Raw genomic sequence first — 46,702 nt, 5'->3', positions numbered from 1 at the left:
CGACATCATCGCCGCAGCCCTGCACCTGACCCACTTCGAATACAAATACCTACCGGAAAGTCGCTGAGATTACTTCAATGGCCCGCGCCCAGAGTCCGGCAACTGCGCGTGAGGGCGGCTGGCCGTGCAGGCGGTCATCGACCGGCTTGCCGGTTGCACTCATCTGCCGACCGCCGGCGGGGCGACGGCGCTCGAATCCATCCGCTCCGACTACCGCAGCACGATGCTCGCCCGGGTCCGGGAGAGGATCTACCGGCCACGGACTCTGCATCCGCCCACGTAGTGAAACCCTTGTCGGGCAACGAAAGTAGCCGTACGTTGAATCGATGTTCCTCGACGGAGAGCCTCGCCCTGACCCTCCTCAGCATGTCAGCCATGGCGATCTGCGGCCCGAGGATCTCGGTGGCATCGCCTACCTGCGGGGGCTTTCGAGGCGGGGGTTCATCACAAGCGCCGCGTTGGCGGCATCCGGGGTGTCGGCCGCCTTCGCTCTGCTGCCCGACTCCGCGCAGGCTGCTGGCAGCTATCAGAGGCCGTGCGGAAACGTCCGGATTTCCAGCTCTTGGCAGGACCACCGGAACCGGACGCCGCCCTCGGGCGAGCCGGGCACTGACTATGCGGTCGGAGTCGGTACTCCCGTCATGGCCGCGGCGAACGGCACGATCCGTCTCGTGAAGACCACCACCTCCACCGCGACCGGGCGCGTCGTGGGGATGGCCCATGACGACGGCAACTACAGCAGGCATTTGCACCTGTCGCGGATCACCGTCTCAGCCGGTCAACGGGTGTCGCGAGGCCAGACGATCGCATACTCCGGTGCCTCGGCGAACGGCAGTGAGAACGGTGTCGGACCCCATGTGCATACAAGTCTCTGGCTGAACACCAGCAGTCCGACGGATTTTCGCGCGACCGTGGATTTCGAGAACTACGTCGGAGATGTCACCAACCCGAACCCACCCGACCAGGAGGTAGACGACGTGTTCATCGCGAACGTGAGGGGCAACTGGTTTCTCGTAGTGCCCCAGGGCACCGGTAAGCCGCGGGCAGTGGTCCTTGGTGGCGACAGCAACGCCGCCGCCTCCGGCCTCCCCGTCCTCAATTTCAGCTGGGATCCGTCGATCAACGCACTCCGGGCAGCGGTCGACGGCATCAGTTGATGCAGCCGTTCCTGGCAGGGCCACAGCGGCCGCAGCATTGAGCGTACCTCTGGTCACGCAGGCCGCTGGATCACCTTGAGCCGGCCGAACGCGGCCAGTCCTTCCAGTCCGCCCTCGTACCCGTACCCGCTCAATCCTCGACCGGACAGCGGTGACATCGGATCGGCGCCGGTGGCACAGTTGACCGACACCCGGCCCGCGTTGAGTCGTTCCGCCAGGGCGGTGGCCCTCGCCTGGCTGCCGAAGACGAAGGCGCCCAGGCCGAAGGGGGTCCCGTTGGCTGCCGCAACGGCCTGATCCTCGTCGGTGAAACTGAGGATCGGTGCGATCGGGCCGAACGGCTCCTCGTGCAGGATCCGCGAGTCGGCCGGGACCTCGGCCAGGAGGGTGGCCGGGTAGTACCAGCCCGGTCCGGGTGGCATCCGGCCGCCGGTGATCACGGTGGCGCCCCGCTCGACGGCGTCACGTACCAGGGCGTGTACCTCGTCCCGGCGGGCCTCGGTGTGCAGGGGGCCCATCGTGCCGCCGGGGTGGCAGTCCAGGGCCGGGACCGACTCGCGGAACCGGTGGACGAATTCCGCGTGGATCTGCTCGTGGACGAGGAACCGGCTCGGTGCCGCGCAGCTCTGCCCGGCGGAGCTGAACTTCGAGGCGAGCAGGGCGGGTACGGCGGCGGCCAGGTCGGCGTCGTCGAGGAGGATGGCGGGGGCGTGGCCGCCCAGTTCCAGGACGCAGTCGGCCAGGTGCCCGGCCGCCCCGGCGGCGACCAACTGGCCGGTGTGGTGGGAGCCGGTGAAGGTGACGAGCGGGAACTCGGGTCGGGCCACCAGGGCCGCCGAGCCGACCGCGTCGGTGAAGACCACTTGCAGGACGTCGGCCGGCAGGCCGGCCTTGGCGGCCAGGTCGGCGATCTCGCGTACCACCGAGGGGGTCGTCTCCGGTGCCTTCACCACGACGGTGCAGCCCATCGCCAGGGCGGGTGCCAGCTTGCGGGCGAGGATGACGGCGGGGAAGTTGCTGGCCAGGATGGCCAGTACCGGGCCGACCGGGTCGACCAGGACCTGCCGGTGCAGTCCGTCGCCGCCCGCTATCGTGCGTGCGGCGGTCGCTTGGGTGGCCGCGGCGGCGGTCCACCCGATGGTCTGCGCCGCGCGGTCCAGCTCGGTCTCGGCTTGGGCGAGGGTCTTGCCGGTCTCCAGGGCGAATCGGGTCCCCAGGTGGGCGGGCCGTGCTGCGATCAGCCGGGCCAACTCCGTCAGGATGGCGCACCGGGTGGTCACCGGAACGGCGGACCACCCGGGCAGTGCCACTTTCGCGCGGTGCGCGATCTCGGGAACGTCGTCCGAGGTGAGGAGCGGGATGTGACCGACCACGTCACCGGTTCGGGGGTCGCGGACAGCTGACATCGTCTTCCTCACCTCGCGGACGACCACTTCGGATGGACAACCGTTGTCGGGCTCAGCTCCAGGTGACCACGTTGTGCGGGTCCGCGTACGCCATCATCGCGGCGAGGGTGGTGCGGGTCTGCCGCTCGGTGGTGTTCGGTTCGACCGCGTGGACGTGGGCACCGTTGAACACGTACACGTCACCGGCGTGCACGTCGATCCACTTGGACTCGACATCGACCAGGCACTCGTGCGGGTACGGCGAACCGGTGTACTCCACACCGAGGCGGCGCTTGCTCTCCAGGTCCGGCTGGATATTCCAGTACACGAGCCGGCCGCCGCCGCCCTCGTTCTCCAGGCAGATGTTCAGCGCGGCGACGGGGTTGCCGAACACCTTGTTGCGCTCGTAGTCGGCCATCTGCGGGTCGGAGCACTGCGAGTCGTCGTCGTGCGGCTCCAGGGCGAAGGCTCCCCTGCCGTGCCAGGAGCGGAACAGGGCGATCGCCGCGCTGCGTCCCTCGTGTTCGGCGGGCCGGACGACGGCACCGCGCTTGGCCAGGGAGTCGCCGAGCCCGGCGTAGAACTGCTTCATCGGGTCGTTCGGCACGTCCAGCAGGTCACGCAGGATCGGGTTGGCCACCTCGGCCTCGTCCAGGTACTGCTTCGTGGGCTTGTTCCAGGTGTACGCCCCGATGTAGTAGCCGGGCGCCTCGACGCCGCGGACTTTGCGGTCAGGGCTGTTCCAGAAGCGCTGGGAGATGTTCTCGGCGACCTCCGGTGCGACCATGCCACGGAACATCACACCGGCGACCTTGCCGTCCAGGACGTCGAGCACCGCCTCCGGGTCGAACCTGTCGTATTCCCGGAAGGTGAAGTAGTCCTTGTTTCCGGACCAGCCGGTAACGGGGCGGATGCCCAGCGAGCTCGTCATTTTCTGTACTCCTCGACTGTGGGTGACGACGGGGGTCGGTCAGGGGTGGGGGTGGGGTGATCCGGTGCGGGGCGCCGGGGATCAGTCCCAGGGGTTGTTGCCGGCGATGCTGGTGGTGGGCGACGGGGACGAGGTGACGACCGGAGAGGAGGTCGAGGTCGTGGTGTCGGCCTGCGCCATCGAGGCACCGAAGAGGACGAGGGCTGCGGTCGTGGCGGCGAGAGCGAAAAGCTTGACGGTGCGGCCCATTGTCGGCTCCTTTTTCGGTGTTTCCCTGTGGCGTTGAAATGAAGCTAACAACGGGCGGAATCTTGGCCTTATCCCCGCAACTATCCCGGCGCTATCACCTCCTTTCTTCGGCGACAGCCACGGGGAGCCGCCGACCGGGACGCCGGGGACACGGGCACCGCGGTCGCAAGAGGACGGTGGCGTAGCTGCTGCGAGGGTGCCGGGACAACTGCCGGTCGGAAGCGCCGACCGCGGGTTCACTGGCAACACGACCCAGCAGGGCGTGGCCGCCGGTAGCCGGCTGGCTCACCGGACGTGAGTAGAGGAGGGGTGGCTTTGTCGGCGAATGTCGAGTACGAGAGCACCACCAGGACGGCCGTCATCGCCGGACTCGGTGCGTACGTGCCGGATCAGGTGGTCAAGAACGAGGAGATAGCCGACCGGCTCGGCGTCACCACGGACTGGATCCGCGACCGCACGGGAATCGAGCAACGGTTCATCCTGGAGCCGGGTCAGGCCACCTCGGATCTGGCCGTGGAGGCGGGCCAGCGGGCCCTGGACTCCTGCGGCAACCCGGACATCGACTTCCTGATCCTGGCCACGTGCAGCCCGGACCACCTGTTCCCGTCGACCGCACCGTCGGTGGCCACCCGGTTGGGGTTCAAGGGGATCGCCGCCTTCGACCTCAACGCCGCCTGCTCCGGGTTCGTCTACGCGCTGTCGGTCAGCACCGGGATGCTCGCCACCGGGGCGTACCGCACGGGTCTGGTCATCGGCGCCGACGCGGTCTCGACGCTGCTCAACCGGGACGACGAGATCACCGCGCCGATCTTCGGTGACGGTGGTGGCGCCGTGGTCGTCCGCGCCGGCCACCGTGGCGAGACCGGTGCCGTCTCCGTGCAGCAGCTCGGCAGCGACGGTGACCTGCTGGACATCATGAAGACGCCGGCCGGTGGTTCGCGCCAACGCGCCTTCGGAGTCCCTGCCGACGTCGACAACAGCTTCTTCACCATGTCCGGCCGGGCCGTCTACAAGCATGCGATCAACCGGATGAGCACGGTCTCCCGGTCCGTGTTGCAGCGGATGGGATGGACCCCCGACGACGTCGACTGGCTCATCGCCCACCAGGCCAATCGGCGCATCCTCACCGCCACCGCCAAGGAGATCGGGATCCCGCCCGAGCGCGCAGTGATCAACGTCGACAGGGTGGCGAACACCTCCGCCGCCTCCATTCCGCTGGCCATGGTCGACGCCGTGGACTCCGGCGCGCTGAACGCCGGCGACAAGGTGCTGCTAGCGGCGTTCGGTGGCGGCGCCACCTGGGCCGCGGCCGGCCTCACCTGGCCGGAGCTGACCCTGGCCCCGACGCAGGCGGTCCGCTGAGCCGACCGCAGGACTGTCGCGTCATCGGCAGTCGTACCACCACAGCACCTGACACATGAGCAGGCACTCCCCACAGTTGCCCGAGAAAGGAACAGATCATGCCCACCACCCTGGAGAAGGTCAGCGAAATCTTCCTGGAGGAGGCACCGGAGGTCGAGGTCGTCATCGGCCCGAACCTGCGGTTCAGCCAGGATCTCGGCATCGACTCCCTGACCTTCGTCGACATCCTCGTCAAGATCGAGAAGGTGTTCGAGGTCGAGTTCAGCGACAACGAACTCGCCTCCATGCAGAGCGTCCAGGACATCCTCGATCTTGTGGAGAAGAAGACGGTGTGACCTGGTTTCCCGGCACCGTCCACCGCAGGCCGCAGTTCCCTCGGTGACCCACCGCGCGTTTCCGCACACCTCGAAGGCGGTCGCGGTGGACGGTCGCCGGGTCGTCCGTCCGTTTCCGCACCGCGTGTCCAGATGGGGGTTCCACCATGTCCGATCCGTCCACCGGCTCGCGACCGCTCAACGCGGCGCAGCTGGGCGTCTGGTACGCCCAACGGATCGATCCGAGCAATCCGGTCCACAACATGGGCGGATACCTGGAGATCCAGGGCCGGCTCGACCCGCAGATGCTGATCGCCGTGGTGTGCACACTGGTCCGCGAGGACGAGACGTTGCGGCTGCGCTTCATCGAGGTCGACGGCGCACCGAGGCAGCTGGTCGGACCGGTACCCGATTTCACCCCCCGGCTGGTGGACCTCAGCGCCGAGGCCGATCCATGGGCCGTGGCGCTGCGGCACATGCACGACGACCTCAACCGACCCCTCGACCTGGAGCACGACCGCCTGTTCCGGCACGAGATCTACCGGCTCGGCCCGGAGCACTTCCTGTGGTATCTGCGGGCACACCACCTCATCCAGGACGGCTACAGCGCGACCATCCTCCGGCGGCGGGCCGCCGAGTTGTACACCGGGCTGGTGACCGACGGTGGCGGCACCGGGGCGCCACTGGGCTCGTTCACCGCCGTGCTGGACAGCCAGGAACAGTACGTCGGCTCCCGGGCACAGCAGCGTGACGCCGCTTACTGGCGCACATTGATGGCCGACATGGCGTACGCACCGACCGCCCCGGCAGGCAAACCCGCCAACCGGGTCACCGGACAGCTGACCCGGTTGGACGTCGCGGGCTTCGACCGCCTCCGCCAGTTCGCGCAGCGGGCCGGCACCACCTGGCCGCAGGCCCTCATCGCCGCCGCGGTGCTGCACCGGCGGATGTGGACCGGTGACGACAACGTGCTGCTCGGCCTGCCGCTACCGGGACGGTTGGACCCCCGCTCGGCGGCCACCCCCGGGATGATGGCGAACATCCTCCCGCTCTACTGCCGGGTCGACCCGACGCTGTCCGCGGAGCAGGTGGCGGCCCGGGTCGCTCAGCAGGCCCTGCGGGCCCAGTGGCACCAGCGATACTCCTCCGACGACCTGCGACGCGACCTGGGTTGGCCCGCCGATCAGGGGCGTTACTTCGGACCCGTGATCAACTTCGTGACCGGGGACGAGCATGACGACTTCGCGGGCCTGCGGACCCGCTACCACCACCTGTCCACCGGCGGCACGATGGAGGACGTGGGGTTGACCGTCACCCACCATCCCGAGGGCGGTCTGCGGATCGAGGTCAGCACCGACACCGCGTTCATCCAGACCCTGGACCTCGACGCGTACCAGCGCACCTTCCACCGGATCCTGGCGAACATGACCGCTCGCCCCGGCGTCACGGTCGCCGAGATCGAGGCCCTGGACGCGGCGGAACGCGATCTGGTGCTGCGGGAATGGAACAGCACCGCCGTACCGGTGGCGGACCGGTCGTTGCCGGACCTGTTCACCGCCCAGGCGGCGGCGCACCCGCAGGAGCCGGCCCTGGTCTGCGGCGAGGTCGTGCTCTCCTACGGGGAACTGGCGCAACGATCCGGGCGGCTGGCCGCGCACCTGCGGTCGATGGGGGTCGGCCGGGGTGACGTGGTCGGGGTGCTGCTGGAGCGGGACATCGACTTCGCGGTCGCGGTGATCGCGGTGACCCGTACCGGGGCGGCCTACTCGATCCTGGATCCCGACTTTCCCGACGAGCGGTTGACCGTCGTCCTGCGGGAGACCGACGCCTCGGCGTTGGTGACCCGCGAGGCGCTGGCCTCCCGGGTCGACGTGGCCTGCCCGGTAGTGCGGGTGGACACCGATGCCGCGACCATCGCCGCCGGGGGCACCCTCGATCCGCAGCCGCATGTCGACCCGGGTGATGTGGCGTGCGTGATGTTCACCTCCGGGTCGACCGGGACACCGAAGGGGGTGTTGGCGCCGCACCGGGCCCTGGTGGGCACGTTGCAGGGTCAGCAGTACGCGACCTTCGGCCCGGACGAGGTGTTCCTGCAATGCTCACCGGTGTCGTGGGACGCCTTCTCGTTGGAGTTCTGGGGGGCGCTGCTGTTCGGCGGCGTGTGCGTCCTGCATCCCGGGCAGCGTCCCGACCCCGCCGTGATCGCCACGCTGGTACCGCAGCACGGGGTCTCCATGCTCCAGCTGTCCTCCGGACTGTTCAACGTCCTGGTCGACGAGTATCCCGAGGTCTTCGCCGGGGTCCGGGTGGCCTTCACCGGAGGTGAGCCCTCCTCCGGCCCGCACGTGCAACGGGTCGCGGCCCGCCACCCGCACCTGCGGGTGGCCAACGCCTACGGGCCGGCGGAGTCGATGGGTTTCACCACGACCTTCGACGTACCGGCGGATTTCACCGGCGTGGGTGTCCCGGTGGGCCGGGCGGTGGCGAACAAGCGGGCGTACGTGCTGGACCGCCACCTGCGGCCGGCGCCGGTCGGTGTCGCGGGCGAGATCTACCTGGCCGGGGTGGGGCTGGCCGACGGCTACCTCAACCAGGCGGCTCTGACCGCGCAGCGGTTCGTGGCGGACCCCTTCGGTGGCGACGGGCAACGGCTGTACCGCACGGGCGACCTGGCCCGCTGGTCGGCCGACGGACAGTTGGAGTTCGTCGGCCGGATCGACGGCCAGGTGAAGGTACGCGGCTTCCGGGTGGAACCCGGCGAGGTCGAGGCGGCCCTGCTGGGTCACGCCGACGTCGCGCAGGCCGTGGTGCTGGCCTCGCCGGACGGCAACGGCACCCTGCGACTGGTCGGGTACGTGGTGGCGAGGACCACCGGCACCGACGGGGCCACCCTGACCGGGTGGCTGCGCCAGCGGCTGCCGGAGCACATGGTGCCCAGTGCCGTGGTGCTGCTGGACCGGATCCCGTTGACCGCCAACGGCAAGGTCGACCGGCGGGCCCTGCCGGAGCCGGAGTTCGGTACCACCGCGACGACCCGCCGGGCCCCCCGCGACGCCCGGGAGGAGATCCTGTGCGGCCTCTACGCGGAGGTCCTCGGGATCACCGAGGTCGGGGTGGACGACAGCTTCTTCGACCTGGGCGGGCACTCGCTGCTCGCCGCCCGGCTCGCCGCACGGGCGCGGGCCGTGCTCGGCGTCGAGTTGAGCATCCGCGACATCTTCCAGTCCCCCACGGTCGCCGCCCTCACCGCCGGCCTGCCCGCCACCGGCACGGCCCGGACCCGACCCGCCCTCGTCGCCGCGGCGCACGGCGATCAGCCGCCGCTGTCGTTCGCGCAGCGCCGCCTCTGGCTCATCGACTCGATAGAGGGACCGGGCACCACGTACAACGTGCCGATGGCCTTCCACCTGCGCGGGGCCCTCGATGTCGCCACCCTCACCGCGGCGGTCACCGACCTGGTCGACCGGCACCAGGTGCTGCGGACGGTCATCACCGCGGTCGACGGCCAGCCGCACCAACGGATCCTGGCATCGGCGCCGGTGGTCGTGACCCGGCGCGCGGTGGCCTCGGACGAGTTCGAGCGGCAGCTCACCGCCGCCGCCGGACACGTCTTCGACCTCGCCGCCGAACCGCCGCTGCGGGTCACCCTCTTCGAGCGCGGCGACGACGGGTACGTGCTGCTGATCCTGCTGCACCACATCGCCACCGACGGTCAGTCGCTGCGTCCACTGCTCGATGATCTGGCCACCGCGTACGCCGCCCGGTGCAACGGCCAGGCCCCCGACTGGACGCCGCTGCCGGTGCAGTACGCCGACTACGCGCTCTGGCAACGGGCCGTGCTCGGCGACCGCGATGACCCGGACAGCACCCACCACACCGATCTGCGCTACTGGCGTCAGGCCCTCGCCGGGCTGCCCGAGGAGACCGGGCTGCCCCTGGACCGGCCCCGGCCGGCGGTGGCCGACCACCAGGGCGGCGCCGTGCCGGTACGGATCGACCCTGCCCTGGCGCGTCGGGCCCGCGAGGTGGCACGGGAGCAGCGCTGCACCGCCTTCATGGTGCTTCAGGCCGCGCTGGCCCTGGCCCTGCGCCGCTTCGGCGCCGGCACCGACATCGCCATCGGCACCCCGGTCGCCGGCCGCTCCGACGAGGCGCTGGCCCCGCTGGTCGGCTTCTTCGTCAACACGGTCGTGTTGCGTACCGACACCTCCGGCAACCCCTCCTTCGCCGACCTGCTGGTGCGGGTACGCGGTGCCGACCTGGACGCCTTCGCCCATCAGGAGCTTCCGTTCGACCTGCTGCTGGAGGAGCTCAACCCGGTACGTTCGCTCGCCCGGCATCCGCTGTTCCAGATCTGCCTGGGCTTCGACGACGCCACCGACGCCGAGCTGAACCTGCCCGGTCTGCGCTGCGAACGCGGCAGCATCGTCGTCACCGGCGCGGCCAAGTTCGACCTGGAGTTCCTGCTGCGCGACGAGGGCGCCGACGGCATCGGTGGCGGCCTGGTCTACCGCACGGCCATCTTCGACGAGGCCACCGTGCAACGGTTGCTCGCCGCCCTGGAGCGCACCCTGCGGCAGGTGCTCGCCGATCCGTCCCGCCCCGTCGACGAGGTCGACGCCCTCGATCCGGTGGAGCGGTCGGCCGTGCTGCACGACTGGAACACCACCGCCGTCGAGGTCGACGACGAGTCGCTGGCCACCCGGTTCGCCGCCCAGGTGGCGGCCGACCCGCACGCGGTGGCGCTGCGTCACGAAACGTCCGCCCTGACCTACCGAGAGCTGGACGCGGCGGCGAACCGGTTGGCCCGGCACCTGCTGGCGGCCGGGGTACGTCGTGGCGACCTGGTCGGGATCCTGCTGGAACGGGGCATGGAGTTCGCGGTCGCGGTCCTCGCGGTCGTGAAGACCGGTGCGGCGTACGCGGTGCTGGACCCGGAGTTCCCGGACGAGCGGCTGCACCGCATCGTCACCGAGACCGGCGCCGCCGCGCTGGTCAGCCGCGCCGCGCTGGCCGCCCGGGTCACCACCGACACGCCGGTGGTGCGGGTGGACACCGACGCCGCACTGATCGCCGCCCAGCCGGCCACCGACCCCGGTGCCCCGGTCAGCGCGGACGACGTGGCGTGCGTGATGTTCACCTCCGGATCCACCGGTACGCCGAAGGGCATCCTGACCTCGCATCGCGCCCTGGTCGGCACCCTCGTCGGCCAGAGCTACGCCGACTTCGGCCCGGACGAGGTGTTCCTACAGTGCTCACCGGTGTCCTGGGACGCCTTCTCGCTGGAGTTCTGGGGAGCGCTGCTGTTCGGCGGTACGTGTGTGCTGCAACCCGGGCAGCGCCCCGAACCGGCCCTGATCGCCACCCTCGTGCGCGAGCACGGCATCACCATGCTGCAACTCTCCTCCGGCCTGTTCAACCTGCTGGTGGACGAGTATCCGCAGGCCTTCGACGGGGTCCGGTACGCCTTCACCGGCGGCGAGACCTCGTCGGTGGCGCACGTGGCCCGGATCCTGGCCCGCCACCCGGATCTTCGGGTCGGTAACGCCTACGGGCCGGCCGAGTCGATGGGGTTCAGCACGGTGTACCCCGTGCCCGGCGACCTCGCCGACACGAGCAGCCTGCCGGTGGGTCGGGCGGTGGCGAACAAGCGGGCGTACGTGCTCGACGACGGGCTGCGCCCGGCACCGGTAGGTGTCGTCGGCGAGGTGTACCTGGCCGGGATCGGCCTAGCGCACGGCTACCTCAACCAGCCCGGTACGACCGCGCAGCGGTTCGTCCCGGACCCCTTCGGTCAGCCGGGTGACCGGCTCTACCGCACCGGTGACCTGGCCAGGTGGACGGTCGACGGGCAACTGGAGTTCGCCGGCCGCCTCGACGGCCAGGTGAAGGTGCGCGGCTTCCGGGTCGAGCCCGGCGAGATCGAGTCGGTGCTGCGCGGCCACGACCAGGTGGCGCAGGCCGCCGTGGTCGCCGTACCCGACCCGACCGGGACGATGCGCCTGATCGCCTACGTCGTCGGCGACACCGACCCGGCCGGCCTGCGACCGTGGCTGCGGGAGCGGCTGCCCGAGCACATGGTGCCCGCCGCCGTGATCCCGCTGGACCGGATGCCGCTGACGGCCAACGGCAAGCTCGACCGGCGGGCCCTGCCGGAGCCGGAGTTCACCGCCGGGACCGGTCGGGCGGCCCGCGACGCCCGCGAGGAGATCCTCTGCGGGGTGTACGCGGAGATCCTCGGAGTGCCGACCGTCAGCATCGACGACGACTTCTTCGACCTCGGCGGGCACAGCCTGCTCGCCGCGAAACTCGCCGCCCGCGTCTGCGCGATCCTCGGCACCCAACTCACCATCCGCGACATCTTCCAGGCCCCCACCATCGCCGCACTGGCCGCGCAACTGCCCTCGGCCGCACCGGCCCGCAGCCGACCCACGCTGCGTCGGCGCACCGAAGCGGGCAGGCCGCTGACCACCGGCCCGCAGAGCACCTGACCGCACCCGCATTCCCTGCACCACCGACCGTGAAGCCGTCCAGGAATGGAGCGCATCGTGGACCATGCCCACTTCGACCCGGCCGGCGCGATGCCGGACCGGCATCCGTCGCCCGCCCCCGACGACGTCGTCTGGGTGCTGCCCGGCGGCACCGGAGACGCCCCGCACCACACCTCGCTGCTGGTGCTGCCGCACTCCGGTGGCAACGCGCACGCCTACGCACCCTGGCGGGACCTGCTACCGGCGGGCGTACGCCTGCTCGTCGGCCAGTACCCCGGCCGGGGTGCCCGGTTCAGCGAGCCGCTGCCCGAGACGATGGCCGACCTGGTCGACCCGGTCCTGGCCAGCCTGCCCGCCGACACCGACGACCTGGTCGTGCTCGGGCACAGCATGGGTTCCCTCGTCGCGTACGAGGTGGCCCGGGCCCTGACCGAGGCCGGCCGCCCGCCGCGGGCCCTGATCGTCTCCGCCTGCCGGGCACCGTTCCTGGTCAACCCCAGCCCGGTGCACCCGGAGCAGCTCGACGACGACGCGCTGGTCGCCGCGATCAAGGAACGTGGCGGTACGGAGAACGGCATCCTCGACGAGCCGGAGTTGCGGGAGCTGGTGCTGCCCTCGATCCGGGCCGACTTCGCCATCGACGACGCGTACCACAGCCCACCGGCGGCACCGTTGACCTGCCCGGTGGTCGTCTTCGGCGGCAGCAGCGACCCGGTGGTGCCGGCCGACGCCCTCGGCCGCTGGGCCGAGATCACCGATGGACCGGTCACCACGCACGTGCTGCCCGGCGGCCACTTCTACTTCAACGACCAGCTCGAAGCCTTTCTCACCCTGGTCACCGGTGTCCTCGACGGCTGCGCCGTGCGGCCGGAATTCGCCTGACCCACTCCGCCTCGCTCAGGAGGATCTCCATGTCCCTCACCGTCCAAGCGCCCGTAGCCCACCTCGACGTACGTCACGAACCGGGCAAGCCGGCCATCCTCGTCACCCCGTCGTTCGACGACCTAGACGACGCCGTCGAGTGGCTCACCGCGCAACGCGCGGCGATCCGCGCCGAACTGCTGCGCAGCGGCAGCCTGATGATCCGTGGCCTGCCCGTCGGAGACACCTCCGACTTCGCCCAGGTCCGCGACGTGTTGATGCCGCAACAGACCGGCTACCGGGAGAAGGCCACCCCGCGTACCGACTTCGGTCAGGGCGTCTTCTCCTCCACCGACCTGCCCGCCGCCCAGCCGATCCGGCTGCACAACGAGAACAGCTACACCCTCGACTTCCCCGGCACCCTGCTGTTCGGCTGCGTGATCGCGCCCGAGGAGGGCGGTGCGACGACCGTCGGCGACATGCGCGAGGCCCTGCGCCTGATGCCCGCGGACCTGCGGGAGCGCTTCGCCGCGCACGGCTGGTTGCTGGTGCGTAACTACTCGGAGCTGGCCGGCCTGCCCTGGCAGACCAGTTTCGCCAGCGACGACCCGGCCGACGTGCAGTCCTACTGCGATGAGAACGTGATCGGCTACGAGTGGCTCGACGACGAGGAGTTGCGCACCCGGCAGCGCCGCTCGGCGATCATCACCCACCCGCTCACCGGCGAGCAGTCCTGGTTCAACCACTACGCCTTCTGGAACCGGTGGACCCTCGACGCGGACGTCCGGGACGTGCTGCTGGACACCTACGGCGACGACGGGTTGCCGTTCGACACGTACGTCGGTGACGGCTCGGCGTTGACCCGGGAGGAGGTCGAGACGATCGCCTCGGTGTACGAGCAGGTGACCGTCCGCGAGACCTGGCAGGTCGGCGACCTGCTGATGGTCGACAACATCCTCAACGCCCACGGGCGGGAGGCCTTCTCCGGCGCCCGCAAGATCCTGGTGGCGATGGGTGACCCGGTCGCCCTGGCCGACTGCTCCCCGCAGACTCCCCCGTCCACCACCGTGTCGGACGGGAAGTGAGTCGACGATGACCAGTGCACTGATCAACCACCGGGTGGACGAACCCACCGTCGCGGCGGTGCCGGCAGCGGACCTGCTCGACCGGCTGGCCGGTGTGCCGGCCGACCGGGTGGCCGTCGTCCACGGCGACACCAGCCTCACCTTCGGCCAACTGCGGGAGCGCGTCGGCGTCGTCGCCCACCGACTCGCCGCTCGCGGCGTCGGTCCGGAGAGCGTCGTCGCCCTCGGCCTGCCCCGGGGCCTCGACCTGGTGGCGGCCCTGCTCGGCACGCTGACCGCAGGTGCGGCGTACCTGCCGGTCGACCCGCAGCTGCCCGTCGACCGGCGCCGCTATCTCGTCGACGACGCCCGCGCCGACCTGCTGATCGTCGACGGGGACACCGAGCCCCTCACCGCGTCGACCCCGCAGGTGTCCCTGGCGGCACTGACCACGCCGGACGATGCTCCGACCGGCGGGTACGCGCCCGTGCCGGTCGGCCCGGACACCCTCGCGTACGTCATCTACACCTCCGGCTCCACCGGCCGCCCCAAGGGCGTCGAGATCAGCCGGGGCGCGCTCGCGTCACTACTGGCCGAACTGGAGTCCGCCGGGGTCGTACGCCCCGGTACCGGTACGGTCGGATGGAACGCCTCGCCTTCCTTCGACGCCTCCGTGCAGCAGTGGATCCGCCTGTGCCGAGGCGACACCGTGGTGGTGCTCGACGAGCAGACCCGCACCGACCCGGCGCTGCTGGGCGCCCTCGTCGAGCGGCATCCCCTCACCGACCTGGACATCACCCCCTCGCACCTGGAGCTGCTGCTGGAGCACCTGGCCGCTTCCCCGCGCGGTGCCGAGGGTCGGCCGCTGACTCTGATCGTCGGTGGCGAACCGATCAGCCCGACCCTGTGGAGTCGGCTGGGTGAGCTGGTCGACGCCGGGATCCTGCGCGCGGTCAACGCGTACGGACCGACCGAGTGCACGGTCGACGCCACCGTCGGCCGGATCACCTCGGACCGGGCCCCGCACATCGGCACCGTCCTGCCCGGCCTGCGGCTGCGGGTGCTCGACGACACCCTGGCCCCGGTCACCCCCGGCGAGGTCGGGGAACTCTACCTGGCCGGGTCGCGGGTCGGTCGCGGCTACCGCCGCCGTCCCGGCCTGACCGCCGAGCGTTTCGTCGCCGACCTCGACTCCGATGACGGCACCCGGATGTACCGCACCGGGGACCGCTGCCGACAACTGCCCGACGGCCGGCTGGAGTTCCTCGGCCGGGTCGACAGCCAGGTGAAGGTACGCGGCCACCGGATGGAACTGGGGGAGATCGAGTCGGTGGTCGGCGCCCACCCGGCGGTGGCCGAGACGGCCGTGCTGGTTCGCGAGGAGGACGGGCAACTGCTCGTCGCCTACTACCGGCAGTCCGCGCCGGTGGAGGCCGCGGCCCTGCGGGAGTGGACGGCGCGGAGCCTGCCCGCGTACATGGTGCCGGGGGCGTTCGTCAGCGTCGAGCACTTCCCGAGGACCAACAGCGGCAAGCTCGACCGGGCGGCCCTGCCCGCCCCTACGCTCACCCCCGCACCGCAGGTGCCGTCCGGCGCGTCCCCGACCGGCCCGGTCGAGGAACTCATCGCCAGGGTCTGGTCCCAGGTGCTGCGGCAGCCGTCGATCAGCGCCGAGGACAACTTCTTCAAGCTCGGCGGCCACTCCCTGCTGGCGATCAAACTGGTCGCCCGGGTCCGCGCGGAGTTGGGCCTGGCCCTGCCCATCCGGGCGGTCTACGAGAACCCGCGGCTGCGGGACCTGGCCCGGGCCATCGAGACCCGGCTGACCCCGGCCTCGACCTGACCGGCACGTACCACCGGCGTGCGAGCTGACCGGCCCTCGGGGCAGCTCGCACGCCGATCCCTATCCGGACACTGACTTTCGTGAGTTCCACGGCTACGCGGCGGTAGTCGGGTCGTGGCCGAGCAGGAGGAGTTCCCCCCGTGATTCCGATGTCGTACGCGCAACGCCGGTTGTGGTTCCTGAACCGGTTGGAAGGCCCGTCGTCGACCTACAACGCACCGGTGGTGCTGGCCCTGTCCGGGGTACCCGACCTCGAGGTGCTGGCGGCGGCGCTCACCGATGTGGTCGACCGGCACGAGGTGCTGCGTACCGTCTTCGCGCTGGCCGACGGGGAGCCGGTGCAGCGGGTCCTGCCCACGGCCACCGTCGCGGTCCCGGTCCAGCAGTGCCCGCCGGAGGAGGTCGACGCCGAGGTGAGGCGCTTCTGCGTCGGCACCTTCGACCTGGCCGAACAGGGCCCGCTGCGGGTCCGGCTGTTCGTCGGCGGGCCCGACGAGTCGGTGCTGGTGCTGCTGCTGCACCACATCGCCACCGACGGGGCCTCGATCGCCCCGCTGCTGCGGGATCTGTCCACCGCGTACCGGGCCCGGCTGGCCGGTGCCGCGCCGGGCTGGGAACCGCTGCCGGTGCAGTACGCCGACTACACCCTCTGGCAGCGGGAACTGCTGGGGCAGGTGGACGACCCGGACAGCGAACTGTCCAGGTCACTGGCCTGGTGGCGGGAGAACCTGGCCGGCTCCCCCTCGGCGCTGCCCCTGCCGTTCGACCGGCCCCGCGCGACGGGGGCCTCCGGGCGCGGCGGCACGGTCACCGGCCTGCTCGACGCCGACACCCACCGCCGCCTGGTCGAGCTTTCCCGCGCCCAGCGGGCCAGCACCTTCATGACCATGCAGGCCGCCCTGGCCGCCGCCCTGACCCGCATCGGGGCGGGCACCGACGTGCCGATCGGCGCTCCGGTCGCCGGCCGCTCCGACGAGGCCCTGCACGATCTCGTCGGCTTCTTCGCCAACTCGGTGGTGCTGCGCACCGACGTCGCTGGTGACCCGACCTTCGTCGACCTGCTGGCCCGGGTACGCGACGCGGACCTGGCCGGGTATGCCCACGAGGAGGTGCCGTTCGACCTGGTGGTGGAGCAGCTCAACCCGGTCCGGGCACCGGGACAGCACCCGTTCTTCCAGGTGATGCTGACCGTCGGTACGCACACCCCGACCGACCTGCGCCTGGGTGACCTGCCCGCCCGGACCCTCCCGGTCGACCTCGGGGTGGCCAAGTTCGACCTGACCGTCTACTGCACCGAACTGCGTGACTCCGACGGCACACCGACCGGTGTGCAGGTGGAGTTCCAGTACCCGGTGGACCTGTTCGACCACGCCACGGTGGAGTCGATGCTCGCGGTGTACCTGCGGCTGCTGCGGGCCGTGGCCCTCGCCCCGGGCACCACGATCGGTGCCCTGGAGGTCGTCACGGACACCGAGGGCGCCGGGTTCGCCGAGCGGATCGCCCGGGTCGCCGCCGCAGGGGTACGCCGGCCGGACCTGCCGGACGACGGGCCGGTGAGCCTGCGGGAGGAGATCCTCTGCGGCCTGTTCGCCGCCGCACTGGGCGTGGACCGCATCGGCCGCAACGACAGCTTCTTCCGTCGGGGCGGGCACTCCCTGCTCGCCATCAAACTGGTCAACCGGGTCCGGGCGGTGCTGGGTGTGGAGGTCGGACTGCGGGACTTCTTCCTGGACCCCACGGTGGCCGGCCTGGACCGCCGGATCGGGACCCTGGCCGGGACCGGGGCGCGTCCGCCACTGGCCCCCGCGGTCCGGCCGGACCTGCTGCCACTGTCGTACGCGCAACGCCGGCTGTGGTTCCTCGACGAGATGGGCGGGGCCAGCCGGATGTACAACATCCCGGTGGTGCTGCGCCTGCACCGACCGCTGCAACCGGCGGCGCTGACCGAGGCGGTCCGTGACGTGGCGGACCGGCACGAGGTGCTGCGGACCGTGTACGCGGTCATCGACGGTGAGCCGTGCCAGGTCGTGTTGGATCGGGCCCAGCCCGAGGTGACCGTGCTGGACGTATCGGTCGCCGACCTGCCCGGGGTGATCGACGCGGTGACCGGACACGTCTTCGACCTCGGCACCCAGATCCCGTTCCGGGTGTGGCTGCTGCGCCTTTCCGACGGCGGTCAACTGCTGGTGGTCCTGGTGCACCACATCGCCGGTGACGGCTGGTCGACCGGGCCGTTGCTGCGGGATCTCGCCGTGGCCTACGAGGCACGGCTGGCCGGTACCGCACCGGGCTGGGAACCGCTGCCGGTGCAGTACGTCGACTACACCCTCTGGCAGCGTGACCTGCTCGGCGACGGCGGGGACCCGGGCAGTGTGCTGGCCCGGCAACTCGACTTCTGGCGTACCACCCTGGCCGACGCACCGCAGGTGCTCGACCTGCCCACCGACCGGCCCCGCCCGGCCCAGGCCAGCCACCGTGGCGATCTGGTGCCGCTCCGGATGGACGCGCAGTTGCACCGGGCGGTGCTGCGCACCGCGCGGGACACCGGTACGACCGTGTTCATGGTGTTGCAGGCGGCGCTGGCCACCCTGCTGTCCCGGATGGGCGCCGGCACCGACATCCCCATCGGCACCGTCGTCGCCGGACGCACCGACGAAAACCTCGACAACCTCATCGGCTTCTTCGTCAACACCCTCGTGCTGCGCACCGACCTCACCGACAACCCCACCTTCACCCAACTCCTGGCCCGGGTCCGCGACACCGACCTCGCCGCCTACGACCACCAGGACCTCCCCTTCGAACGCCTCGTCGAAGAACTCAACCCCACCCGCAGCACCGCACACCACCCACTCGTCCAGGTGACCCTGGTCCTGCAGAACACCGGCACGGCACAGCACGACACGGCCGGCCCGAGCGCGCTGGCCGGCACGGACGTCCCGTTCGCCACCGGCACCGCGAAGTTCGACCTGACCCTGGGGGTGCGGGAGGAGCTCGACGGGGGTGTGCCCAACGGCCTCAAGGGGGTGCTGGAGTACGCCGCCGACCTGTTCGACCCGGCCACGGCGCGGCTGCTGGCCGACCGCTTCGTCCAGCTGCTACGTGCGGTGACGGCGGACCCCGGCACCCGGATCGACGACCTCGACGTCCTCACCCCCGCCGAGCGCCGACGCTACGACTCCGCGGCCGACCACGGCTGCCGGGCCGAGTCGGTCGGGCTCGCCGACCTGGTCGCGAGGCACGCCGCCCACAACCCGCAGGCCGTCGCGGTGGTGTCCGGGTCCGACCGGATCCGGTACGCCGAACTGGACGCCGACGCCGACCGGCTCGCCGCGCACCTGGCCGCGCGCGGCGTACGTCGGGGGGACACCGTCGGTGTGCTCCTGGAGGCGGGTCCGACGTTGGCAGTGGCCGTTCTCGCCGCGCTGCGGGCCGGGGCGACGTACCTGCCGCTCGACCCGGCGGCACGCGATGACAGGCTGGCCGCCCACATCCGTACGGTCGTGCTCGCCGCGGTGGTGACCACGTCGGACCAGGCGACCCGGCTGGCCGGGCTGCGGGTCGGCCGTACGGTGCTGACCGACGTGGATGGTTGGCGTGAGCGGTCGGCCGCCCCACCGCCCGGGCCACGCGACCCCGGCGACGGGGCCGTCGTACTGGTGGTCGATGACGCGGACGGGCCGCGTGCGGTGCGATATCCGCATCGGGCACTGGTCGGCGCGGCGCGGCGCGCCGGACTCGACACCGACGCCGCTCAGGTCTGGCTGGGGTGGGCCGCGCCGGCCGGTGGCGAGTTCATGATGCCGCTGTGGTCCGCGTTGAGCACCGGAGCGACCTGCGTGCTGCCGACACCGGCCCCGCCGTCCGCCGCCCGGCTGGCGCGGCTGGTCGCCGAGCAGGGCGTCACCAGCCTCACGGTCACCGCGGAGCTGTTCGCGCTGCTCGTCGAGGGACACCCACAGGTGCTGGCCCGGCTACGGCAGATCCTCGTCACCGGTCGTACGGCGGCGGCCCACCTGGCCCTGGCCCGTGATCGTCATCCCACGCTGCGCCTGGTGCACGGGTACGGCGGCGTCGAGGGCGGATGGTGGGCGCTGGGCTGGGTGGTCGACACACCGCCGGTCGGTCCGGATGTGCCGGTGGCTGAGGACGGGCTGCGCTGTCACGTCCTCGACGATCGGCTGCGGCCGGTGCCCGCCGGGGTCCGGGGCGAGCTGTTCCTGTGCGGTCCCGGACTCGCCGACGGCTACCCGGACCGGCCCGGTGCCACCGCCGCCCGCTTCGTCGCCGATGCGGGTGGTGGCCGGATGTTCGCCACCGGCACCTCGGCGAGTTGGTCCGCCGAGGGTGGCCTGCGGGTGCACGGGCCGGTCGCCGCGCCGACCTGCAACGGGGTGCCGGTCGACCCGGAGCGGGTGAGTGCGGCGTTGATCAGCCATCCGTCGGTGCGCTGGGCGGTGGTGTCCGTCCGGGCAGACGCCGATGGTGGCGAGCAGTTGGTGGCGCACGTCGTGCCGACGACGTCGTCGGTCGATGTCGCGCAGGTGCGGCGGCATGTCGCGCAGCTTCTGCCGGAGCACCTGGTGCCCGCGCGGGTCGTGGTGTTGACGACGGTTCCGCTCACCGGAGACGGTCGGCTCGATCACCGTGCGCTGCCCGACCCGGAGGACACCGGTGCCGGGAAGACCGCCCGGGATCCGCGCGAGGAGGTGCTGCGGGAACTCTTCTCGGAGTTGCTCGGTGGGCGTCCGGTCGGTCTCGACGACAACTTCTTCCGCATCGGCGGGCACTCGCTGCTGGCAGTGCGACTGGTCAACCGGATTCGGTCGACGTTGTCGGTCGAGGTGACGATCCGGGACGTGTTCCAGGCGCCGACCGTGGCGGCGCTCGTGGAACGGCTGACGGCCACCGTGACGCCGGCCCGGCCGACCCTGCGCCGTCGAGCCGGCGTGCGGTAGACCTGCTCCGGCGGCGGGAGCATCCTGCCGCGCCGACTGCCGCTGCCCCGGTGGTGTGCTGACTAGCCTGATGTCAGCGCACCGCCGGGGCTTTTTCCTTCCGGCGGGCCCTCTCAGCCGGCAGTCGACGGCCGGACGCGGCACCAGTTCCGTCCACTTTGGAGTTAGACACGCGACCGTCCGGGGCCCACCCCGTCCGCAAACCGCAGGAGGAAGTGCAATGCCATCGATCGACTACGCGGAACCGGTTGTCCAGGCCGGGCCGGGCCGCGACGACCGTCGGGCGAGCACGGTCCTCAACGGCGGGCCGCTCACCGGGCCGGTCGTCGGCGTGTCGCAGGCGTTCGCGCAGCGGGTCGCCGTCGACCCGGACCGCCCGGCCCTGGTCGCCGGGGCGACCCGCCTCAGCTACGCGGAGTTGGACGCGGCTGTCGCACTGCGCGCCGAACTGTTGCACGCCGAGGGTGCCGGACCTGGCCGGCTGGTGACCGTCTGCCGGGCCCGCAGTGTGGAGGCGATCGTCTCGGTCCTGGCCGTGCTGCGTACCGGGGCCGCGTACCTGCCGCTGGACCCGGCCGCGCCGGCCGCCCGCAACGAGGCGATCCTCGCCGACGCCTGCGCGGGGACGCCGCCGGCCCTGGCCCAGGTGATCGCGCAGGGCGAGGTGGTGCTCAGCGGGGCAGGCGTGCCAGCCGGTACGGCCTACGTCATCTACACCTCCGGTTCCACCGGAACGCCCAACGGCGTCCTCGTCGGACAGGCCGCCCTGGCACACTTCGTCGCCGGAGCGACCTGCCGGTACGGTGTCACCGCCGACGACCGGATGCTCCAGTTCGCCCCCCTGCACTTCGACGCCAGCGTCGAGGAGATCTTCCTGACCCTCACTGCCGGCGGCACACTCGTGCTGCGCGACGACGACATGCTCGACGTACCGGCGCTGCTGGCCGGTTGTGTCCGCCACGGGATCACCGTTCTGGACCTGCCGACGGCGTACTGGCACGAGCTGGCGTACGCGCTCGCCACCGGGGTCGCCGAACTGCCGCCGACCCTCCAGACCGTGATCATCGGTGGTGAGGCGGCGCTACCCGAGCGGGTGGCCCGCTGGCGGCAGGCCGTCGGCGACCGGGTACGGCTGCTCAACACGTACGGGCCGACCGAGGCAACCGTGGTCGCGACGGTGGCCGACCTGTCCGGGCACGACGACGCCGACGAGGTTCCGATCGGGCTGCCCCTGCCCGGGGTGCGGGCGGCCGTCGTAGACGGTGAGCTGTGGCTGCTCGGCGGCGCGCTCGCTGACGGTTATCTGGGTCGCCCGGAATTGACCGCTGACCGGTTCACCACCCTCGGCGGGCAGCCCGCCTACCGCACGGGTGACCGGGTCCGGGTCCGGGACGACGGTCAACTGGACTACCTGGGCCGGCTGGACGACGAAGTCAAGATCAACGGGCACCGGATCGATCCGGCGGCCGTCGAGTCGGTCCTGCTCGGCCTCGACGGGGTACGCGAATGCGCCGTCGTCGCCCAGGACCTCGGCAACGGCATGAAGCGCCTGGTGGCGTACGTGGCCGGCACGGTCAGCGCGGACGAGGTCCGCGGCCATCTCGCGCAGCGGCTGCCCGCCGCTGCGGTGCCCGGCGTGGTCCGGCTCGTGGGTGCCCTGCCCCGCAGCAGCACCGGCAAGATCGACCGGGGCACGCTGCGGGCCACCCCGGCGTCCGGGCCGGGTGGCCCCACTCCCGCCGAGCCGTACGCCGGCTCGGGGTCGGCCGAGTACCTGCCCGAGCCCGGCGAGGAACTCATCCCGCTGTCCTACTCCCAACACCGGCTGTGGTTCCTCCACGCCATGGAGGGCCCGTCGGCGACGTACAACATGCCGCTGGTGATCGAACTGGACGGGGTGCCGGACCAGCAGGCGCTGGCCGCTGCGCTGACCGACCTGGTGACCCGGCACGAGGTGCTGCGCACCGTGTACCCCTCGGTCGACGGCACACCCGTCCAGCGGATCCTCGACGACCCCGACCCCCGGCTGCTGGTCGTGCAGGACTGCCATGGCGACGACGTCGACACCCGGTTGGCCGAGTTCATCGACGGTACCTTCGACATCGCGACGCAGCCGCCACTGCGGTCCCTGCTGCTCGTCGACACGCCGCAGCGCTCGGTGCTGGTGGTGCTGGTGCACCACATCGCCACCGACGGCTGGTCACTGCCCCCGATGCTGCGCGACCTGGAGATCGCCTACCGGGCCCGCCTGGCCGGAACGGAACCGGACTTCGAGCCGCTGCCCGTCCAGTACGCCGACTACGCCCTCTGGCAGCGGGAACTTCTCGGCGACGCCGACCAGCCGGAAAGCCTGATGGCCCGGCACCTGTCCTGGTGGCGCGAAACCCTCGCCGATCTGCCGGCCGTGCTCGATCTGCCACTGGACGGGCCCCGCCCGGTCGAGTTCGGACACCGGGGCGCCTCGCTGTGCGCGGTCCTCGACGCCGACACCCACCAGCGCCTGCGCAACCTCGGCGACACCCACCAGGCCAGCGCGTTCATGCTCTTCCACGCCGCGCTCGCGGCCACCCTCACGCAGCTCGGCGTCGGCCCTGACGTGCCGGTCGGTACCCCCGTCGCCGGACGCGGCGACGAGGCGCTGCACGACCTCATCGGCTTCTTCGTCAACACCGCCGTCCTGCGCACCGACCTCTCCGACGACCCCAGCTTCGCCGACCTGGTCGTCCGGGTACGCGACAACAATCTCGCCGCGTACGCGCACGCCGAGGTCCCGTTCGACCTGCTGGTGGAGCGACTCAACCCGGTCCGGTCGCTGGCGCACCATCCGTTCTTCCAGGTGATGCTGACCGTCAACACGTCCACCCCGGACCAGCTGCGGATCCTCGACCTCGAGGGCCGGATCGCCCCGGCCGGCCTCGACACCGCCAAGTTCGACCTCAGCTTCTCCTGCATCGCCACCGCCGACGACGCCGAGGTCGAAATCTGGCTCCAGTACGACGTGGACCTGTTCGACGCCGACACCGCAGCCCTGATGTTGGAGACGTACCTGCGGCTGCTGCGGGCCGCCACCACCGACCCGAGCACCCCGGTCAGCACCCTCGACGTGCTCACCGACGCCGAGCAGGCGGGCCTGGACGAGCGGCGCCACGCCGCCCGTACCCGCCCGGTCGCGGTCCCCGCATTCGTCGGCGGGCACGACGGCTCTCCCCGTACCCCGGTCCTGTGTGACCTGTTCGCCGAGGTGCTGAGCCTGCCCACGGTGGCCCCCGGCGACGACTTCTTCGCCCTCGGTGGACACTCCATGCTCGCGATCCGGCTGGTCAACCGGATCCGGTCGGTACTCGATGCCGAGGTCGGCATCCGCGACATCTTCCTCGCCCCCTCCCCTGCCGCGCTGGGTCACCGGATCGGCGAGCTGACCGGTCGGGACCGGCTCGCGCTGGTGGCCGCGGCGCCGACGGAGCGGGTGCCGTTGTCGTACGCGCAGCACCGGCTGTGGTTCATCAACGAGCTCAACGGCCCGAGCGCCATCTACAACATCCCCGTCGCGATCCGACTCGACAACGACCTCGACGCGGAGGTCCTGGCCGCCGCCCTGGCCGACGTCATCCACCGCCAGGAGGCGCTGCGTACCGTCTTCCGCACCGTCGACGGCGAGCCCTACCAGGTTGTCCTCGACAACCCCGCTTCAGGGCTGACCGTCCTCGACCTCACCGCCGATGAGGTACCCGCAGCCGTCGAAGCCGCCGTCGGACATGTCTTCGACCTCAGTGCCGACCCGATGCTGAAGACCTGGCTGCTGCGCCCCGCCGACGCCGCCCAGGTGTTGGTCGTGGTCCTGCACCACATCGCCGGGGACGGCTCCTCCATGGCTCCCCTGCTGCGCGACATCACCACCGCCTACCAGGCCCGCCTGGCAGGCCGCACGCCCGACTGGACCCCACTGCCGGTCACCTACATCGACTACACCCTCTGGCAACGCGACCTCCTCGGCGACGCCGACGACCCCGACAGCCTGCTGAATCGGCAGTTGACCTTCTGGCGGGAGACGTTGACCGAAGCCCCCCAGGTCATCGACCTGCCCGCCGACCGGCCCCGACCGGCCCAGGCGAGCCACCGCGGGGGTGCGGTGCCGTTCCGGCTCGACGCGGACATGCACCGGGCGGTGCTGCGACTCGTCAATGACAGTGGCACGACCATCTTCATGGTGTTGCAGGCCGCGTTCGCCGCCCTGCTGTCCCGGATGGGTTCCGGCACCGACATCCCCATCGGCACCGTCGTCGCCGGACGCACCGACGAAGCCCTCGACAACCTCGTCGGATTCTTCGTCAACACCCTCGTCCTACGCACCAACCTCACCGGCAACCCCACCTTCACCGAACTACTCACCCGCGTCCGCGACACCGACCTCGCCGCCTACGACAACCAGGACCTCCCCTTCGAACGCCTCGTCGAAGAACTCAACCCCACCCGCACCACCGCACACCACCCCCTGTTCCAGATCATGCTGATGGTCGGCAACACCGCCCAGCCCGATCCCGACGGATCGCCCTTCGCCGGTACGGAGATCCCCTTCGACATCGGCACCGTCAAGTTCGACCTGACCCTCTCCATTCGCGAAGGGGTGGACACCAGCGGTGCCCCCGCCGGACTGAACGGCTCCCTCGAGTACGCCACCGACCTGTTCGACGAGCACACCGCCGCGATGCTGGCCGACCGGTTCGCCCGGCTACTGACCGCCGCCGTGGCCGACCCGCGCCGGCACGTCAGCGAACTCGACCTGCTCAGCGACGAGGAGCGTGACCAGCTCCTCGTCGCCTACAACGACACCACCGTCCCGCCCACCCGGGGCTGCGTCCACGAAGCCTTCCAGGAACAGGCCCGGCGCACCCCCGACCACACCGCCGTCACCTTCGGCGAACAACAACTCACCTACGCCGAAGTGAACCGACGCGCCAACAGGCTGGCCCACCGACTCGTCGCGGCCGGCGTCGCACCACAATCCACCGTCGGCGTCCTCATGCACCGTGGCGCCGACCTCGTCATCGCCAGCCTCGCCGTACTCAAGTGCGGAGCCGCCTACGTACCGGTCGGCACCACCCTGCCACCAGCACGCGTACGCACCATCATGACCGACGCGAACGCCCCCGTACTCCTGGTCGACAGCCACGCCAGCACCAACCCCGCACTAGCCGAAGAACACACACACGGCACCGTCATCGTCCCCTTCGACAGCCCCACTGATGATCAGACCGGCAGTCGCGATGACGACCTGAACCTGCCGTTGGACGACCAGTCCCTGATGTACGTCATGTTCACCTCCGGCTCCACCGGTCGCCCCAAGGGCGTGGGTGTCACCCACCACAACGTCCGGGAACTCGTCAACGACCGCTGCTGGGACGCGGCACACCACCGGCGGATGCTGGTGCACTCCAACTACGGCTTCGACTCCTCCACCTACGAGATGTGGGTGCCGCTGCTGCTCGGCGGTGAACTCGTCATCGCCGCCGGGGAGGGCGCCGACCTGGCGGAGATCGCCCGCACCATCACCCGGTACGACGTCACCGCCGCCTACTTCACCATGGGCCTGTTCCACATCATGGCCGACGAGGGGCTGGACACCCTGGCCCGGTTGAAGGAGGTCTGGACCGGAGGTGACGTGGCCTCCCCCGCCGCCGTCGCGCGGGTGCTGGAGCACTGCCCGGACACGGTGCTGGTGCACAGCTACGGCCCGACCGAGGTCACCTTCGCCTCCCACCAGCAGCGGTTCGGCACCGACCGGGGCGAGTTCGCCGGGGTGCACCTGGGCCGACCGCTGGACAACAACCGCACGTACGTGCTCGACGAGCGGCTACGCCCGGTGCCGTTGGGTGGCACCGGCGAGCTGTACCTGGCCGGCGAGCAGGTCGCCCGCGGCTACCTCGGCCGGCCGGGACTGACCGCCGAACGCTTCGTCGCCGACCCGTTCGACCCGGCCGGTGGGCGGATGTACCGCACGGGTGACCTCGTCGCCTGGAACGGCCGGGGTGAGCTGCGCTTCATCGGCCGCGCGGACGGACAGGTCAAACTCCGCGGCTTCCGCATCGAACTCGCCGAGATCGAGGCCACCATCACCGCGGACCCGGCCATCGGTCAGGTCGCCGTGATCGTCCGCGAGGACCGTGCCGGCGACAAACGGCTCGTCGCGTACATCGCGCCCGCTCACGGGGCAGCCGCCCGGACCGACGCCGACTGGGAGGCGGCCATACGGCAACGAACCGCACGGACCCTGCCCGACTACATGGTCCCCTCGGCGGTGGTGGTCCTCGATCAGCTACCGGTCACCGTCAACGGCAAACTCGACCGCCGCGCCCTGCCCGCCCCCCAGCAGCAGCAGCGCGTCGGCCGTGCCGCCCGCACCCCGAACGAGGAGCTCATGTGCGACCTCTTCGCCGAGGTCCTCGGAGTTCCCACGGTCAGCATCGACGACGGCTTCTTCACTCTCGGCGGACACTCCCTGCTGGCCACCAAACTGGTGAACCGGATCCGGGCGGTCTTCGCAGCGGAGATCGGTGTCCGGGACGTCTTCCAGACGCCGACCCCGCTGGGGCTTCTCGACCGGATCCGTGAGCTGGCCGGTACGCCCGTGCGGCCTGCGCTGGTGGCGTCCGCACCGGATGGCCCGGTGCCGTTGTCCTACGCGCAGCGCCGTCTCTGGTTCCTCGGGGAACTCGACGGCCCGAGTGCGATCTACAACATCCCCGTCGCCATCCGACTGGACCAGGCAATCGACCCGGACGTCCTGGCGGCGGCCCTCGCCGACGTCGTCGAACGGCAGGAGGTGCTGCGCACCGTCTACCAGGTCACCGACGGCGAGCCCCATCAGGTCGTTCTCGACGGGGTACGCCCCGAGGTGACCGTGCGGGACCTGACCCCCGACGAGGTGTCGGCGGCGGTGGAGGCGGCGGCCGGACACGTCTTCGACCTGGCCACGCAGATCCCCGTACGGGTCTGGCTGCTGCGCCCGGCCAGTGCGCCCCAGGTGTTGGTGGTGGTCCTGCACCACATCGCCGGTGACGGCATGTCGATGGCCCCCCTGCTGCGGGACCTGTCGACGGCCTACGCAGCGCGGACCGTGGGACAGCAACCGCAGTGGGCGCCCCTGCCGGTACGGTACGTCGACTACACCCTCTGGCAGCGGAATCTGCTCGGCGCGGCCGACGACCCGGAGAGCCTCCTGGCCCGGCAGCTCGACTTCTGGCGGCACACCTTGGCCAGCGCACCGCAGGTGCTGGAGTTGCCCGCCGACCGGCCCCGCCCGGCGCGGGCCAGTCACCAGGGCGACGGAGTCCCATTCACTGTGGACCCGGCTACCCATGCCGTGCTGCGTCAGGTGGCCCGTGCCGCCGGCACGTCGATGTTCATGGTGATGCAGGCCGCCTTCGCGGTGCTGCTGTCCCGGATGGGCTCCGGCACCGACATCCCCATCGGCACTGTGGTGGCGGGTCGGGACGACGAGGCCCTCGACGACCTGGTCGGGTTCTTCGTCAACACCCTCGTGCTGCGGACCGATGTCTCCGGTGCCCCCACCTTCACCGAACTGCTGGCCCGGGTTCGGGAGACCGACCTGGCCGCATACGAGCACCAGGACATTCCCTTCGAGCGTCTCGTCGAGGAGCTCAACCCGGCCCGCACCACCGCGCATCACCCGCTGTTCCAGGTGATGCTGATGGTCCGGAACGCCGTCGGGGCCGATTCCGACGGATCCCCGTTCGCCGGCACCGAGGTCGGGTTCGAGGTGGGCACCGTCAAGTTCGACCTGACCCTCTCCGTCGCCGAACGGCAGGACCCCACCGGCGCCCCCGACGGGATGGACGGCATCCTCGAGTACGCCTCCGACCTCTTCGACACCGAGACGGTCCACGACCTCTGCGCCACCTTCACCCGGCTGCTCGGCGCATTCGCCATCGAACCCGACGCCCCCGTCGGGCGGCACGACCTGCTCACCGCCGACCAGCGTCACACCCTGCTGAACACTCTCAACGACACCGGGGTTTCCGCACCGGACCTGCGGGTCACCGAGGTGTTCGCCCACCAGGTCGCCGCCGGCCCGGACCGGATCGCGCTGATCGACGGCGACACCCAGATGACGTACGCCGAACTCGACATCGCCGCCGACCGGCTCGCCCGGCATCTCGTGACGGTCGGCGTACGGCGCGGGGACATCGTGGGTGTGCTGCTGGAGCGTGGCCTGCCGATGGCCGTCGCCGTCCTCGCCACGCTGCGCGCCGGTGCCGCGTACGCCCTGCTCGATCCGGAATTTCCGGACGCCCGGCTGACCGCCCTGGCCGACGACGCCGCACCGGCCGCGCTGGTCACCGCGAACGACCTGGCCGGTCGACTCGGCACCGCGCGTCCCGCAGTCACCGTGCTGGTCGACGAGGCGGGCGCCGTCCCCGGTGCGCCACCGGCGGATGAGCCCGCCCTACCTGCCGGCGACCCCGGAGACCCGGCCTGCATCATGTTCACCTCCGGCTCCACCGGAACGCCCAAGGGGGCGCTCGCGTCCCACCGGGCCATCGTCGGAACCCTCACCGGCCAGGACTTCGTCGACTTCGGACCGGATCAGGTGTGGTTGCAGAGCGCGCCGGTCTCCTGGGACGCGTTCGCGCTCGACTTCTGGGGCCCGCTGCTGCACGGCGCCAGCTGCGTGCTGCACCCCGGCCAGCGGCCGGAGCCGGCCCGGATCGCCGAACTGGTCGCCCGCCACGGGATCACCACCATGTGGCTGTCGGCCGGGCTGTTCAACGTCATGCTCGACGAGTACCCCGACACGCTCGCCGCCGTCGGGCAGGTGATGACCGGTGGTGAGGCGCCCTCGGTGGAGCACCTGGCCCGGGCCCGCCGCCTGCTGCCCCGACAGCGCCTGATCCACGCTTACGGGCCGGTGGAGAGCATGATCTTCACCAACTGCCACCAGGTCCAGACACCGCCTGACCATGCGCCGGTCCCGGTCGGTGCGCCACTGGTCAACCGCGCCTGCTACATCCTCGACGATGAGCTGCGGCCGGTCCCGGTCGGCGTCACCGGCGAGATCTATGTCGCCGGTACCGGGCTGGCCGACGGGTACCTGCGCCAGACCGCGCTGACCGCCGAGCGCTTCGTCGCCAACCCGTTCGATCCAGCCGGCGCCCGGATGTACCGCACCGGCGACCTGGCCCGCTGGACCCGCGGCGGCGCGGTGGCGATCGTCGGACGGGCCGACGACCAGGTCAAGATCCGGGGATTCCGAATCGAGCCCGGTGAGATCGCGGCGGTGCTCGCCCGACAGCCTGGCGTCGGCGGGGTGGCCGTGATCGTCCGTGAGGACCAGCCCGGCGACAAACGGCTCGTGGCGTACCTGACGCCCGCTGCGGAGGGGTCGGAGCTGGACGAGGGCGAGCTGCGCCGCGCCGCCGCCGAGACACTCCCCGCCCATCTGGTGCCGGCCGCCTTCGTGGTGCTGGAGCGGCTGCCGTTGGCCGCCAACGGCAAACTCGACCGTCGCGCCCTGCCCGCACCGCAATACGGCCGGAGCACCGGACGTGCCCCCCGTACTCTCAACGAGCACCTCATGTGCGACCTGTTCGCCGAGGCACTGGTAGTCCCCGCAGTCGGCGTCGACGACGGCTTCTTCGACCTCGGGGGACACTCACTGCTCGCCACCAAACTGGTGAACCGGATCCGGGTGGTCTTCCGCACCGAGATCGGGGTGCGGGACGTGTTCCAGGCTCCGACCCCGGCCGGACTGCTGTACCGCATCCGGGAGCTGGCCGGCACGCCCGTACGGCCCGCGCTGGTGGCAACCGAGTCGACCGGTCCGGTGCCGCTGTCGTACGCCCAGCACCGGCTCTGGTTCATCAACGAACTCAACGGCCCCAGCGCTGTCTACAACATCCCCGTCGCACTCCAACTGGACCACGACCTGGACGCGGACGTCCTGGCCGCCGCCCTGACCGACGTCCTGCACCGCCAGGACGCCTTGCGTACGGTCTTCCGCACCATCGACGGCGAACCTCACCAGGTCATCCTCGATGACCCCGGACCAGGACTGACCGTTGGGGACCTCACCCCCGACCAGCTACCCGCGGCCGTCGAGGCCGCTGTCGGACACGTCTTCGACCTCAGCACCGATCCGATGCTGAAGACCTGGCTCCTCCGACCCACCGGCGCTCCCCAGGTGCTGGTCGTCGTCCTCCACCACATCGCCGGCGACGGCGCCTCCATGGCGCCCCTGCTGCGCGACCTCACCATCGCCTACCAGGCCCGCACCGCCGGCCACGCACCCGACTGGACTCCGCTGCCGGTCAGCTACACCGACTACACCCGCTGGCAACGCGATCTCCTCGGCGACGCGAACGCCCCCGACAGCCTGCTCGCCGGGCAACTCGACTACTGGCGCACCGCCCTCGCCGACGCGCCGCAGGTACTGGACCTCCCGGCCGACCGGCCGAGGCCGGCCCGTGCCAGCCACCGTGGCGACGCCGTCCGGTTCACCCTGGACGCGGCCGGCCATGCGGCGCTGCTGCGGGTGGCCCGCACCTCCGGTACGTCGGTGTTCATGGTGTTGCAGGCCGCGTTCGCCGCCCTGCTGTCCCGGATGGGTTCCGGCACCGACATCCCCATCGGCACCGTCGTCGCCGGACGCACCGACGAAGCCCTCGACAACCTCATCGGATTCTTCGTCAACACCCTCGTCCTACGCACCAACCTCACCGGCAACCCCACCTTCACCGAACTACTCACCCGCGTCCGCGACACCGACCTCGCCGCCTACGACAACCAGGACCTCCCCTTCGAACGCCTCGTCGAAGAACTCAACCCCACCCGCACCACCGCACACCACCCCCTGTTCCAGATCATGCTGATGGTCAACAACACCGCTCCGACCGACACCACGGGTTCACCCTTCGCCGGCAGCGATATCCCGTTGGCCATCGGTACCGTCAAGTTCGACCTGACCCTGTCCGTCGGTGAGCTGACCGACGCCGCCGGCGCACCCGCCGGACTCGACGGCGCCCTCGAATACGCCACCGACCTGTTCGACGAGCACACCGCCGCACTCCTCGCCGGACGACTCACCCGACTGCTGCACTCGGCCGTCGCCGACCCGGAACAGCGCGTCGGTGAACTGGACCTCCTCAGCGCTGAGGAACGCCACCAACTCCTCATCGCCTACAACGGCACCACCGTCCCCGCCACCCGAGGCTGCGTCCACGAAGCCTTCCAGGAGCAGGCCCGGCGCACCCCCGACCACATCGCCGTCACCTTCGGCGAGCAGCGGATCAGCTACGCCGAGCTGAACCGACGCGCCAACCTGCTGGCCCACCGTCTGATCGCGGCCGGCGTCACACCCCAGTCCACCGTCGGCGTCCTGATGCACCGGGGTGCGGACCTGATCGCGGCCAGTCTGGCGGTCCTCAAGTGCGGTGCGGCGTACGTGCCGGTCGGGACCACCCTCCCACCGGCCCGGGTACGCACGATCATGACGGACTCGGCGGCTCCGGTGCTGCTGGTCGACCGGCACGCCGAGACCAACCCGGCCCTGGACGCGGAGCGGGAGCACGGCACCGTGATCGTGCCCTTCGACGGCCCGACCGGTGGCCGCGACGACGACCTGAACCTGCCCCTGGACGACCGCTCCCTGATGTATGTCATGTTCACCTCCGGCTCCACCGGCCGGCCCAAGGGGGTCGGAGTCACCCACCACAACGTCCGCGAACTCGCCGCCGACCGTTGCTGGAACGCCGCCCACCACCGCCGGATGCTCGTCCACTCGAACTACGGCTTCGACTCCTCCACCTACGAGATGTGGGTACCGCTACTCCTCGGCGGCGAACTCGTCATCGCCCCCGGAGAAGGCGCCGACCTGGCAGAACTAGCCGACACCATCACCCGGCACCAGATCACCGCCGCCTACTTCACCATGGGCCTGTTCCACATCATGGCCGACGAAGGACTCGACACCCTCGCCCGACTCGAAGAGGTCTGGACCGGCGGCGACACCGCCTCACCAGCCGCCATGCAGCGAGTCCTCGACCACTGCCCCAACACCGTCGTCGTCCACAGCTACGGCCCCACCGAAGTCACCTTCGCCTCACACCACCAGCGCTTCGACACCAACCGCAGCGAATTCCCCGGCATCCACCTGGGCCGTCCCCTCGACAACAACCGCACCTACGTCCTGGACGAACACCTCAACCCCGTACCCCCCGGCGCCACCGGCGAGCTCTATCTCGCCGGCGACCAGGTCGCCCGCGGCTACCTCGGACGGCCGGGGCTGACCGCCGAGCGCTTCGTCGCCGACCCGTACGACCCCAACGGCGCTCGCATGTACCGCACCGGTGATCTCGTCGCCTGGACCAGCCAGGGACAACTCCGCTTCATCGGTCGAGCCGACGGTCAGGTCAAGATCCGGGGCTTCCGCATCGAACCGGCCGAGATCGAAGCCACCATCGGCGAGGACCCCGGCATCGGGCAGGTCGCCGTCATCGTCCGCGAGGACCGGCCAGGCGACAAGCGACTCGTCGCTTACGTCGTCCCCACCCAGGCGGCCGCCCCACGCGACTGGGAGGCGACCGTACGTCAGCTCACCGCCCGCACGTTGCCCGACTTCATGGTGCCGAACGCGGTGGTGGTACTCGACCAACTCCCCGTCACCGCCAACGGCAAACTCGACCGGCGTGCCCTACCCGCCCCCCAGCAGGGACAACGCAGCGGACGAGCCCCCCGGACCCCCGACGAACACCTGATGTGCGGCCTGTTCGCCGAAACCCTCGACGTCGCAGCGGTCAGCGTCGACGACAACTTCTTCGAACTCGGCGGACACTCACTGCTCGCCACCAAGCTGGTCAGCCGGATCCGCGACACATTGGGCCTCGACATCCGGGTCCGCGACCTGTTCGACCGGCCGACCGTCGCCGGGCTGCTCGACGGCACGCGGCGCGGGGAAGCCTCCGAGGTCCTGGTGCCGCTGCAACCGTCCGGTGGACACCGCCCGCTGTTCTGTGTTCACCCCGGCGCCGGCATGAGCTGGTCGTACGCCGGACTCGCCCGGCACCTCGGCCCGGAGCAGCCGATCTACGGCCTCCAGACCCGGGCGCTGAGCCTGCCCGGCTACCGGGCCACAGGAGTACCCGAGTTGGCCGAGGAGTACCTGGCGGAGATCCGTCGGGTGCAACCGCACGGCCCGTACCGGCTGCTCGGCTGGTCCTTCGGCGGGGTCGTCGCACACGCGATGGCCACTCTGCTGCAACAGACCGGCGAAGAGGTCGAACTGCTGGCCATGATGGACGCCTACCCGGTGTCCGTCGAGGAGGCGGCCCGGCCGCGCACCGAGCGCGAGACCATGCTGATGCTGCTCGGCGACGACGACGGAGAGACCGGTGAGCTGCCGGACGGGCTCCTCGACCGGTACGACCCGGTGGCGGTGGTCGAGGTCCTGCGCCGTCGCGACCCGGTGCTCGCCGGTTTCACCCCCGGCGAGGTCCACGCCCTGGTCCGGGCCGCAGTCAACCACGCCGACATCATGGCCGCGTACCGGCCCGGGGTGGTCGCCGGTGACCTGCTGTTCTTCTCCGCCGGCCGTGCCGGCGTGGCCGACGGCCCGTCACCGAAACTGTGGGAAGAGCACTTCAGCGGCGTCATCGAGTGGCACGACGTGGCCACCACTCACCTTCGGATGACCGAACGGGAACCACTCGCGGAAATCGGCGAGAAGCTCGCCGCAAGACTTGCCGAATTGGCATAAGAGAACTCCGGAAACCTTCTAGAAGGGAAATGACATGGCGAATCCGTTCGACGACGAGAACGGCACGTTCCTGGTGCTGGTGAACGCCGAGGCCCAGCACAGCCTCTGGCCGGTCTTCGCCGCCGTACCCGGCGGCTGGCAGACGGCCTTCGGGCCGGCCGGCCGGGCGGAGTGCCTGGCGTACGTGGAGAGCTCCTGGACCGACATCCGACCGCGGAGCCTGGTGGCACAATACGCGTAAGGAAACGCCAGGTCAGATCACCTCCAGCGCGGCCCCTGCTCACCTCGTGAGCAGGGGCCGCTCAGTCGTGTCCACACGCCGGTCACTGCCGCTTTGACTGCCCACCTTTCTGCCCGTCCAACTACCGTCTGCCACCACCGGGCACTCCTATATTCGACGTGTGGGAAATAGCGCGACCGAATGGGTCGACCGCGAGCCGGTGCAAATCTCCGGTGCGTGATTCGCACACTTCGACACGTCTGCTGTCGGCGCTGCCGGCCGTCGTAACCAGGTACGAGCAAAGACCCCGGGAGGCGAGATGTACCAGGCAGAGCAAACGGTGGCGGTGAGAAAAGCCGCCGCCTACCCTGGTCTCCTCGGCGAGCATCTGATCGCCGACAAGACCAGGGCCGCCATGGCGGTCCAGCAGGAGGCGTTGTACGCCGCGCGGGAGTTCCTGCGCGGTCAGGGCTTCACCGAGCTGCTGCCCCCGCTGATCGGGCCGGTCACCGACCCGGGCGCCCGGGGCGCCAAGGCCCTCGATGTCGACTTCTACGGCCACACGTACAAGATCATGACGAGCGCGATCCTCTACAAGCAGGCGTCGCTGCGCGGTTTCCCGAAGCTGTTCTACATCGCCCCGAACATCCGGGTGGAACCGCCGGAGACCGTGGACACCGGCCGGCACCTGGTGGAGTTCCACCAGATCGATGTGGAGATCGCCGGTGGTACCCGCGAGGACGCGATGGACACCGCAGCCGGGCTGCTCACCCACGTCGTCGCGCACGTGTTCGACACCGTGCCGGAGGTGCTGCGGCAGTTGGGCCGTGACCCCCTCGACTTCGCCGAACTGTTGACCGGCAAGTTCGACAGCTGCACCCACCACGAGGCGGTCCAGCGGTTGCGCGACCAGGGTCACCCGCAGAGCCCGGACGCCGAGATCAACTGGGCGGGTGAGGAGATCCTGTCCCGGGAGGCCGACCGGCCCTTCTTCATCACCGACTACCCCAAGGGATCGCGGGGCTTCTACGACCGGGAGAACCCCCAGGACCCGGGAGTGCTGCGCAACTTCGACCTGATCGCCCACGGCGGTTTCGGGGAGCTGGTCAGCGGCAGCGAGCGGGAGGCGGACTACGCCACCCTGGTGACCCGGATGCGGGAGAGCGGCGAGAACCCGGCCAAGTACGACTGGTACCTGCGGCTGATGCGCGAGGGCCTACCGGCCAGCGCCGGCTTCGGCATGGGGTTGCAGCGCCTGATCCGGTTCCTGACCGGCCTGGACGCACTCTGGCAGGTCAGCGCCTACCCGAAGCTGCCCGGGGTGGTGTCCCCGTGAGTGGGGTCTGCGCGCCGGGCCTGCCCGAGGAGCTGATCCGTCAGCGGGCCCGCGAGGGCACGGCCGCGGTGTTCCCGCCGGTCGACACGTACGGCCGACAGTTGCACGGCGCCGGTGACGAGGAGCTGTCCGGCCCCTCCGGCTTCACCGACGACCTGGACCTGGCCCGCCTGGTGCCGCCGGTGTTCATGCCTCGGCGGCTGGAGAAGCTGATCGATCTGGGCCGGGAGCCGCTGCACGACGACGTGGACCTGGAAACCGTCATCGGCGGCTTCCGCTCACCGCTGCCGGTGTACGTCTCCGCGTTCGGCTCGACCCGGGTCGCCTCCGGTGACGCGGGGATCGCCGCCAGCCGGCAGGCCGGCCGGCTCGGCATCCCGATGGTGATCGGCGAGAACATGGTGCCGGTCGGCGGATACCGGCGGGCCGAGGCCGCACAGTCGCCGATCCTGGCCCGGCTGCGTGCCTACGCGCAGGAGTGCCCGCCCGGGGTCGGTGGTGTGGTGGTGCAGCAGAGCACCGAGGACGCCGACTCCGAGGTGTGGAACCTCGTCTACAGCGACACCTCGGTGCGCGAGCTGCGGGACTCGGGCCGGTTGGGCTTCGAGCTCAAGACCGGCCAGGGCGCCAAGCCGGGACTGGGCGGGATGACCGCGGTGGACGCCGAGGAAGCCGCCCGGCTGGCCGGTCAATTCGCCGTCCGGGACGTCCTCGGGACGGACCGCTGGCTGCGCTGCGCCACCCCCGGAACCTTCACCGAGGAGATCCTGCGCCAGCAGGTGCGGTTCATGCGCAACAACTTCCCGCGGGCCCGGGTGTGGGTGAAGTTCCACCCCGGACGCGACGTGGCGTTGGCCGCGACCACGGCCTGGCAGGCCGGTAGTGACGCGGTGACCGTCGACGGCGCGCAGGGCGGCACGGGGTGGGCGCCTCGGGCGTTCCTCGACCAGGTCGGGCTGCCGCTGGGCGAGTGCCTGCGCCGCATCGGCCGCCCCGAGGGATGTCTGCTGGCCACCGGCCGGATCTGGGAGGGCGGCCGGGCGGTCCGCGCGCTGGCGCTGGGCGCCACCGCCGTCGGGCTGGGTCGGGCCGCGCTGCTCGCGGTCGACGAGGATCCCGAGGACGGCCTCACCCGCCTGGTCGAGGCTCTGGCGTTGGAGGCCCGGCTGCTGGTCAGCGCGGTCGGCAAGTACCGCGCCGACGCACTGACCGACGAGGACCTCTGGTGGCCGGGTGCCACCCCGACGGCCGCCTCATCGGCGCGTACCGCACCGATCGGCAGCCCGGCATGACCGCCTTGCTGGACGTCGGATGTCACCTGCCGGCGCTGAGCGTGGACATCGGTGACATCTGTGTAGACACCGACCCGAAGCAGATGTGGACCTACCGGCGCCTGTTCGGGCTGAAGAAGGTGCTCCGCGATCCCGGGCAGGACCTGCGACCGCTGCTGGTCGCGGCGGCCGATTCCCTGACCGCGTTGCGCGGCAACGAACACCGGGTCCGCTACGTGGTGCTGGGCCGGACCATCGCCCCGGCACACCGGGCCGGGGAGACCCTGCTGGAGGACGTCTGCAGCACGCTGGGCCTGCCCAACGCGGTCGCGTTCACCCTGACCCAGCGCGCCTGTGCCGCAGGTCTGCTCGCTGTGGACCTCGCCGGCCGGCTGCTCGCCGCGGACGGTGACCCGGACGCCCTGGCCCTGGTGCTCACCGGCGAGAAGACCTTCATGCCGCTGCTGGAGACCATCCCGGGAAGCACCGTGATGGGGGAGGCCACCGCCGCCTGCCTGGTCACCGCGAACGGTGAACGGGACCGGCTGCTCGGCGTGGCCACCCGCACCCTGGGCCAGTTCGCCGAGTCGGTCCCACCGCAGCCCCTGCACCCGGACTTCGTCAAGGACCACAACGAGGTGCTGGCCGAGGTGATCCGGCAGGCGTGCCGCGACGCCGGGGTCGCCGTCGACGACCTCGCACTGCTGCTGCCCCACAACGTCAACAAGTTGTCCTGGTCGTGGACCTGTCAGCTGCTGAACGTGCCGCTGGACCGGGTCTACCTGGACAACATCGCGGCCACCGGGCACTGCTTCGGTGCCGATCCGTTCATCAACTACGTCCATGCCCGCGCCGCCGACCGGCTACGCCCGGGTGATCTGTACCTGATGGCCGCCGTCGGGCTCGGCGCGACGTTCACCGCCGCCGTGCTGCGGCACTGACCCGTCGACCTCGTCGCAGAAAGGGAAACAGCCGATGTCACCTCCGGATCCGACGTTCCTAGAGGGTGTCAAGAGTGCCTGTACCGGAGCCACCGGCACGCCGTTCGTCCTGCTGGGCAACTTCGAGGTCGAGGACGAGTGGGCCCGCGACGAGGTGGGGCTGCCGGTCTTCGGCGGTCGGGCGTCCACGGCGATCGTCAACCGGATGGACGAGTTCGCCGTACTGCTGGCCGGCCCCGGCGACCACGTCGTGTTGAAGTCCGCCCCCGACCCCGACTACCTGGAGTACCTGGAGGGGCTGGGCATCGAGCTTCCCGGGATCCTGCTCACCGACGAGCACGACCCGGCGGCCACGGTCAGTGAGGACGCGCTGCGCTCGCCCCGGTTGCTGGCGGCGCTGCGGTCGTTGGCCGGGCAAGGGGCGTACCTGCTGCCGCACGGGATGTCGGCGCTGGAGCAGCAGTTGTGCGAGCTGACCGGGCTCGCCCCGGCGCTACCGGCGGTGTCGGTGGTCAAGGCGGTCAACAGCAAGATCTACAGCCGCCGGGTCGCGACGGACCTCGGACTGCCCCAGGCCGTGGGCTGGGAGTGCGAGACCGTGGACGAGTTCGTCGCCGCGGCCGGCGAGGCTGCGCGCGCCGTCGCCGCCGGGCGCCGGGTCGGGGTCAAGGACGCGTACGGGGTCTCCGGCAAGGGCATCATGGTCGTCGATGACATCCGCCGGATGGACCAGCTCGTCCGGATGGTCACCCGACGCGCCGAACGCACCGGCGACCAGCGCGTGGCCCTGGTCATCGAGGAGTGGGCGGACAAGGCGCTGGACCTGAACTACCACTTCACCGTCGCCCGCGACGGCTCGGTCCGGTTCGACTTCGTCAAGGAGGCGCTGACCGAAAACGGCGTCCACAAGGGACACCGTTTCCCCGCGCGACTCTCCACCGAGCACGCCGCGCAGCTCGTCATCGCCAGCGAACGACTCGGCGCGCGGCTCGCCACCGACGGCTTCCACGGCGTGGTGGGGGTCGACGCCATCACCACCACCGACGGCGGTCTGCTGCCGGTCCTGGAGATCAACGCCAGGAACAACATGTCGACCTACCAGACCGGGCTCCAGGAGCGCTTCATGGGCCCGGACAGCGTCGCCCTGGCCCGCCAGTACGACCTGCGGCTGACCCGACCGGTCACCTTCGCCGGCCTCCGCGACTGCCTCGGCGACCTGCTGTTCGACCGGGACCGGGGCACCGGTCTGGTGGTGAACAACTTCGCCACGGTCAACGCCGCGACGCCCGAACCCGGCGACACCCGCCCGTACGTGGGACGCCTGTACGGGCTGCTGATGGCCCGTACCCACCAGGAACTCACCGACCTCGACGACGCCGTTGTCGCGGCTGTCCAGAAGGAGACCGTCCATGTCTGAGTCGACCGCACTGGGCGGCGTCCCCGTCACCGAACTGGTGGAACGGTTCGGCACGCCCCTGTACGTCTACGAGGGCGCGACGATCACCGACCGGTACCGGCAACTGCGCGAACGGCTGCACCCGGCGGTGCGGATGTTCTACTCGCTGAAGGCCAACCCCAACATCAGCGTCTGCGCGCTGCTGCACTCGCTGGGCGCCAGCGCCGAGGTCTCCTCCCTGACCGAACTGGTCACCGCGGAACGCGCCGGGGTCCCCGCCGAGGACATCATGTTCCTCGGCCCCGGCAAGAGCCGCACCGAGCTCACCGCGTGCCTGAAGGGTGAGGTCACCCTCATCTGCGAGTCGCTCGGCGAACTCGCCCTGATCGACGAGCTGGCCGCAGAACTGGGCGGCACCGCCCGGGTGGTGCTGCGGGTCAACCCGAGCTTCGCGGTCAAAGGCAGCGGCCTCACCATGGGCGGCAAGCCCCGCCAGTTCGGCATCGACGAGGCGGCCCTGCTGGCCGAGTCCGACCTCGCCGGCCGGCACCGGTCGGTCAAGCTGTGCGGCTTCCAGGCGTACCTGGGCACCCGGTTCCTCTCCGAGCAGATGATCGTCGAGAACACCGGGCGGATCCTCGATCTGGCCGAACGACTCGGGCAGCACCTTGAGGTGGACCTGGAGATCGTCGACGTCGGTGGCGGGCTCGGCGTGGCGTACTTCGCCGGCGAGCGGGACCTCGACGCCGCCGCGCTGACCGACCAGCTGAACCCCGTCTTCGCCGCCTTCCACGCACGCCACCCGCAGACCGCCCTGGTGATGGAGCTCGGTCGGTACCTGGTCGGGCACAGCGGCACCTACGCCGTCACGGTGCGGTACGTCAAGGAGTCGATGGGCGAACGCTTCGCGGTCGCCGACGGCGGCACGAACCACCATATGGCCGCCGTCGGTATCGGCTCGTTCGTCAAGCGGAACTTCCCGATGCGGCTGCTCAACCGGGACAGCACCGCCCAGCCGGTGAAGTGGAACGTCACCGGTCCGCTGTGCACCCCCAACGACACCATCGGCAAGGCCGTCGAGTTGCCCGGTGACCTGCGCCCCGGCGACGTGATCGGGGTCGAGCGCTCCGGCGCGTACGGCCCGACCGCCTCGCCGGTGCACTTCCTCAGCCACGGCTACCCGGCCGAGGTGCTGATCCACCAGGGCGAGCCCCGGCTGGTCCGCACCCGGGACGACGTGGAGAGCATGCTCGCCGCGCAGATCCTGCACGACTTCCGCTGACCCTGGCTCGACTTCGCACCACCTGCACCGATCTCCGTACCAACCGCGTCACCTCCCCCAATCTCACGCCCCGAAAGGCAGGCCTCAATGAACGCCACGACCGTCGAGACCGGCAACGACCAGATCGTCACCGTCATCGTCACCGCGCTCGAGGAGGTGCTGCGCCAGGAACTCACCGACATCACCGTCGAGACCCGACTCTTCGACGACCTGAACCTGGACTCCACCAGCGTCCTCGCCCTGCTGATGACCCTGGAGGACGCCCTGGACACGCAGGTCGACCCGGAGAGCCTGGAACAGGCCCACCTGGAGTCGGTGGGTTCCCTGGCCGCCTTCCTCGCCGAAAACCGCTGACCATGTCGGCCCTGCGGCAACCCGGTGAACGGGCCGGGCCGGCGCTGGAACGCATCGTCACCCGCACCTTCACCCACCCGGTGATCCCGTGTGACCCGGCCGACCGGACCAACCTGCGGGAACGCATGGAGGCGCTCTACGGCGACTTCACCGACCTGTCCTGGCTGACCGACGGTCTGATGGTCAGCTACCACGACATGGTCCGTACGGTCGTCCAGGAGCTCGGCCCGGAACTCGTCGGCGTCGACCTGGCGATCACCGTGGACGCCAGTCCCGACTGCCGGCACCAGAGCTTTCCCGGGCCGGTGCTGTCACACGTGCTGCCCGGCGACCCGATCATGCTCGGGGTATCGGAGCAGGGTGTGGCGGGCCCGTACACCGCGCTGCGGATCGCCCACCAGTACCTGCGCTCCGGCGCGGCCACCCGAGCCCTGATCCTGATCATGGAACAGTCGACGTTGCCGCCCGACGACGCGGCGGTCCGGCCCGTCCGGGACGTCGCGGTGGCCATGCTGCTCGGCCCGGAGGGCACCATCGGACTCGGCCTGCCGACGGTGGCGGTCACCCGTGCCGGGGCGGCTGGGGCGCTGGCGAACGAGGTCGACCTGGTGGTCGCCGGTGCCGCTCTGGCCGACCTGCCGACCGGGGTACCCGTGCGGCGGGCCGAGCCGGGACACCCCTGCGCCGGGGTGTGGCTGGCCCTCGCCGAACTGCTCGACAGCCGTCCGGACGGCGGCCGGGTGCTGGTCGCCGACCGCGACCCGGTGCTGCCGTACCGGTGCGCCGTCACCGTCACCCTGCCGACGTCGCACCCCGAACCACCACGGCAACCGGCCGGCGACATCGCGTCACCCGCCATGCCGCACCTGGCCATCCGTCCGCAGAAGGTGAGGGAGCTGGTCCGATGACCGTCGCCGTCAGCACGCCGGCCGCCGCCACCGACCTGGAGCGGTACCACACCCTCGCGTACACCGCAGGGGTGGTCACGGCACTGGGTGTGCTCCAGGCGGAAACCAGCCCCGGGATCGTGCCGGTCGGGCCGGGCGGACACACCTTGCTACCGGCCGCCGTCTACGCCGCCAGCGACCGGTACGCCACACCGCAGGGTCCACGACCGCAGCCGTACGGCCAGACGGTGCTGGACCGCGTCGTCACCGGCGACGGGGAGCTGATCGCCTGGCGGGTACCGGGCGGCGGCCCCGACCCTGACACCGGGGCGGCCTGGACTGCCGGGATCGCCTGGATCCGGCTCGGCCTGACCACCCGGCTGCTCGAACAGGCCGCCGAACACCTGCGTGGCCGGACCATCGCCGGCGTCGTCACCCTGCACCTGCCGATGGTCCGGGGAATCCTCGCCGACGCCGCCGCCGGGATCGCCGAGGCACGGGCGCTGCTGGACACCGACGCGTACGGGACCGATCTGCGCCGGGTGCACCGCACCCTCGACGAGAGCGGCCGCAACTGCCTGCACCTGTTCGGTGCCGCCGGTTTCCTGACCGACGGGCCCGGCGGTGACCTGCACGTGTCGGAGCTGCTCGCCGAGACCTACCCGCCCCCGACCGACATGGAGGCGTCATGAACACCGACTTCCTCACCGATCTGCGGGCACACGCCCGCGCGTACGCGGACCTGCTGCGCCCCACCGCGCTGGACCTCGACCGCAACCCGGACCTCGCGGTCTCCTCACCCGGCTGCGGACTGCCGTGGCGCCCCTTCGCGGGCCTGCCCGCCGAGTACAACCCGGAACCGCTGCGGGTCGGCGGCCGGCCCGTCCTGCTGCACAGCTGCGTCGAACGGGTCGTCGTGCTGGAGGAGTTGGCCCGTGTCGACGCCGGTGCGGTGCTCGCCCTGCCCGGCCCGTCGATGTCCTCGTCCGTCATCGGGGACCTCGCCGACGATGACCAGCGGCAACGGTTCTGGGAGAGGGTCACCGCCGAACCCACCTGGACCTTCTTCGCCATGACCGAGCCGACGCACGGCTCCGATCCGAGCGGCATGCGCACCACCGTTCGTCGCGATGGTGACGGCTTCCTGCTCAACGGCACGAAACGGTACATCGGCAACGGCGCACGGTCGCGCATCGGCGTCGTCTTCGCCCGCCGCGGCGCCGGTCCGCTGGGCATGGTGGCGGTCCTCGTCGACACCGACCTGCCCGGGTTCACCGCCGCACCGCTGTCCACCCGGGGTGTACGCGCGTTGCAGCTAAGCGAGTTGCGGATGGCCGACGTACCGGTCACCCAGGACGACATTCTCGGCCGGCGCCGCTCCGCCACCCGGCAGGGCATGTGGGCGGCCACCCGCACCTTCAACCGCTACCGGCCGGTGGTGTCCTGCCTGGCGCTGGGCGTCGCCCAGGCCGCGTACGACCTGGTCGTCACGCAACGCCGGGGATACCGGGTCGCCGAGCGACACCTACTCACCGACTGGGAGCAGCGTCTCACCGGCACCCGCGCCCTGGTGCTGGCCGCCGCCCGATCCGCCGACGCGAATCCAGGCGACGGCACCCTCGCCGCCGCGGCGAAGCTGCGTGCCACCCGCCTCGCCGAGGAGATCACCACCACGGCGGTACGGCTGCTCGGGCCGGGGGCGCGTTGGGAGCACCCGATTCTGGACAAGCTCCTACGCGACGCACGCGCCTTCGAGTTCATGGAAGGCACCGGCAACGTTCAACGGCTCACCCTCGCCGAGGGTTACCTGCAGAGGCGGCTTCCCGATGTCCGCGCCGCGTGATCCGGTCTGGGTCGACGTCGGAACGCCGCCGGGCACCGACGTGTGGCACATCGTGCTGGACGTCGCACGCGAGACCGTCGACCCGTTCACCACGCTACTCGACGCCAACGAACTGCGGCGCGCGCACCGGCTGCGCGACGAGCAGGCGGCCCACCGCTTCGTGGCGGCGCACGGAGCGGTGCGGTCGGTACTGGGCAGCTATCTCGACGTCGCCGGCTACACGCTGCACTGGGCCCGCGGCCCCAACGGCAAGCCGTACTTCGACGGCGAGTGGCGCCAGTGGCAGTGGAGCCTCAGCCGGTCCGGAGGTCACGCCCTGCTCGCCGTCCGCCTGCACGATCCGGTCGGGGTGGACATCGAACAGATCAGCGACGACGTCCAGGCCAACGCCCTCTCGGCCCGATTCATGCCGGCCGAGGAGGCCGCCGAGGTCGCCGGACAGCCCGACGACGCGGCCCGCAACGCCGCCTATCACCGGTTGCTGTCGCGCAAGGAGTCGTGCGTGAAAGCCAGCGGCGGGCGGCTGCTGGACGGGCTGCGCCTCGGCGTCCTGGTGCCCGGGATCGTCGAGGGCACCGGCGCCTTCACCGGGCAGCGCTGGTCGCTGCGGGACCTGCCCGCCCCGCCGGGTTTCGTCGCCACCCTGGCCACCATCGGTGACCGGCCCCCGCTGCTACGGATGTTCGAGTGGGACTGGCACACCTACCCGTACGGCGGCCACGCCGACGCACTGACCGGCCCACCACTGGAGCCACCCGAGACGACCCGACCATCCGGAGACGAGAACTCGTCCCCGCTCCACGTTGCGAGGAGGGCCGCATGAGACACCAACCGGAGCCCACCGGCCGCCGACACCGGCCGGCCAACCCCACCGGGCCGGGCCGGAGCCGCGGCGGTGGGCCCGACGGCCGGTGCACCGCCCAACGGCCAGGCGGTGGCGCACCGTATCCGCCGGATGCGGTGCCACGGATGCGTTTCACCCCCTCGGCGATACCCGTCCTGACCTGTGTGCCCGCCCGGCATGAAGCGGCGCTACGCGGTGCCGTTGAGGCCCTGGCCCGCCTGGGCCGCTCGGATCTGGGCGGCACCCTGCGGGTGAGCGCGCCCGGTCCGGCCGATGCCGCCGCCGAACGCCTCGCCGCCCGGCGGGCCGTCGAGAACGCCCTGCACGGCGGCTGCGGCACCGTCCTGCTCCCGCCACCCCGCCCTCCGTCCACGCGGCACCGCAACCCGGACACCCCGAACCCGTCCGCTCCCCCACCCGCGATTCCCCTTCAGAGTGAGGAACTCCGATGACCTCCACGCACGAGTCCCAGGCAGCAGACGGGGCCCAGGCAACGGTCCAGTGGCGGAAGGTCATCACCCTGACCGCCAGCCAGGGTCTGTCGCTGACCGCCGACTACGTCCTGCTCGTCGCCCTTGCCTGGACCGCGGTCCAACTCGGCGGGGTGGGTGCGATCACCACCCTGATGCTGGCCGGCACCATCCCCCGCGCCCTGACGCTGATCTTCTCCGGCGCCATCGCCGACACGCTGGGAGCCCGGTTCGTCCTGTTGCGGACCACCTCCGCCCGGGCCGTGCTGCTCGCCGCCGGCGCGGTGGTCGTCTTCACCACGCCGTGGTTCTGGCCGCTGGTGGTCGTCGCCGCCATCGAGGGGGTGCTGCTGGGCATCGGCAGCCCGGCCGCCAGCACCCTGATGCCCCGGCTGGCCCAGGGTGAGCAATTGGCCCGGGCGAACTCACTGTCGTCCCTGGTCACCCGGCTCGCGCCGATCATCGGGACCCCGATCGGCGCCTGGCTGATCGCCACCGGTGAGCTGTGGGAGGCGATGGCGGTGGTGGCGGCCACCTGCGCGGTCTCGTTCGCCGCGATGTGGGTGGTCACCCGTGGTATGGCCGGTGGTGACCGGACGCCGGGCGAGAACATGCTCCGACGCTCCGGCGACGGCATCCGCCTGCTGCGCACGTACGGCCGCCTGCGCTGGCTGTTCATCTGCGCGTTCCTGCTCGACATGGCCTTCGGCTGGCCGATCGAGGTGGCCCTGCCGCTGATCGTCGACGGGCGTGGCTGGGGTGTCGGTTCGGTGGCCGTGGTCGTGGTCGCGTTCAGCTGTGGCGCGATCGTCGCCGGCTTGACCGGTGCCCTGCTCGCTCACCGCATCCCGCTGATGGTGCGCCTGGTTGTCACCGGCGTCGGCATCGGTCTCGGCATCCTGGCGATGGCGGCGATGAACTCGGTGTTCACGCTCGCCGTGGTCGGCGCGCTGGTCGGTCTGATGGCCGGCCTGAACGGCCCGGCCATCGTCACCGTCTACCAGCAGGCGTCCCCTCGTGCCCGGTTGGGCACGGCGATGTCGATGCTGACGCTGGCGGGCATCGGCACCGTCCCGGTGTCGATCGTCGTCTTCGGCGCGCTCTCCGCCGTGATCGGGGTGACCGCCACCTGGTTCGTGTGCGGTTTCGTCGCCCTGGCCGCACCGGTGGCGGCGCTGCGGGCGCTGCGCCAGCCGCCCCCCGGGCCGGAGAGCCTGGGCGGCACCGACACCCCGTCACCGGCTCCCGAGGCCGAGCCGGCTCCGGCCCTCGTCGAAGCATCGCCGACGGCCGAGGCGCAGCCGGTGGCCACGGCCGTCGCGGCATCCGATCCCGAGCCTGCCACCGACCAACTCCTGGTCACCGCGAGCCGCAACGGCTGACCTGACCGGTGCGTGCACCGCACAGTGCAGCGGCCGGGGGGCCGCGGGGGGCGGACCCCCGGGCCCGCCGCCGGACAGGGAGGGGCGGCGGCAGAA

General features: G+C 71.1%; 25 protein-coding genes. 22 read left to right on the top strand and 3 right to left on the bottom strand.

The annotated features are described in order from the left end of the window. The first annotated feature begins 326 nt into the window (after positions 1-326). A complete protein-coding gene (locus ACLQ2T_RS27935) occupies positions 327-1,157 on the top strand; it encodes a M23 family metallopeptidase (protein WP_425769343.1) in 831 nt (276 codons plus the stop codon). 53 nt (positions 1,158-1,210) lie between these two features. Here ACLQ2T_RS27935 and ACLQ2T_RS27930 read toward each other — a convergent pair whose 3' ends face one another. From ACLQ2T_RS27930 to ACLQ2T_RS27920, 3 genes are all read right to left on the bottom strand, one after another. Further along, on the bottom strand, positions 1,211-2,563 hold the full coding sequence (locus tag ACLQ2T_RS27930) for an aldehyde dehydrogenase family protein (RefSeq protein ID WP_425769342.1): 1,353 nt from the start codon (positions 2,561-2,563) through the stop codon (positions 1,211-1,213). 52 nt (positions 2,564-2,615) lie between these two features. Continuing rightward, positions 2,616-3,473: a hypothetical protein gene (locus ACLQ2T_RS27925; protein WP_425769341.1), complete on the bottom strand. Its 858-nt coding sequence runs from the start codon at positions 3,471-3,473 to the stop codon at positions 2,616-2,618. An 81-nt stretch (positions 3,474-3,554) separates the two neighbouring features. Continuing rightward, positions 3,555-3,722: a hypothetical protein gene (locus ACLQ2T_RS27920; protein WP_425769340.1), complete on the bottom strand. Its 168-nt coding sequence runs from the start codon at positions 3,720-3,722 to the stop codon at positions 3,555-3,557. A 309-nt stretch (positions 3,723-4,031) separates the two neighbouring features. Here ACLQ2T_RS27920 and ACLQ2T_RS27915 point away from each other — a divergent pair, with 309 nt between their 5' ends. From ACLQ2T_RS27915 to ACLQ2T_RS27815, 21 genes are all read left to right on the top strand, one after another. Further along, entirely contained in the window at positions 4,032-5,084 is a 1,053-nt protein-coding gene (locus ACLQ2T_RS27915; protein WP_425769339.1) for a beta-ketoacyl-ACP synthase III, read from the top strand. Between the two features lie 98 nt (positions 5,085-5,182). Beyond that, positions 5,183-5,419, top strand: a complete 237-nt coding sequence (locus ACLQ2T_RS27910; RefSeq protein ID WP_425769338.1) for an acyl carrier protein — start codon at positions 5,183-5,185, stop codon at positions 5,417-5,419. A 146-nt stretch (positions 5,420-5,565) separates the two neighbouring features. After that, positions 5,566-11,889, top strand: a complete 6,324-nt coding sequence (locus ACLQ2T_RS27905; RefSeq protein ID WP_425769337.1) for an amino acid adenylation domain-containing protein — start codon at positions 5,566-5,568, stop codon at positions 11,887-11,889. 57 nt (positions 11,890-11,946) lie between these two features. Beyond that, positions 11,947-12,771: a thioesterase II family protein gene (locus tag ACLQ2T_RS27900; protein ID WP_425769336.1), complete on the top strand. Its 825-nt coding sequence runs from the start codon at positions 11,947-11,949 to the stop codon at positions 12,769-12,771. A gap of 29 nt (positions 12,772-12,800) precedes the next feature. Beyond that, positions 12,801-13,835 carry a TauD/TfdA family dioxygenase gene (locus ACLQ2T_RS27895; protein ID WP_425769335.1) on the top strand — a complete coding sequence of 345 codons (1,035 nt, stop codon included), beginning with the start codon at positions 12,801-12,803 and terminating at the stop codon, positions 13,833-13,835. A 7-nt stretch (positions 13,836-13,842) separates the two neighbouring features. Continuing rightward, positions 13,843-15,657, top strand: a complete 1,815-nt coding sequence (locus ACLQ2T_RS27890; RefSeq protein WP_425769334.1) for a non-ribosomal peptide synthetase — start codon at positions 13,843-13,845, stop codon at positions 15,655-15,657. Positions 15,658-15,806: 149 nt separating this feature from the next. After that, entirely contained in the window at positions 15,807-20,612 is a 4,806-nt protein-coding gene (locus tag ACLQ2T_RS27885) for a condensation domain-containing protein (RefSeq protein ID WP_425769344.1), read from the top strand. A gap of 220 nt (positions 20,613-20,832) precedes the next feature. Then, the gene (locus ACLQ2T_RS27880) at positions 20,833-34,380 is read left to right on the top strand and encodes an amino acid adenylation domain-containing protein (RefSeq protein ID WP_425769333.1); all 13,548 of its coding nucleotides are present in this window, start codon (positions 20,833-20,835) and stop codon (positions 34,378-34,380) included. A gap of 34 nt (positions 34,381-34,414) precedes the next feature. After that, positions 34,415-34,621, top strand: a complete 207-nt coding sequence (locus ACLQ2T_RS27875; RefSeq protein ID WP_013734734.1) for an MbtH family protein — start codon at positions 34,415-34,417, stop codon at positions 34,619-34,621. Positions 34,622-34,940: 319 nt separating this feature from the next. Then, the gene (locus ACLQ2T_RS27870) at positions 34,941-35,936 is read left to right on the top strand and encodes an asparagine synthetase A (RefSeq protein WP_425769332.1); all 996 of its coding nucleotides are present in this window, start codon (positions 34,941-34,943) and stop codon (positions 35,934-35,936) included. Then, the gene (locus tag ACLQ2T_RS27865) at positions 35,933-37,228 is read left to right on the top strand and encodes a glutamate synthase-related protein (protein ID WP_425769331.1); all 1,296 of its coding nucleotides are present in this window, start codon (positions 35,933-35,935) and stop codon (positions 37,226-37,228) included. The genes ACLQ2T_RS27870 and ACLQ2T_RS27865 overlap by 4 nt, the downstream gene beginning before the upstream one ends. Next, positions 37,225-38,148 carry a 3-oxoacyl-[acyl-carrier-protein] synthase III C-terminal domain-containing protein gene (locus ACLQ2T_RS27860; RefSeq protein ID WP_425769330.1) on the top strand — a complete coding sequence of 308 codons (924 nt, stop codon included), beginning with the start codon at positions 37,225-37,227 and terminating at the stop codon, positions 38,146-38,148. Before ACLQ2T_RS27865 ends, ACLQ2T_RS27860 begins: the two co-directional genes overlap by 4 nt. A gap of 34 nt (positions 38,149-38,182) precedes the next feature. Continuing rightward, on the top strand, positions 38,183-39,565 hold the full coding sequence (locus ACLQ2T_RS27855; protein ID WP_425769329.1) for an ATP-grasp domain-containing protein: 1,383 nt from the start codon (positions 38,183-38,185) through the stop codon (positions 39,563-39,565). Next, on the top strand, positions 39,558-40,826 hold the full coding sequence (locus ACLQ2T_RS27850) for a type III PLP-dependent enzyme (RefSeq protein ID WP_425769328.1): 1,269 nt from the start codon (positions 39,558-39,560) through the stop codon (positions 40,824-40,826). Before ACLQ2T_RS27855 ends, ACLQ2T_RS27850 begins: the two co-directional genes overlap by 8 nt. An 87-nt stretch (positions 40,827-40,913) precedes the next feature. Continuing rightward, a complete protein-coding gene (locus ACLQ2T_RS27845; protein ID WP_425769327.1) occupies positions 40,914-41,180 on the top strand; it encodes an acyl carrier protein in 267 nt (88 codons plus the stop codon). A 2-nt stretch (positions 41,181-41,182) separates the two neighbouring features. After that, a complete protein-coding gene (locus ACLQ2T_RS27840) occupies positions 41,183-42,088 on the top strand; it encodes a hypothetical protein (RefSeq protein WP_425769326.1) in 906 nt (301 codons plus the stop codon). After that, on the top strand, positions 42,085-42,759 hold the full coding sequence (locus ACLQ2T_RS27835; protein ID WP_425769325.1) for a hypothetical protein: 675 nt from the start codon (positions 42,085-42,087) through the stop codon (positions 42,757-42,759). Before ACLQ2T_RS27840 ends, ACLQ2T_RS27835 begins: the two co-directional genes overlap by 4 nt. Continuing rightward, positions 42,756-43,910, top strand: coding sequence for an acyl-CoA dehydrogenase family protein (locus ACLQ2T_RS27830; RefSeq protein WP_425769324.1), 1,155 nt, complete (start codon positions 42,756-42,758; stop codon positions 43,908-43,910). The genes ACLQ2T_RS27835 and ACLQ2T_RS27830 overlap by 4 nt, the downstream gene beginning before the upstream one ends. After that, complete coding sequence (locus tag ACLQ2T_RS27825) at positions 43,894-44,733, top strand: 4'-phosphopantetheinyl transferase family protein (protein WP_425769323.1); 840 nt, start codon at positions 43,894-43,896, stop codon at positions 44,731-44,733. Before ACLQ2T_RS27830 ends, ACLQ2T_RS27825 begins: the two co-directional genes overlap by 17 nt. 146 nt (positions 44,734-44,879) lie before the next feature. Further along, positions 44,880-45,206, top strand: a complete 327-nt coding sequence (locus tag ACLQ2T_RS27820; protein ID WP_425769322.1) for a hypothetical protein — start codon at positions 44,880-44,882, stop codon at positions 45,204-45,206. After that, the gene (locus ACLQ2T_RS27815) at positions 45,203-46,606 is read left to right on the top strand and encodes an MFS transporter (RefSeq protein WP_425769321.1); all 1,404 of its coding nucleotides are present in this window, start codon (positions 45,203-45,205) and stop codon (positions 46,604-46,606) included. Before ACLQ2T_RS27820 ends, ACLQ2T_RS27815 begins: the two co-directional genes overlap by 4 nt. Positions 46,607-46,702: the final 96 nt, after the last annotated feature.

It is taken from the genome of Micromonospora sp. DT229, assembly GCF_049844505.1.
GTDB lineage: Bacteria > Actinomycetota > Actinomycetes > Mycobacteriales > Micromonosporaceae > Micromonospora.
Note: the sequence above shows the minus strand (reverse complement) of the source record. Positions and strands in the feature narration are given on the sequence as shown.

Coding starts and splice junctions, on each gene's coding strand:
- ACLQ2T_RS27935 (WP_425769343.1), top strand. CDS start 327: ATGTTCCTCGACGGAGAGCCTCGCCCTGACCCTCCTCAGCATGTCAGC.
- ACLQ2T_RS27845 (WP_425769327.1), top strand. CDS start 40,914: ATGAACGCCACGACCGTCGAGACCGGCAACGACCAGATCGTCACCGTC.
- ACLQ2T_RS27925 (WP_425769341.1), bottom strand. CDS start 3,473: ATGACGAGCTCGCTGGGCATCCGCCCCGTTACCGGCTGGTCCGGAAAC.
- ACLQ2T_RS27875 (WP_013734734.1), top strand. CDS start 34,415: ATGGCGAATCCGTTCGACGACGAGAACGGCACGTTCCTGGTGCTGGTG.
- ACLQ2T_RS27815 (WP_425769321.1), top strand. CDS start 45,203: ATGACCTCCACGCACGAGTCCCAGGCAGCAGACGGGGCCCAGGCAACG.
- ACLQ2T_RS27855 (WP_425769329.1), top strand. CDS start 38,183: ATGTCACCTCCGGATCCGACGTTCCTAGAGGGTGTCAAGAGTGCCTGT.
- ACLQ2T_RS27835 (WP_425769325.1), top strand. CDS start 42,085: ATGACCGTCGCCGTCAGCACGCCGGCCGCCGCCACCGACCTGGAGCGG.
- ACLQ2T_RS27880 (WP_425769333.1), top strand. CDS start 20,833: ATGCCATCGATCGACTACGCGGAACCGGTTGTCCAGGCCGGGCCGGGC.
- ACLQ2T_RS27860 (WP_425769330.1), top strand. CDS start 37,225: ATGACCGCCTTGCTGGACGTCGGATGTCACCTGCCGGCGCTGAGCGTG.
- ACLQ2T_RS27840 (WP_425769326.1), top strand. CDS start 41,183: ATGTCGGCCCTGCGGCAACCCGGTGAACGGGCCGGGCCGGCGCTGGAA.
- ACLQ2T_RS27905 (WP_425769337.1), top strand. CDS start 5,566: ATGTCCGATCCGTCCACCGGCTCGCGACCGCTCAACGCGGCGCAGCTG.
- ACLQ2T_RS27890 (WP_425769334.1), top strand. CDS start 13,843: ATGACCAGTGCACTGATCAACCACCGGGTGGACGAACCCACCGTCGCG.
- ACLQ2T_RS27920 (WP_425769340.1), bottom strand. CDS start 3,722: ATGGGCCGCACCGTCAAGCTTTTCGCTCTCGCCGCCACGACCGCAGCC.
- ACLQ2T_RS27930 (WP_425769342.1), bottom strand. CDS start 2,563: ATGTCAGCTGTCCGCGACCCCCGAACCGGTGACGTGGTCGGTCACATC.
- ACLQ2T_RS27910 (WP_425769338.1), top strand. CDS start 5,183: ATGCCCACCACCCTGGAGAAGGTCAGCGAAATCTTCCTGGAGGAGGCA.
- ACLQ2T_RS27850 (WP_425769328.1), top strand. CDS start 39,558: ATGTCTGAGTCGACCGCACTGGGCGGCGTCCCCGTCACCGAACTGGTG.
- ACLQ2T_RS27820 (WP_425769322.1), top strand. CDS start 44,880: ATGCGTTTCACCCCCTCGGCGATACCCGTCCTGACCTGTGTGCCCGCC.
- ACLQ2T_RS27895 (WP_425769335.1), top strand. CDS start 12,801: ATGTCCCTCACCGTCCAAGCGCCCGTAGCCCACCTCGACGTACGTCAC.
- ACLQ2T_RS27825 (WP_425769323.1), top strand. CDS start 43,894: ATGTCCGCGCCGCGTGATCCGGTCTGGGTCGACGTCGGAACGCCGCCG.
- ACLQ2T_RS27830 (WP_425769324.1), top strand. CDS start 42,756: ATGAACACCGACTTCCTCACCGATCTGCGGGCACACGCCCGCGCGTAC.
- ACLQ2T_RS27885 (WP_425769344.1), top strand. CDS start 15,807: ATGTCGTACGCGCAACGCCGGTTGTGGTTCCTGAACCGGTTGGAAGGC.